This window comes from Streptococcus sp. A11 (genome assembly GCF_043674225.1).
Classification (GTDB): Bacteria; Bacillota; Bacilli; order Lactobacillales; family Streptococcaceae; genus Streptococcus; species Streptococcus suis_V.
Genome location: NZ_JBIMJS010000012.1, coordinates 1 through 57,671 on the forward strand (window position 1 = coordinate 1; position 57,671 = coordinate 57,671).

At 45.2% G+C, this 57,671-nt stretch carries 53 protein-coding genes and 3 pseudogenes (1 of these 56 running past the window's edge); 42 read left to right on the top strand and 14 right to left on the bottom strand.

Annotated features, from left to right (window positions below; genetic code table 11):
- Positions 1 to 391 precede the first annotated feature (391 nt).
- The 5 genes from ACHBIF_RS07690 (at position 392) to ACHBIF_RS07710 (ending at position 4,347) form a co-directional block, all read left to right on the top strand.
- Complete coding sequence (locus ACHBIF_RS07690; RefSeq protein WP_105122654.1) at positions 392 to 2,053, top strand: ribonuclease J; 1,662 nt, start codon at positions 392 to 394, stop codon at positions 2,051 to 2,053.
- A 57-nt stretch (positions 2,054 to 2,110) separates the two neighbouring features.
- Positions 2,111 to 2,887 carry an alpha/beta hydrolase family protein gene (locus ACHBIF_RS07695; protein WP_105110741.1) on the top strand — a complete coding sequence of 259 codons (777 nt, stop codon included), beginning with the start codon at positions 2,111 to 2,113 and terminating at the stop codon, positions 2,885 to 2,887.
- Positions 2,888 to 2,955: 68 nt separating this feature from the next.
- Positions 2,956 to 3,675 (top strand): M57 family metalloprotease, encoded by a 720-nt coding sequence (locus ACHBIF_RS07700; protein WP_105110742.1) that lies wholly within the window; start codon positions 2,956 to 2,958, stop codon positions 3,673 to 3,675.
- 12 nt (positions 3,676 to 3,687) lie between these two features.
- Entirely contained in the window at positions 3,688 to 4,044 is a 357-nt protein-coding gene (locus tag ACHBIF_RS07705) for a hypothetical protein (RefSeq protein WP_394719700.1), read from the top strand.
- A gap of 90 nt (positions 4,045 to 4,134) precedes the next feature.
- On the top strand, positions 4,135 to 4,347 hold the full coding sequence (locus ACHBIF_RS07710; protein WP_394719702.1) for a glycosyltransferase family 2 protein: 213 nt from the start codon (positions 4,135 to 4,137) through the stop codon (positions 4,345 to 4,347).
- A 163-nt stretch (positions 4,348 to 4,510) separates the two neighbouring features.
- On the opposite strand, the pseudogene ACHBIF_RS07715 reads toward ACHBIF_RS07710, so the two are convergent.
- Positions 4,511 to 5,259: pseudogene (locus ACHBIF_RS07715) on the bottom strand (IS3 family transposase); the annotation flags it as partial.
- A 303-nt stretch (positions 5,260 to 5,562) separates the two neighbouring features.
- Between ACHBIF_RS07715 and ACHBIF_RS07720 the strand changes: the two are divergent.
- The 3 genes from ACHBIF_RS07720 to ACHBIF_RS07730 all read left to right on the top strand — a co-directional run bounded on the left by ACHBIF_RS07720 (position 5,563) and on the right by ACHBIF_RS07730 (position 8,953).
- Positions 5,563 to 7,461, top strand: coding sequence for an ABC-F family ATP-binding cassette domain-containing protein (locus ACHBIF_RS07720; RefSeq protein ID WP_394719704.1), 1,899 nt, complete (start codon positions 5,563 to 5,565; stop codon positions 7,459 to 7,461).
- 186 nt (positions 7,462 to 7,647) lie between these two features.
- Positions 7,648 to 8,124, top strand: a complete 477-nt coding sequence (locus ACHBIF_RS07725) for a DUF3955 domain-containing protein (protein ID WP_394719706.1) — start codon at positions 7,648 to 7,650, stop codon at positions 8,122 to 8,124.
- Between the two features lies 1 nt (position 8,125).
- Positions 8,126 to 8,953 carry a methyltransferase domain-containing protein gene (locus ACHBIF_RS07730; RefSeq protein ID WP_394719708.1) on the top strand — a complete coding sequence of 276 codons (828 nt, stop codon included), beginning with the start codon at positions 8,126 to 8,128 and terminating at the stop codon, positions 8,951 to 8,953.
- A 38-nt stretch (positions 8,954 to 8,991) separates the two neighbouring features.
- On the opposite strand, the gene gatD is transcribed toward ACHBIF_RS07730, so the two are convergent.
- Together gatD and murT are read right to left on the bottom strand one after the other, a co-directional pair.
- Positions 8,992 to 9,777, bottom strand: a complete 786-nt coding sequence (gene gatD / locus ACHBIF_RS07735) for a lipid II isoglutaminyl synthase subunit GatD (protein WP_394719710.1) — start codon at positions 9,775 to 9,777, stop codon at positions 8,992 to 8,994.
- A complete protein-coding gene (gene murT, locus ACHBIF_RS07740) occupies positions 9,777 to 11,120 on the bottom strand; it encodes a lipid II isoglutaminyl synthase subunit MurT (protein ID WP_394719712.1) in 1,344 nt (447 codons plus the stop codon). The genes gatD and murT overlap by 1 nt, the downstream gene beginning before the upstream one ends.
- 157 nt (positions 11,121 to 11,277) lie before the next feature.
- Between murT and cdaA the strand changes: the two genes are divergently transcribed.
- Genes cdaA through ACHBIF_RS07760 form a run of 4 tightly spaced genes read left to right on the top strand, consistent with a single transcriptional unit; the run spans position 11,278 to position 15,809 of the window.
- Positions 11,278 to 12,120 (top strand): diadenylate cyclase CdaA, encoded by an 843-nt coding sequence (gene cdaA, locus ACHBIF_RS07745; protein ID WP_105110752.1) that lies wholly within the window; start codon positions 11,278 to 11,280, stop codon positions 12,118 to 12,120.
- Positions 12,120 to 12,833: a YbbR-like domain-containing protein gene (locus tag ACHBIF_RS07750; RefSeq protein WP_394719782.1), complete on the top strand. Its 714-nt coding sequence runs from the start codon at positions 12,120 to 12,122 to the stop codon at positions 12,831 to 12,833. The genes cdaA and ACHBIF_RS07750 overlap by 1 nt, the downstream gene beginning before the upstream one ends.
- A 28-nt stretch (positions 12,834 to 12,861) precedes the next feature.
- Positions 12,862 to 14,214, top strand: a complete 1,353-nt coding sequence (gene glmM, locus ACHBIF_RS07755) for a phosphoglucosamine mutase (protein WP_394719715.1) — start codon at positions 12,862 to 12,864, stop codon at positions 14,212 to 14,214.
- Between the two features lie 50 nt (positions 14,215 to 14,264).
- Entirely contained in the window at positions 14,265 to 15,809 is a 1,545-nt protein-coding gene (locus ACHBIF_RS07760) for an ABC-F family ATP-binding cassette domain-containing protein (RefSeq protein ID WP_394719717.1), read from the top strand.
- A gap of 134 nt (positions 15,810 to 15,943) precedes the next feature.
- On the opposite strand, the gene ACHBIF_RS07765 is transcribed toward ACHBIF_RS07760, so the two are convergent.
- Positions 15,944 to 16,111: an LPXTG cell wall anchor domain-containing protein gene (locus ACHBIF_RS07765; protein WP_394719719.1), complete on the bottom strand. Its 168-nt coding sequence runs from the start codon at positions 16,109 to 16,111 to the stop codon at positions 15,944 to 15,946.
- Between the two features lie 14 nt (positions 16,112 to 16,125).
- Positions 16,126 to 17,619 (bottom strand): annotated as a pseudogene (locus ACHBIF_RS07770) (zinc carboxypeptidase); the annotation flags it as partial.
- Positions 17,620 to 17,749: 130 nt separating this feature from the next.
- Between ACHBIF_RS07770 and cls the strand changes: the two are divergent.
- The 14 genes from cls to rfbD all read left to right on the top strand — a co-directional run bounded on the left by cls (position 17,750) and on the right by rfbD (position 31,543).
- Positions 17,750 to 19,297: a cardiolipin synthase gene (gene cls / locus ACHBIF_RS07775; protein ID WP_105110755.1), complete on the top strand. Its 1,548-nt coding sequence runs from the start codon at positions 17,750 to 17,752 to the stop codon at positions 19,295 to 19,297.
- A gap of 77 nt (positions 19,298 to 19,374) precedes the next feature.
- Positions 19,375 to 21,585: a single-stranded-DNA-specific exonuclease RecJ gene (recJ, locus tag ACHBIF_RS07780; RefSeq protein WP_394719722.1), complete on the top strand. Its 2,211-nt coding sequence runs from the start codon at positions 19,375 to 19,377 to the stop codon at positions 21,583 to 21,585.
- Positions 21,570 to 22,568 (top strand): DUF3114 domain-containing protein, encoded by a 999-nt coding sequence (locus tag ACHBIF_RS07785; RefSeq protein WP_394719784.1) that lies wholly within the window; start codon positions 21,570 to 21,572, stop codon positions 22,566 to 22,568. The genes recJ and ACHBIF_RS07785 overlap by 16 nt, the downstream gene beginning before the upstream one ends.
- Before the next feature lie 26 nt (positions 22,569 to 22,594).
- Entirely contained in the window at positions 22,595 to 23,107 is a 513-nt protein-coding gene (locus ACHBIF_RS07790; protein WP_105110758.1) for an adenine phosphoribosyltransferase, read from the top strand.
- A 112-nt stretch (positions 23,108 to 23,219) separates the two neighbouring features.
- Entirely contained in the window at positions 23,220 to 24,161 is a 942-nt protein-coding gene (gene metA / locus ACHBIF_RS07795) for a homoserine O-succinyltransferase (protein ID WP_394719724.1), read from the top strand.
- 9 nt (positions 24,162 to 24,170) lie between these two features.
- Positions 24,171 to 24,851, top strand: a complete 681-nt coding sequence (locus ACHBIF_RS07800; RefSeq protein ID WP_394719726.1) for a DnaD domain protein — start codon at positions 24,171 to 24,173, stop codon at positions 24,849 to 24,851.
- A gap of 1 nt (position 24,852) precedes the next feature.
- The gene (locus ACHBIF_RS07805; protein WP_105160144.1) at positions 24,853 to 25,536 is read left to right on the top strand and encodes a tRNA (adenine(22)-N(1))-methyltransferase TrmK; all 684 of its coding nucleotides are present in this window, start codon (positions 24,853 to 24,855) and stop codon (positions 25,534 to 25,536) included.
- The gene (locus ACHBIF_RS07810) at positions 25,526 to 26,320 is read left to right on the top strand and encodes a Nif3-like dinuclear metal center hexameric protein (RefSeq protein ID WP_125266231.1); all 795 of its coding nucleotides are present in this window, start codon (positions 25,526 to 25,528) and stop codon (positions 26,318 to 26,320) included. Before ACHBIF_RS07805 ends, ACHBIF_RS07810 begins: the two co-directional genes overlap by 11 nt.
- 205 nt (positions 26,321 to 26,525) lie before the next feature.
- A complete protein-coding gene (locus tag ACHBIF_RS07815) occupies positions 26,526 to 27,350 on the top strand; it encodes a ZIP family metal transporter (RefSeq protein WP_105122675.1) in 825 nt (274 codons plus the stop codon).
- 92 nt (positions 27,351 to 27,442) lie between these two features.
- A complete protein-coding gene (gene rfbA, locus ACHBIF_RS07820) occupies positions 27,443 to 28,312 on the top strand; it encodes a glucose-1-phosphate thymidylyltransferase RfbA (RefSeq protein ID WP_394719730.1) in 870 nt (289 codons plus the stop codon).
- A complete protein-coding gene (locus ACHBIF_RS07825; protein WP_002937119.1) occupies positions 28,312 to 28,905 on the top strand; it encodes a dTDP-4-dehydrorhamnose 3,5-epimerase family protein in 594 nt (197 codons plus the stop codon). The genes rfbA and ACHBIF_RS07825 overlap by 1 nt, the downstream gene beginning before the upstream one ends.
- The gene (locus tag ACHBIF_RS07830; RefSeq protein ID WP_394719732.1) at positions 28,905 to 29,390 is read left to right on the top strand and encodes a phosphoribosylanthranilate isomerase; all 486 of its coding nucleotides are present in this window, start codon (positions 28,905 to 28,907) and stop codon (positions 29,388 to 29,390) included. Before ACHBIF_RS07825 ends, ACHBIF_RS07830 begins: the two co-directional genes overlap by 1 nt.
- A gap of 197 nt (positions 29,391 to 29,587) precedes the next feature.
- Positions 29,588 to 30,628 (top strand): dTDP-glucose 4,6-dehydratase, encoded by a 1,041-nt coding sequence (gene rfbB, locus ACHBIF_RS07835; RefSeq protein WP_394719734.1) that lies wholly within the window; start codon positions 29,588 to 29,590, stop codon positions 30,626 to 30,628.
- 54 nt (positions 30,629 to 30,682) lie between these two features.
- The gene (gene rfbD, locus ACHBIF_RS07840) at positions 30,683 to 31,543 is read left to right on the top strand and encodes a dTDP-4-dehydrorhamnose reductase (protein WP_394719736.1); all 861 of its coding nucleotides are present in this window, start codon (positions 30,683 to 30,685) and stop codon (positions 31,541 to 31,543) included.
- Positions 31,544 to 32,316: 773 nt separating this feature from the next.
- On the opposite strand, the gene ACHBIF_RS07845 is transcribed toward rfbD, so the two are convergent.
- From ACHBIF_RS07845 to ACHBIF_RS07860, 4 genes are all read right to left on the bottom strand, one after another.
- Entirely contained in the window at positions 32,317 to 34,035 is a 1,719-nt protein-coding gene (locus ACHBIF_RS07845) for a phospho-sugar mutase (protein WP_394719738.1), read from the bottom strand.
- A 90-nt stretch (positions 34,036 to 34,125) separates the two neighbouring features.
- Positions 34,126 to 34,665 (bottom strand): ECF transporter S component, encoded by a 540-nt coding sequence (locus tag ACHBIF_RS07850; protein ID WP_170242174.1) that lies wholly within the window; start codon positions 34,663 to 34,665, stop codon positions 34,126 to 34,128.
- Between the two features lie 19 nt (positions 34,666 to 34,684).
- Positions 34,685 to 35,230: a phosphopantothenoylcysteine decarboxylase gene (coaC, locus tag ACHBIF_RS07855; RefSeq protein WP_105138666.1), complete on the bottom strand. Its 546-nt coding sequence runs from the start codon at positions 35,228 to 35,230 to the stop codon at positions 34,685 to 34,687.
- A gap of 4 nt (positions 35,231 to 35,234) precedes the next feature.
- A complete protein-coding gene (locus ACHBIF_RS07860) occupies positions 35,235 to 35,918 on the bottom strand; it encodes a phosphopantothenate--cysteine ligase (RefSeq protein ID WP_172008754.1) in 684 nt (227 codons plus the stop codon).
- 203 nt (positions 35,919 to 36,121) lie between these two features.
- On the opposite strand from ACHBIF_RS07860, the gene ACHBIF_RS07865 reads away from it, so the two are divergent.
- Positions 36,122 to 37,792: a formate--tetrahydrofolate ligase gene (locus tag ACHBIF_RS07865; RefSeq protein WP_394719741.1), complete on the top strand. Its 1,671-nt coding sequence runs from the start codon at positions 36,122 to 36,124 to the stop codon at positions 37,790 to 37,792.
- Between the two features lie 408 nt (positions 37,793 to 38,200).
- On the opposite strand, the gene ACHBIF_RS07870 is transcribed toward ACHBIF_RS07865, so the two are convergent.
- Together ACHBIF_RS07870 and ACHBIF_RS07875 are read right to left on the bottom strand one after the other, a co-directional pair.
- A complete protein-coding gene (locus tag ACHBIF_RS07870; protein ID WP_394719743.1) occupies positions 38,201 to 39,733 on the bottom strand; it encodes an ATP-binding cassette domain-containing protein in 1,533 nt (510 codons plus the stop codon).
- Positions 39,734 to 39,942: 209 nt separating this feature from the next.
- Positions 39,943 to 40,578 carry an NAD(P)H-binding protein gene (locus tag ACHBIF_RS07875; protein ID WP_394719745.1) on the bottom strand — a complete coding sequence of 212 codons (636 nt, stop codon included), beginning with the start codon at positions 40,576 to 40,578 and terminating at the stop codon, positions 39,943 to 39,945.
- 111 nt (positions 40,579 to 40,689) lie between these two features.
- Here ACHBIF_RS07875 and ACHBIF_RS07880 point away from each other — a divergent pair, with 111 nt between their 5' ends.
- Positions 40,690 to 41,181 (top strand): GNAT family N-acetyltransferase, encoded by a 492-nt coding sequence (locus ACHBIF_RS07880; protein WP_125266242.1) that lies wholly within the window; start codon positions 40,690 to 40,692, stop codon positions 41,179 to 41,181.
- Positions 41,182 to 41,336: 155 nt separating this feature from the next.
- Here ACHBIF_RS07880 and ACHBIF_RS07885 read toward each other — a convergent pair whose 3' ends face one another.
- Entirely contained in the window at positions 41,337 to 42,077 is a 741-nt protein-coding gene (locus ACHBIF_RS07885; RefSeq protein WP_105110775.1) for an amino acid ABC transporter ATP-binding protein, read from the bottom strand.
- A complete protein-coding gene (locus ACHBIF_RS07890; protein WP_394719748.1) occupies positions 42,077 to 44,281 on the bottom strand; it encodes an ABC transporter substrate-binding protein/permease in 2,205 nt (734 codons plus the stop codon). The genes ACHBIF_RS07885 and ACHBIF_RS07890 overlap by 1 nt, the downstream gene beginning before the upstream one ends.
- A 192-nt stretch (positions 44,282 to 44,473) precedes the next feature.
- Here ACHBIF_RS07890 and uvrB point away from each other — a divergent pair, with 192 nt between their 5' ends.
- From uvrB to thrS, 11 genes and pseudogenes are all read left to right on the top strand, one after another.
- Entirely contained in the window at positions 44,474 to 46,459 is a 1,986-nt protein-coding gene (uvrB, locus tag ACHBIF_RS07895) for an excinuclease ABC subunit UvrB (RefSeq protein WP_394719750.1), read from the top strand.
- Between the two features lie 202 nt (positions 46,460 to 46,661).
- Positions 46,662 to 47,138, top strand: coding sequence for a YSIRK-type signal peptide-containing protein (locus ACHBIF_RS07900; RefSeq protein ID WP_172095097.1), 477 nt, complete (start codon positions 46,662 to 46,664; stop codon positions 47,136 to 47,138).
- A 161-nt stretch (positions 47,139 to 47,299) separates the two neighbouring features.
- A complete protein-coding gene (locus ACHBIF_RS07905) occupies positions 47,300 to 47,434 on the top strand; it encodes a hypothetical protein (protein WP_269089460.1) in 135 nt (44 codons plus the stop codon).
- Positions 47,435 to 47,716, top strand: a complete 282-nt coding sequence (locus ACHBIF_RS07910) for a hypothetical protein (protein WP_125266247.1) — start codon at positions 47,435 to 47,437, stop codon at positions 47,714 to 47,716.
- A gap of 6 nt (positions 47,717 to 47,722) precedes the next feature.
- Positions 47,723 to 48,118 (top strand): hypothetical protein, encoded by a 396-nt coding sequence (locus tag ACHBIF_RS07915; RefSeq protein WP_394719753.1) that lies wholly within the window; start codon positions 47,723 to 47,725, stop codon positions 48,116 to 48,118.
- An 11-nt stretch (positions 48,119 to 48,129) separates the two neighbouring features.
- Positions 48,130 to 48,930, top strand: coding sequence for an LPXTG cell wall anchor domain-containing protein (locus tag ACHBIF_RS07920; protein ID WP_394719755.1), 801 nt, complete (start codon positions 48,130 to 48,132; stop codon positions 48,928 to 48,930).
- A 167-nt stretch (positions 48,931 to 49,097) separates the two neighbouring features.
- Positions 49,098 to 50,096 (top strand): glycosyltransferase family 4 protein, encoded by a 999-nt coding sequence (locus ACHBIF_RS07925; protein ID WP_105110781.1) that lies wholly within the window; start codon positions 49,098 to 49,100, stop codon positions 50,094 to 50,096.
- Positions 50,097 to 51,410 (top strand): glycosyltransferase family 4 protein, encoded by a 1,314-nt coding sequence (locus ACHBIF_RS07930; protein ID WP_105160159.1) that lies wholly within the window; start codon positions 50,097 to 50,099, stop codon positions 51,408 to 51,410.
- An 11-nt stretch (positions 51,411 to 51,421) separates the two neighbouring features.
- Positions 51,422 to 51,805 (top strand): hypothetical protein, encoded by a 384-nt coding sequence (locus tag ACHBIF_RS07935; RefSeq protein WP_105160160.1) that lies wholly within the window; start codon positions 51,422 to 51,424, stop codon positions 51,803 to 51,805.
- A 257-nt stretch (positions 51,806 to 52,062) separates the two neighbouring features.
- A pseudogene (locus ACHBIF_RS07940) lies at positions 52,063 to 52,431 on the top strand (MazG-like protein).
- Between the two features lie 13 nt (positions 52,432 to 52,444).
- Positions 52,445 to 54,397: a threonine--tRNA ligase gene (gene thrS, locus ACHBIF_RS07945; protein WP_394719758.1), complete on the top strand. Its 1,953-nt coding sequence runs from the start codon at positions 52,445 to 52,447 to the stop codon at positions 54,395 to 54,397.
- 104 nt (positions 54,398 to 54,501) lie between these two features.
- On the opposite strand, the gene ACHBIF_RS07950 is transcribed toward thrS, so the two are convergent.
- A complete protein-coding gene (locus ACHBIF_RS07950) occupies positions 54,502 to 55,377 on the bottom strand; it encodes a LysR family transcriptional regulator (RefSeq protein ID WP_394719760.1) in 876 nt (291 codons plus the stop codon).
- Positions 55,378 to 55,547: 170 nt separating this feature from the next.
- Here ACHBIF_RS07950 and ACHBIF_RS07955 point away from each other — a divergent pair, with 170 nt between their 5' ends.
- The 3 genes from ACHBIF_RS07955 to ACHBIF_RS07965 all read left to right on the top strand — a co-directional run.
- Positions 55,548 to 56,099 carry a DapH/DapD/GlmU-related protein gene (locus ACHBIF_RS07955; RefSeq protein WP_394719786.1) on the top strand — a complete coding sequence of 184 codons (552 nt, stop codon included), beginning with the start codon at positions 55,548 to 55,550 and terminating at the stop codon, positions 56,097 to 56,099.
- Between the two features lie 21 nt (positions 56,100 to 56,120).
- A complete protein-coding gene (locus tag ACHBIF_RS07960) occupies positions 56,121 to 57,167 on the top strand; it encodes a zinc-binding dehydrogenase (RefSeq protein WP_167785291.1) in 1,047 nt (348 codons plus the stop codon).
- 176 nt (positions 57,168 to 57,343) lie between these two features.
- Positions 57,344 to 57,671, top strand: the beginning of a protein-coding gene (locus ACHBIF_RS07965) for a hypothetical protein (protein WP_153056039.1). 524 nt of this gene lie beyond the right edge of the window; the window shows 328 of its 852 coding nt (coding positions 1–328); the start codon lies at positions 57,344 to 57,346; its stop codon lies off the right edge, out of view.

Genomic DNA, 57,671 nt, shown 5'->3' on the forward strand with positions numbered 1-57,671 from the left:
TTCTGTTTGGGCTAGCCCAGACAGCTTAACCTCTGGATCTCTAGTTATCAATGAACTTGTTGCACTTGACTTGACAAATTGGGACGGAAAAGATTCTGACATTTCATCCAAATATAAATACCAAGACAATTTTTGTGGCAACCCAGGATGTTCTTGCTTTTGTAGAAAGTTTGGGTTTTGATATCCAAATCGTCGACCTGCCATAGGATAATAAAGCTCTGTCAACAATCGGCAGAGTTTTTTGTAAATTTTCCTGAAAAATTGTATAATAGAAATGACAGCTACATGTGTAGCAGACTGTAATTCGACTTGCGTCTGAACTGTGAGGAGGCAAGGACCGTTGGTATGAAAAAATAAACTGGGCAGGTATGATTGCCCCAAAGGAGAAAAGATGAGTAGCATAAAAATCATGGCGCTCGGTGGTGTACGTGAGAATGGAAAAAATCTCTACATCGCTGAAGTCAATGAGCATATTTTTGTATTGGACGCCGGAGCCAAATATCCTGAAAATGAACAGCTGGGTGTGGACGTGGTCGTGCCAAACTTTGATTATTTGGAAGAAAACAAACAGCGTGTGGCTGGCGTTTTCTTGTCCCACGGGCATGCGGATGCCATTGGTGCCCTGCCTTACCTGCTGGAAAAAGTGAAGGTACCGGTTTTCGGTTCACACTTGACGGTGGAATTGGCAAAATTGATTGTTAAAAACAATAATTCTACCAAAAAATTCAATGATTTCCATGTCATCGATGCAGATACGGAGATTGATTTTGGTGATGCGGTGGTATCCTTCTTCCAGACAACACACTCCATTCCTGAGAGTTTGGGTGTGGTCATCAAGACTGACCAGGGCAATATCGTCTATACTGGTGATTTCAAGTTTGACCAGGCAGCTGATAAGCTCTACCAGACGGATTTTGGTCGCTTGGCTGAGATTGGTAACGAGGGTGTCTTGGCCCTGCTTTCTGACTCTGCCAATGCGGATAGTAAGGTTCAGGTGGCCAGCATGAAAGAGGTGGCCAATGAAATTTACAATACCATTTCCGACTGGGAAGGTCGTATCATTGTAGCAGCAGTGGCCAGCAATATTACCCGTATCCAGCAAATTTTCGATGCAGCTGATAGGACAGGTCGTCGTGTCGTTCTGACTGGTCATGACGTGGAAAATATTGTCCGCACAGCTATTTCCCTGAAAAAATTGAAGTTGGTCAGCGAGCGTCTCTTGGTCAAGCCTAAGGACATGAACAAGTATGAGGACCATGAGCTGATTATTCTTGAAACTGGTCGTATGGGTGAGCCCCTCAATGGTTTACGCAAAATGTCAATCGGACGTCACCGCTATGTTGAGATCAAGGACGGCGATTTGGTCTATATCGTAACGACGCCAAGTATTTCTAAGGAAGCGGTTGTAGCCCGTGTGGAAAACATGATTTATAAGGCGGGGGGCACCGTCAAGTCTGTGGCCAAGAACCTGCATGTGTCTGGTCACGGCAATGCGCGTGATTTGCAGCTCATGCTCAATATCATGAAACCCAAGTATCTCTTCCCGATTCAAGGTGAGTATCGCCAGCTCAACGCCCACGCCAAGGCTGCGCTGGAAATTGGCATGTATCCAGAAAATATTATCATCGTCAAACGTGGTGATGTTATGGCCTATGAGGATGGTGATTTTGTCCACAGTGGGGCCGTTCCAGCAGGGGATATCATGATTGATGGTAATGCCATGGGAGATGTGGGAAATGTGGTCCTCCGTGACCGTAAAATCCTATCAGAGGACGGTATTTTCATCGTGGCTCTGACGGTCAATCGCCGTGAGAAACGCATTATTTCTAAGGCGAGGGTCAATACCCGTGGCTTTGTCTATGTCAAGAAGAGCAAGGACATCCTGCGTGAGGCATCTGATTTGGTCAATGCCAGCGTGGAAAACTACTTCACCAAGGATAGCTTTGACTGGTCAGAACTGAAGGCAACCGTCCGCGATGACCTGGCAAAATTCCTCTTTGACCAAACCAAACGTCGCCCAGCTATTTTGCCGGTGATTATGGAAGTAAAATAAGAGAAAATAAGTGATGAGAGCCAGCCCAAACTGGCTCTTTAGAATAGGAGAAAGCAGATGGCTATTATGAAAATTGAATATCATTCGGAGGCCTTGGATATGTCACGGCAGGTTAATGTCATTTATCCAGACCGCAATCGTATACCTAATCCTGATGATAAGGATATCCCAGTCCTCTACCTCTTGCATGGGATGGGTGGCAATCAGGATTCCTGGCTCAATCGCTCGACCATAGAACGATTGGTACGCTATACCAATCTCATCGTTGTCATGGTTAATACGGACAAGGGCTGGTACACTAATACGACCTACGGCATGAATTATTACGATGCCATTGCCATTGAACTGCCGCAGGTTCTCAAGCGGTTCTTTCCAAATATGTCCGACAAGCGGGAGAAAAACTTCATTGCTGGTCTGTCCATGGGCGGATATGGTGCCTTCAAGATTGCCCTGTCTACCAACCGTTTTTCATACGCGGCCTCGCTTTCTGGTGCCCTGGCCTTTGATTTTGACAATGAAGGGACGGCTGATTTGGGAAATCTAGCCTACTGGACGGGTGTGTTCGGAGACATTCATAATGCTAAGAATCCAAATAATTTGACAGAGATTGCCAAGCAGTCAGATAAGAAAACCAAGTTTTACGCTTGGTGTGGAGAGGAAGATTTTCTTTTTGCAGGTCATGAGAAGGCTATTGCTGATTTGAAAAAGATGGGCTTGGACATCGAGGCTAGTAAGGGACCTGGTAAGCACGAGTGGCACTATTGGAACCAGCAAATTGAGTACGTCCTCCAATGGCTGCCGATTGACTTTGAGTTGGAGGAAAGACTATCCTAAGCTGCTTTAAGGTAAATTTTAGCTTTATTTGCTATACTGTTGACCATCTCCAGAAAGAGGTATAGTCTATGAAACTAATAAAAAGTGTCCTTGGATTTTTCCTAAGAATTCTTACTTGGTTGGTCAGTTTGATTTGGAATTTTATCTGGTCGACTGTTTTAATCACAGCTCTGGCCCTGGCTTTGCTCTTTGTTTTTCAGAGGGAAAATGCCTACCAAACCTTGGATAGGGTTCTGCAGGAGGCGGAGCTGATTGTCAAAGGACAGTCTCCAGTCAAGCTACAAGAGGGTGTCGATACTATCAAGCATCTGGCTACGGATACTGTCAACACAGGCGACCATGGACGGTGGGAAAGCAATCGTGCTACGGTATATATTGAGAGCCAGGAGCCAATTTTACGCCAGGCCTACGTGCAGGCCATTGCCAATTGGAACCAGACAGGTGCCTTTACGTTTGAGTTGGTCGATAGCCCGGAGGCAGCAGATATTATTGCGACAGATGTCAATGATAGTACTACCCAGGCTGCTGGGGAGGCCAATTCGACGACCAATCTTCTGACCAATTTTTATACCAGTGTGACGGTGAGACTCAATCGTTACTATCTTTTAAATCCCCAATATGGTTATGAATTTGACCGAATCCTGCACACAGCTGAGCATGAGCTGGGGCATGCCCTTGGCTTAGGCCATGAAGATGGCAGAGCTTCTGTCATGGAGTCTGCAGGGTCCTATACAGGCATTCAGCAGGAAGATGTGGATGCGGTCATTCAGCTTTATGCAAACAACTAGAAAGGATTTATTTTGATTAAGTTCATTAAGCGTTATCCCGAACAAGCTTTTCTCTTGTTTTACAATGCTGGTATCTTTGTCTGGCTGCAGTCAACCAGCTCAGCCATTGTCCGCCAGCTTGGTCTGACCACCGACTGGCTAGAGAAAATTCCAGTTCCCTTGCGAGCAATGGCAGGCTCAAGCCTGACTGGTATGGATAATCTACTCAATTCATCGGCCTGGGGCTGGTTGATTGTGTCCATGATTTTGATGCTTATCGTCCGCTTTGTCAAAGGCTTGATAAAATTCCTGATTTTGCTTATCATTATCGGAGGCGGGCTATACCTTGTCTGGCAACATTGGGAACTCTTGCAAGGCTTTGTGAATTGATGAAATCCAGTCCAGAGCTGGATTTTTTGCTACTATAGTTGTAAAAATAATGTTACTATTAATTAAGTTGGGAAATATTTTGGAGAAATAATGGCAAAGCTAACTGTAATTATGCCAGTCTATAATAGGGAGACTATTGTTAAGGAAGCAATAGATAGTATCCTCTGTCAAAGCTACCAAGATTTTAAGTTCCTTATTGTTGATGATGGCAGTGAGGATAAGGCTGCAGACATCATAAAGTTTTATCGGGACCCTAGGATATATTTGATAAAAATTTATAAAAATCTAGGTATTTTCTACTAGTAAGAATCTAGCTTTGAGTAAGATTAAAACTGAATTTATTGCCCGTATGGATTCGTATAATATCGCTCACCCAGATCGTTTTGCAATTCAGATTGATTATTTGGAAAAACACAGGGATTGTATGAATAGCTCCCTGTCAAGTGGACAATGAAATAATAAAAGATTAGGCGACGGCCTTGTTCCTCATTTCAAGAGGGCCAAGGCCGTTGTTGCGCTCTTGAACACGTTGATGATTGTAAAAATAGATGTAGGCATCAATATCTGAAACTAGCTCCTCAAAAGTCTTATATTTCTTCAAATCATGCACTCCGTCTTAAAGTGCCCAAAGAAACTCTCAATTGGTGCATTGTCAATACACTTACCAACACGAGACATAGATCGGGTCATCTGATACTGGGTTGTTAAGCGGTAATAATCTTTTGAAGTATACTGCGAACCTCGGTCGCTGTGAATTAATGGTGTCGCATCAGGGTTAGCTTTTCGGGCTTTACGAAGTGTCTCTAACACCAACTCATTATCATTAAACTGACCAACTACATAAGCGACAATAGAGCCGTCGTATAGATCCTTAATAGCACTCAAGTAGGCCTTACAATCGAGACCGTACTTCAAGAAAGTCACATCAGTACACCATTTCTGATTTGGAGCAGTAGCTGTAAAATTACGATTGAGAATGTTGTCCTCTACATTGACAAAGCTCGTCTTAGTACAATACCCCTTGGCTCTTCTGATAATGGAACGTAGACCTAGAATGTGCATCAAGCGTCGAATCCGCTTCTTGTTGTAGTTTGTTTCAAGCTTGTGATTGACAAATACCGTCATACGACGATAACCAAGAATACCATTATGCTGGCTATGAAGTTCCTTGATGACATTCATCAATCCTAAATTTTCCTGTTCAGAAGTTGTTTGGAGCTTGCCTATATTTAGTGTATATGAAACAGTTCCGCTAAGTTTTTTATCTTCTATACAAAATCAGTTGAAACAAGTTTATAGTCAGAGAAGTCGATTTAATCATTTTAAGGTTGATTGGAGTTATTTACTACGGTTAGTCTGTTCTCTTACTGGCGAAGATTCACTGTCTCTAGAATAATGTTTCTTAAGACTTATTTCTAGACATTAGTTCATAGAAGTATGGTGAACTCCCCTTTAATTGGAACTCCTCTACTTTTTCGGTGGGGGAATTTTTGAGTGTTTTATGGTAAAATATTGAGTATGATTATATTGAACGGAAACAAGATTGAACGCTCATTTGCGGGCGAGGTTTTATTTAACAATATCAACATTCAAGTCGATGAGCGGGATCGGATTGCCCTTGTTGGAAAAAATGGGGCAGGCAAGTCTACTCTGCTCAAAATCCTTGTCGGAGAAGAAGCAGCGACAAGCGGAGAGATTTCAACCAAGCGTGATTTGTCCCTTTCTTATCTGGCACAGGACAGTCGTTTTGAGTCGGCAAATACTATTTACGATGAAATGCTCCATGTCTTTGACGACCTGCGGATGACGGAGAAACGCTTGCGGTCTATGGAAGAGCAAATGGGGAGTCTGTCTGGTAATGAACTCGACCAGCTCATGAAGACCTATGATAGTCTGTCGGAAGAATTTCGTCTGGCAGGTGGCTTTAACTATGAGGCGGATATCCGTGCTATTTTGAACGGTTTCAAGTTTGACCAGACCATGTGGGACATGAAAATCTCCGAACTCTCTGGGGGGCAGAATACTCGTCTTGCACTGGCAAAAATGTTGCTTGAAAGCCCAGAACTCTTGGTGCTGGACGAGCCAACCAACCACCTGGACATTGAAACCATTGCTTGGCTGGAAAACTACCTAGTGCATTACAAGGGAGCTTTGATTATTGTCAGCCATGACCGCTATTTCTTGGACAAGGTGGCGACACTGACACTGGATTTGACCAAGCATTCCTTGGATCGTTATGTGGGCAATTATTCTCAGTTTGTCGAGCTCAAAGAGCAGAAGTTACAGACGGAGTTGCAGAACTATGAAAAGCAGCAGAAGGAAATTGCCAAGTTAGAAGACTTTGTCCAGAAAAATATTGTCCGTGCTTCGACCACCAAGCGCGCTCAGGCTAGACGCAAGCAGTTGGAAAAGATGGATCGATTGGACAAGCCAACAACTGGTCAGAAGTCTGCCAACATGACCTTCCAGTCGGACAAGACTTCTGGCAATATCGTCTTGACAGTGGAAAATGCTGCGGTTGGCTACGATGGAGATATCCTGTCTCAGCCCATTTCCATTGACCAACGCAAGCTGGATGCCATTGCCATTGTTGGTCCCAATGGAATCGGAAAAACTACCCTGCTCAAATCAATCATCGGAGCTCTGCCATTTATCAAAGGGGAAGCCAAGCTAGGAGCCAACGTGGAAGTAGGCTACTACGACCAGACCCAGTCAGCCCTGACACCTTCCAACACCGTCTTGGAGGAGCTCTGGTCCGCCTTTCCAACCACGCCTGAAGTGGAAATCCGCAACCGCCTAGGAGCCTTTCTCTTCTCAGGAGATGACGTCAAAAAGTCCGTTTCCATGCTATCGGGTGGGGAAAAAGCTCGCCTACTCCTGGCCAAGCTATCCATGGAAAACAACAACTTCCTCATCCTCGACGAGCCGACCAACCATCTGGACATCGACAGCAAGGAAGTCCTAGAAAATGCCCTTATCGAGTTTGACGGCACCCTGCTCTTTGTCAGCCACGACCGCTATTTCATCAACCGCGTCGCCACCAAGGTGCTCGAAATCTCGGAAACGGGTTCCACGCTCTACTTGGGCGACTATGACTATTATTTGGAGAAAAAGGCAGAGCAGGAAGCAGAAGCCCAGCCTGACCAGCTAGAAAGTACTAGCCAATCAGCCGGAGCCATGGACTACCAAGCTCAAAAGGAAAACCAAAAAGAGCAACGCAAACTAGCCCGCCGCATCGAGCAAATCGAGGCAGAAATCGATACCATTGAAAACCGCTTGAGTGAGCTCAATCAAGCCATGCTAGAAACCAATGACATCGGTCAGCTGACCGATTACCAGAAAGAAATCGACCAACTGACCAGCCAGCAAGAAAGCCTCATGGAAGAATGGGAAGAATTATCTGAGCAGATGGGCTAGGTTGACAGCAAGTTGACAAGAGGCTCAAACCCTTGATAGAACAAGCTTGCAAGCCAGTCTTGCGGAGTTAGCGAGACCACCTTTCGCTAAAAAAGTCCAGAGCAAGCCAGTCTTTCTTGGCAAACATCGACCGACAGTCTAAGATGAGTTTAGGACCTGCCAGACGGGATCCAGTAAGGAGAAGAAATGAACTTTGGACAGCAAATCAAAGACTTACGAAAAAAGAAAGGTTTGACTCAGGAACAGTTTGCCCTCAAACTCAATGTGACCAGGCAGGCTGTTTCCAACTGGGAAAATGACAAAAACCTACCTGATTTGGAGCTATTGATTCTCATGTCCTCTGTCTTTTTGATCTCCTTAGATCAACTTATCTTAGGAGGAGCTGACATGAACAACATGACAGAAAAACTTGTAAAAGACGGTCGTGAAGGCCGCCGTACCCAGATGTACCTGACCATTACCATTATCGGTAGTTTTCTCATCCTTCTCGGCTTCGTCTGCTTTGTCATCAAGGCAAACTCCGTCGAGTATGTCGATGCCAAGGGCATTCTACATGAAAATTTTTATCTCATTCCAGTCGGCTACTTGCTGGTCTTTACAGGAGCCATTGCCACGCTCCTATCAGGACTAGCTCTGCACCGCTTTAGAAAAGAATACAAATAAGATGACCAAATACCAACGTTTTGCCAACAGCGACCAATTTTTCGCCTGTCCACATTGTGGGAAGGCTCTTGGTCTTGACCTCAACAGCCTCCGCTGTCCCAACCGCCACACCTTTGACCTCGCCAAGCAGGGCTACGTCAACCTGGCACCCCAGGTCAAGCAGTCCGCCAACTACCACAAGTCTAGCTTTGAAAACCGTCAGGCCTTTTTAGAGGCGGGCTATTACGATCATCTCTACGAGGCTTTGGAGGGGAAAATAGCAGAGCTGGGCTTGCGGTCTGTCTTGGACATCGGCTGTGGAGAGGGCTTTTATTCCCGTAAGTTAGCCGAGAAAATGGACTTGGACATTCTTGCTTTTGATATTTCCAAGGACTCCATACTCCTAGCAGCCAAATCTGACAGGACCAAGTCGGTCAAATGGTTTGTCGGTGACTTAACCAAGTTACCTATTCAAGATAAGACCATTGACGGCATCTTGGACATCTTTTCCCCAGCCAATTATCAGGAGTTTGCTAGAGTGCTGAAAGCTGGTGGGGCTATTCTCAAGCTGGTCCCAGGGCCCAATCACCTCAAGGAGCTCCGCCATTTAGCCAAAGACCAACTCCGCAAGGAGTCCTATGATAACCAAGAAATCGTGGACCATTTCAAGTCTTACCTGGGGCAGGTGGAGCAAGTGCTAGTCAGTCGAACCATGCCCATAACTGTCACCTATGCTCAAGTCTTGGCAGACATGACACCCCTCTTTTTCCAAGTGGACCAGTCCAAGTTGGATTTGAGCCAGTTGACTGAGATTACAGTGGAGGGAGTGCTTTTGGTAGGAACTGAATAAAAAATGAAACCGCCTCTGGATTCAGAAGCGGTTTTGCTTTATTTCTCAAATTCTGCCTTGCTTTTCACATCGCCGTATTCTTCAGCGACTTCTTTGCTGAGGATGTCAGCGTAGCTGGCAAGTTGGATGTCTTGTCCGTATTTTTTGCGGAGGGCAGTTGTGACTAGGCGGTAGGCTAGGTTGGCATTGCGGGACAGGATTGGTCCGTGGAAGTAGCTGCCGAAGGTGTTTTTGTAGTGCAGGCCTTCGCCACCGTCTTCCTTATTGTTGCCATTACCATAGACAACCTTGCCCAGCGGTTTTTGGTTGTCAGATAGGAAGGTACGGCCTTGGTGGTTTTCAAAACCGTAGTAGGTTTCGTTGAACTCATCATTGTGAATTTTGATGTCACCGATGTAACGGTTGTTGGTTTGGTTGAGGGTGTAGTGACCCATGATACCTAGACCGTCAATCTTGCGACCGCCAGCTTCGATGTAGTATTGACCGAGCAACTGGAAGCCACCGCAGATAGCCAGCATGACACCGTCGTTTTCGATGAAGTCTGCTAGGCTGTCTTTTTTAGTTGGTAAATCTTTTGCAAGAATAGATTGTTCATAGTCCTGTCCACCACCGAAAAAGGCGATGTCGTAGAAATCCTTGTCAAACTCATCTGTCAGAGAAACAATATCGACTTGAACACGAGCACCGAGCTTTTCAGCCACATACTTGAGCATGAGGATATTGCCATTGTCGCCATAGGTGTTCATCAAATCACCGTAGAGGTGAGCGATGTGGAGATCATAAGTGTAGTCTTTTTCAGGACTTTTTAATGATGTATAGACCATTATTTCATCTCCTTTCCAACGGCTTGGCGTTGAGCCAGCAGGTCACGGAATTCCAGCATAGCCGTATAGGTTGCGAGGATATAGGTGTGCTGACTGCTCGACTGCTCAATCAAGGTCATGATGTCTTCCAGTTTCGGCGTTTCAGTAATCTGGTCTTCAGGATAGCCAGTCACACGGAGGCGACGGGCGATTTCAGACGAACGCACACCACCTGCAAAGACTTGCGGAATGTCCATTTGGGTAATCTGCTCAAAGTCAGCGTCCCAAATCCAGCTGGTGTCAATCCCGTCAGCGTAGTTGGCATTGAGAAGTACTGATAGGCTAAAATCGTAAGGAGCCAATTTCATCATTTCAATGGCCTGAGTAGCACCAACTGGGTTTTTAATCAGGACTAGCGTACAATCTTTGTCCCCGATTTTAAAGGTTTCTTGGCGACCGAAGACTGCCTTGGATTTGTCAAATCCTGCCTTGATTTTCTCAGGAGATACACCGAAAAATTCTGCTACGCTGACAGCTGCTAGGGCATTGTAGATGTTGTAGAGGCCTCCGATGTTAATTTTGTAGTCCTGTCCGTCAATAGCAAAAGTAGAAGAGGTATTGGTGATTTCTTTTAGTTCGGTCAACTTGTAGTCCAGCTCAGGTCGGCTAAAGCCGCAGTTGCTACAGCTGTAGCTACCCAAGTTGGCGTAGGTATTGAGCTTGTACTGGATGATCTGGTGGCAATGCGGACAGAGAACACCCTCGGTATTGTAATGAGCTAGACGAGGCTCATGCTCCTCTGTCGCAAAACCATAGTACTTCACTGGATTGACGACTTTCGTCGAGTTGAAAAGCGGACTATCTCCATTGGCCAAAATGGTTGCCTGCGGAGCTTTTGCAGCCCCGTCCAAAATCATCTGGTAGGTGGTATAAATCTCACCGTAGCGATCCATCTGGTCACGGAAGATATTGGTAAAGACGATCAAGCTAGGCTTGATAAAGTCGGTCACGCGGGCAAGGCTGGCTTCGTCGATTTCTAGCACCGCAATTTTCTTGCCCTTTTTATTTTTCTTGGCAGACAGAAAAGTCGCTGTGATACCTGTAATCATATTGGCACCGCTGGTATTGGTAGTGACCGCCCCAAAAGCTTCTTCCAAAATACCGACCGTTAGAGCAGTGGTCAGGGTTTTTCCGTTGGTTCCAGTGACGACGACAATTTTGTAGTCCTTGGCCAAAATATCTAAAATATCTTTATCGAATTTGAGGGCAATTTTCCCAGGTAGGGTAGTGCCACGTCCTAGTTTGTTGAGGACAAACTGGCTGGTTTTTCCTGCGGCAATGCCGAGTAATGTACTTATTTTCATGGATTTATTGTAACACAAAGTGTCGGGATTTTCTAGAATGGAGAATAGTCAGAAATAGGGCGTAGCTAATCATGGGAAGAGACGGAAAAATATGGTACAATAGAAATACTAGTTTCCATTTGAAAAAGAAAATAATAAAGAAAGTATTGAGGAATCCATGTTAAACTTAAACCAATTATTTGATGTTGGGTATTGGTCAAGTTTGATAGCCAGTCCTTGGACGGCAGCCTTGCATCTCATCGATATTAGTATCGTTCTCTATTTGATTTATAATTTTAGCAAGGCGATCGCAGGGACCAAGATTATGACCCTTATTCGAGGGGTATTCCTGTTCATTGTCGCCCAGCTTGTTGCAAGCTTGCTTGGGCTTCAGACTATTTCTTGGCTCATGAACCAGGTTATCACCTATGGGGTAATCGCAGCGGTTATCATTTTTGCTCCGGAATTGCGTTCAGTATTGGAAAAATTGGGTCGAACCACCCAGCTGTTTTCTTCTGCCAATCTTAGCACAGAAGAAAGCCTGGTTCAGGCCTATGTCCAGGCAGTTGCCTACATGTCTCCTCGAAAAATCGGAGCCCTGGTAGCTGTCGAGAGGGCCCAGACCTTGCAAGAGTACAAGTCAACAGGCATTCCTCTGGATGCGGATGTTTCGCGGGAATTGCTCATCAATATCTTTATTCCCAATACCCCTCTGCATGACGGTGCTGTCATTATTAAAGACGAAAAGGTAGCTGTGGCATGTGCCTACTTGCCATTGACGGAAAGTGCGGGTATTTCAAAAGAATTTGGTACGCGACACAGGGCTGCTATCGGCCTTTCAGAGGCTTCTGATGCCTTTGTTTTCGTGGTTTCAGAGGAAACAGGCGGCATCTCGACGGCCCATAATGGTATTTTCAGGCATAATCTGAGCCTGGAAGAATTTGAGCAGGAATTGCGTGACCTATTTGTGCCGACAGTTGCGGCCAAAAAATCTTGGTTGAGGAGGTTAGGTGGACGATGATGCACGAAAAATATAAGCAGATTGGACATTTGGTCCTGTCTATTCTCCTGTCTTTGTTGCTCTTCTTCTATGCTACCACGACCAATTATAAGAATAATTTAGTCGCTACTAGTGCAACAACGCAGAAAGAGTCGGAAACCTACACTTATACACTAGCCAATGTGCCGATTGATATTAGCTATGACAGTGATAAATATTTTATTTCAGGCTTTTCGCCCAGTGTGACGGTAGAGTTGACTGGCTCAGACCGGGTTATTTTGCAACGGGAATCTGATCCACTAACCAGGACCTTCCATGTAACAGCAGATTTAAATAATCTTGAGATTGGTCAACGGGCGGTAGAGCTGCAGGTGACCAACCTGCCTACTGGTTTGAATGCCACTCTTTCTCCGGCTGAGATGAAGGTGAAAATTGGCTACAAGGTTAGCCGGAGTTATACAGTTGAAGGAAAGGTTTATAGCAATCAGCTCAAAACAGGTTATGCTATAGACAAGGTGTCTGTGACCCTAGACTCGGTTAAGGTCACGTCTGATGCCGATACCTTGGCACAAATCGACCACATAGAAGCAGTGGTCATGGACTTGGCAGAGCTTGACAAGGACTACAGTGGTAAGGCAACGATTCAAGCTGTAGATGCTGATGGTAACGTATTGCCAGTTGTCTTGTCAGAACGAACGACAAATATTCAAGTAACTGTAAAAGAAACGAAATAAATCAAATACATATTGAGGAAATTGAAAAATGGGTAAATATTTTGGTACGGACGGTGTCCGTGGTGAAGCAAACGTAGAATTGACACCAGAATTGGCTTTCAAGTTGGGTCGTTTTGGTGGCTATGTTCTCAGTCAACACGAAACGGATACGCCACGTGTCTTTGTGGCGCGTGATACGCGTATTTCTGGACAGATGTTGGAGGCGGCTTTGGTTGCCGGCCTTCTCTCAGTCGGCATTCATGTATACAAGTTAGGCGTTTTGGCAACTCCAGGTGTGGCTTATTTGGTTCGGACGGAAAAAGCTAGCGCTGGTGTCATGATTTCTGCCAGCCACAACCCAGCCCAGGACAACGGCATCAAGTTTTTCGCAGGCGACGGTTTCAAATTGGACGATGCCTTGGAAGCAGAAATTGAAGCACTCTTGGATGCTGAAGAGGACACACTTCCGCGCCCGTCTGCCAAAGGTTTGGGCGACGTAGTCGACTATCCAGAAGGCTTGCGCAAATACCAGCAATTCCTGGTGTCAACAGGCTTGGAGTTGGAAGGAATGAAAGTTGCTTTGGATACTGCCAACGGCGCAGCAGCAACCAGTGCCCGTCAAGTCTTTGCTGATTTGGGGGCCGAGTTGACTGTAATGGCTGAACAACCTGACGGTTTGAATATCAACGAGGGAGTCGGTTCAACCCATCCTGAGCAGCTGCAAGAATTGGTGAAAGAAACAGGTAGCCAAATCGGTCTGGCATTTGATGGCGACAGCGACCGCTTGATTGCTGTCGATGAAAATGGTGACTTGGTTGACGGCGACCGAATCATGTATATCGTCGGCAAGTACCTAGCAGACAAGGGACTTCTTGCTAAAAACACCATTGTCACAACCGTCATGTCCAACCTCGGTTTCCATAAGGCCTTGGACCGCGAGGGAATTGAAAAAGCCGTGACCGCAGTTGGTGACCGCTATGTCGTTGAAGAAATGCGGAAGTCTGGCTATAATGTCGGCGGTGAGCAGTCAGGACATGTTATTCTCATGGATTATAACACCACAGGAGACGGCCAGCTGACCGCTGTGCAATTGACAAAAGTCATGAAAGAAACAGGCAAAACACTGTCTGAATTAGCAGCAGAAGTTACTATCTATCCACAGAAATTGGTCAACATACGTGTGGAAAACAGCATGAAGGACAAGGCTATGGAAGTAGCAGCTATCGCAGCTATTATCGAGAAAATGGAGGCTGAAATGGCAGGCAACGGCCGTATTCTTGTCCGTCCAAGCGGTACCGAGCCGCTCCTCCGAGTCATGGCTGAGGCGCCAACGGATGCAGAAGTTGACTACTATGTAGATACCATTGCTGATGTGGTCCGTGCTGAGATCGGTTTGGATTAAGAAATGAGATAGAGACTGGAAGGATTTCCAGCCTCTTTTGTGAGGAAAATATGAGTATCTTAGAAGTGAAAAACCTCAGTCACGGTTTTGGTGACCGTGCGATTTTTGAAAATGTATCCTTCCGCCTGCTCAAGGGTGAGCATATCGGACTTATCGGTGCCAACGGCGAGGGGAAATCGACCTTCATGTCCATCGTGACCGGTCAGCTCCAGCCAGATGAAGGTAAGGTGGAGTGGTCTCGTTATGTGACCGCAGGCTATTTGGATCAGCATGCCAAGCTAGAAAAAGGTAGTTCGGTCCGTGATGTCTTGCGGACAGCCTTTGATGAGCTCTTCAAGACAGAGGCGCGTATCAATGATATCTACATGTCCATGGCGGATGAGGGAGCCGATATGGATGCCCTCATGGAGGAAGTCGGGGAGCTCCAAGACCGTCTGGAAAGTCGTGATTTCTATACGCTGGACGCAAAAATTGACGAAGTAGCGCGTGCTCTTGGTGTCATGGACTATGGTATGGACAAGGATGTGACTGAACTTTCTGGTGGCCAGCGGACCAAGATTCTTTTGGCTAAATTGCTTTTGGAAAAGCCAGACATCTTGCTTTTGGATGAGCCAACCAACTACCTGGATGCTGAACACATCGACTGGCTCAAGCGTTACTTACAAAATTATGAGAATGCCTTTGTCCTCATTTCCCATGATATTCCATTTTTAAATGACGTGATTAACATCGTCTACCATGTGGAAAATCAGCAGTTGACCCGCTATTCAGGTGACTATTACCAGTTCCAGGAAGTTCATGCTATGAAACGGGCCCAATTAGAAGCAGCTTACGAGCGCCAGCAGAAGGAAATTGCAGATTTGCAGGATTTTGTAAACCGCAATAAGGCCCGTGTGGCCACACGGAATATGGCCATGTCCCGCCAGAAGAAATTGGACAAGATGGAAATTATCGAGCTCCAAGCTGAAAAACCAAAACCGAGCTTTGATTTCAAAATGGCTCGGACGCCAAGTCGTTTTATCTTCCAGACGACTGATTTGGAAATTGGCTATGACCGTGTTTTGACCCGCAAGCCGCTTAATCTGACCTTCGAGCGCAATCAGAAAATTGCTATTGTCGGTGCCAATGGTATCGGGAAATCGACCCTGCTCAAGAGCTTGTTGGGTGTTATCCAGCCTCTGGGCGGCTCAGTCGATCGCGGCGAGTACCTGGAAGTGGGTTATTTCGAGCAGGAAGTGGCTGGTGGCAATCGTCAGACCCCGCTGGAAGCCGTTTGGGATGCCTTTCCAGCCCTTAACCAGGCAGAAGTGCGAGCAGCTTTGGCCCGTTGCGGTCTGACTTCCAAGCATATCGAAAGTCAGATTCAAGTCCTTTCAGGTGGTGAGCAGGCAAAGGTTCGCTTCTGTTTGCTCATGAACCGTGAAAACAATGTCTTGGTTCTCGACGAGCCAACCAACCACTTGGATGTGGATGCCAAGGACGAACTCAAACGTGCCCTTCAAGCCTACAAGGGATCAATTCTCATGGTCTGCCATGAGCCTGATTTCTATGAAGGCTGGGTTGATGATGTCTGGGATTTTAATGACTTGACGTAAATAAAAGCAGCCTTGTCCCTTAGCAGTAGACAAGACTGCATATATAGGCACTTCAATCTTAGAACTTGTATTCACAGCTTCTAAAATTGGGGGTCTATTTTTTTATTGTCTCCAGGTGAAAATCGGTGACCAACTTAGTGTTGCTTTTTCCGATAGAAACTAGCCACTAATAAGACGCTACCCAGTGCTGTAGCGAAATAGTTGAACTCTGATCCTGTTTTCGGCAAGCTAGTTTCTTCGTTTTCATGTTGACTAGAAGATTCCTTGCTTTCAGCTTTATCAAAACGAATAGTCACAGGCATAGGTAGAGAGGATGAGCGGGCGCATCATCGGCTTGGTCTGGACTAGTTGGTTTTGGCTGAGGAACTAGAATTTCTACTGGAGGTAGGTCTTCAAGAGTTGCCAATTGGCTACCGAAGAGGCCATTTGACACCCAGCGGAAGAAATGAACAGGGTGAACCTTGTTGGTTGGATTCCTGCATAGATAAAGATAGATTGGTCTTGATACATGCCAGCTATAGCGACAGTCTTGCTAGCCAGTCCCTCATGACCAGGCCACCAGCCAGCGATATAATAATCCTGGTCAGCAATTTTAACCAGGGTTCGGAAGCCTTCTGGGATACCCTCAATCCAGTTACCAGAATTGGAATAGAAGAGGTCGTTCATGGCATATCCGCTTGTCAGAGGGTCACTATCGTCAACGACTGTCTTCATTAGTCCTTCAAAGTCATAACCACCATCAAACATTTCTGCATTAAAGCCTTCTATAATACCTAATTCTTCCAGTTTCTGCACAGCCGCACCACCGACAACAATGACTGGTTTCTGCCCAAACATGCTGGCATCAAATTGTTCGGATTCCAGGATGATTGCATCAGCTTCATCAGGAGTTTCAACGGTTTCAAATCCCCTGCGTTCCACTACCAAGGCGGTGTTGGCGCGGATGGCAAAATCTCCAGCCCATCTATAGCTGTGTGAAGGAGCGTAGACCTTAATAGCTTTCAATTCTGTGTCTACAGGTTGCTTGTAGAGGTGTTCACCATAGAGGGCATATTGGTCCAATAGTTGAACAAATTGATCGGTTTTGATAATGTAGCTGGCTTCTGTCAAGTAGACTTTTTGACCTTGCTTAATCGCCTGGTTGATGGCCTTGACTGCTGACTCGGAAGTATTGGCCACAATGTAGTACGGTGTCTTGTAGTCGATGTCGCTTGTCCGTGCGGCCTTGGTCCAGGTAATGCTTCCAAGTTTGCCGTCAAAGAGATTTTCTTCAAAGACAGCTATCGCCTTAAAGCCTCTCATATCAGGGAAATTCACGACCAATTCAGCATACATAGCCCCCCCATTTGGACTCATCTTAACCAGTGTAGAGGACGTGGTTGGCAAATCCACGCTTGGCTTGTGCCATATCTACCACCAAGTCGCCCTTGTTAAATGGACCGGCATTCTCTGTCAGCTCGGTGACAAGGACGCCGTTGCGCTTGAAGTAGTCAATCATTTTAAAGGCTTCTTCCATGTCATTATTCTATTCCAGAGACATTGGGATGTCATAATAGTCAGGGAAGAATTTTGGTTGATCATTCTTAATACGACCTACGACTTCTCCGTCTGGTCCGACCAGTTCTGCCACAGCCTTTGGATCTTCTACCTTATTCACACCGCGTGAATAGTAGGTGAGGCGCATGTTTATCAAATTATCAGGCTTGCTGGCCATGTGGTTGATGCCCCTGAGGACAGCATAGAATCCGGCTTTAAAGGATTCTTGGTTGGTTTCTGGAATTTCGATGGTATGTCCAAGAATACTTCGGTAGCTTGTAGTCAAAGTTTCTTTTAACTTGGCCAACATCTGGTCAGGCTGGGTAAGTCAGTCCTTCTTTTCCCTTCGTATTTTCAATCTAGGGGATTTGTGATATACTGGTATAAAGATTTAGGAGACGACTATGGAAAAACTGTGGAAGATTATTTATTCGAGGACTTTTATTGTCATTAGCCTGCTTGCTCTGACGGTCTTTCTGATTTTTTGGTTTGTGGTTGAGGCGACCAATTATATGCCGGCATTTTGGTCCATTATGCAGATTTTTTCTGTTCTGGTGGCCATTTCCATTATCAATCGTCCAATGAATACTAGTTTTAAGCTGACCTGGATTATATTTGTCAGTGGCATTCCCATTTTTGGAGCCCTCTTTTATTTCATTCTCCAATCCAATATTGAAACGAAGCGTTATCGGAAGAATTTCTATAAACAGGCTGAGCGCTTGCGCGAATTCTCCAGCACTTCTGACAAGGTCATGAAGGCACTGGCCAAGGAGGATAAGGAGCAGCTCAAGCTAGCCAACTATATGAGTGACCATGTCGGTTATGCCCTGCATACTAATACGGATGCGGTGTATTTTTCCAGTGGAGAGGCCAAGTTTGAAGCTCTTTTGGAGGAATTGAAAAAGGCAGAAAACTACATTTTTATGGAATACTTCATTGTGGACCAGGGCTATATGTGGGACTCTATTCTGGCTGTTTTGAAGGATAAAGCAGAGCAGGGAGTGGAAGTGCGCTTTATGTACGACGGGACCAATTCTCTGACCAATCTGCCCTATTCCTACTATAAGCAGCTGCGGACCTTTGGAATCAAGGCCAAGGTATTCTCACAGATTATCCCGGCCCTTTCCACTATTCAAAACAACCGCGACCACCGCAAAATTGCCATCATTGACGGAGCAGTCGCCTTTACAGGTGGGGTTAATATTGCGGACGAATATATCAATAAAATCGTTCGGTTTGGCTACTGGAAGGATGCTGCTATCATGATTAGGGGGGAGGCGGTTGCCAACTTTACCCTCATGTTCCTGCAGATGTGGAACTATGACGAAAAAGGGGAGACTGAGGACCTCAAGTACCTCAAATCCCACAAGGACTTGGAGACAGAGACCATTGATGGCGAAGGTTTCTTCCTGCCCTACGGAGAAAATCCCTTTGATGGAGATGAGGTGGCCAAACGTGTCTATCTGGACATGATTCAGTCTGCGACAGATTACATTTACATCATGACGCCCTACCTGGTCTTGGATGACGAGATGATTGACAATCTAACCTACGCGGCCAAACGCGGCGTCAAGGTCAAGTTACTCCTGCCTCATATCTATGATAAAAAATCAGCCATGTTGGCTGCTCGGACAGATTTTCCGACCTACCTAGAATCAGGCATCGAAATTTACGAATACCAGCCAGGTTTTGTCCATTCCAAGGTGGTCCTTGTGGATGACAAAAAGGCAACGGTGGGGACGGTCAACATGGATTTCCGTTCTTTCTATCTAAACTTCGAGTGTGGTCTTTATATCTACAACCATTCAGGTGTTCTAGCAGCAATCAAGGAAGACTTTGACCAGTCCTTCAAGAAATCCCAGCAAATCAAGCTCCTGCCCTTTATCAAAACCTATTCGTGGAACAAACGACTGGCCGGAGCCATTATGCGCATTATTGCCCCCTTATTATAGAAAACGACAGATTTTCCCTGTCGTTTTTTCCTTTGAACATGGTATAATGGAAAGATAGATGCTAAGGAGAAAAAAGTGTGATTAAACCACAATATGACTGGCAATTGATGCCCAGTTTTTCTGATGAAACATTTGTCAAATTGGCAAAGAAAGAAGGGTTGGACCCTATCGCAGCCAAGCTCCTCTACGAGCGGGGCATCCAGACAGCGGAGGATTTGCAGAAATTTTTGCAGCCCAGCCTTGAAGACCTGCATGATCCTTATCTACTGCATGACATGGACAAGGCCGTTGAGCGGATTCGTCGGGCCATTGAGGACTACGAGCAGATTCTGATCTATGGTGATTACGATGCGGACGGCATGACATCAGCTTCGATTTTGAAGGAGACCTTGGAGGAGCTAGGGGCGGAGGTCCAGGTCTACCTGCCCAACCGCTTTACCGATGGCTACGGCCCCAACCAGTCTGTCTACAAGTATTTCATTGAGCAGCAGGGGATTTCTCTCATTGTTACGGTTGACAATGGCGTAGCGGGTCATGAAGCTATTGCCTATGCCCAAGAGATGGGTGTTGATGTGATTGTGACGGACCACCATTCCCTTCAGGCGACTTTACCGGCTGCTTATGCCATTGTTCATCCAGAGCATCCCGAAGGCAACTATCCCTTTAAGCACCTGGCTGGCTGTGGCGTCGCCTTCAAATTGGCATGCGCACTTTTGGAGACGGTTCATGCAGACCTATTGGAACTAGTCGCAATTGGAACCATAGCCGATATGGTCAGCCTGACCGATGAAAATAGGGTTATGGTCAAATACGGCCTTTCTCTGCTCAAACAAACTGAGCGGGCTGGCCTACAAGAATTGATGAAGATTGCTGGGATTGAGCTCGATGGCCTTGATGAAGAAACGGTCGGTTTTCAAATTGCCCCCCGCCTCAATGCCCTGGGCCGCCTGGATGACCCCAATCCAGCCCTTGAACTCTTGACTGGCTTTGACGATGAAGAGGCCCATGAAATTGCCCTCATGATTGATGCTAAAAATGTGGAACGCAAGGATATTGTCCAGGCTATTTATGATGAGGCCAAGACCATGCTAGACACCAGTCGGCCTGTACAGGTACTAGCCAAGGAAGGCTGGAATCCTGGTGTGCTGGGGATCGTTGCAGGCCGTCTCTTGGAAGAGCTGGGCCAGCTGGTCATTGTCCTGTCCATTGAGGAAGAGCGGGCCAAGGGCTCTGCCCGGTCACCGGAGGCTGTTGATATTTTCCAAGCCCTCAAGGACCACCAGGACCTCTTTATCGCCTTTGGCGGTCACGCTGGAGCTGCTGGCATGACGCTGGAAGTGGATAAATTAGACCAGCTGGCGGACACTTTATCGACCTTTATCGAAGAGAATAAACTGGACTTGTCTCAGAAATCTGCACTGGTTATTGATGAGGAGCTTGACCTAGAGGAATTGACCCTGGATACTTTAAAATCCTTTGACAAGCTGGCTCCCTACGGCATGGACAACAAAAAACCGGTCTTTTATGTCAAGGATTTTCAGGTTGAGTCTGCCCGGACTATGGGGCAAAACAATGCCCACCTCAAGCTCCGGATCAGTAAGGGAGCAGCCGGATTTGACGTCGTTGCCTTTGGCAAGGGCAATCTGGCTCTGGAATTTTCTCAGGCCAAGGATCTGGAGCTGGCTGTGACCCTTTCTGTCAACAGATGGAATGGCAATACCAGCCTGCAGCTCATGCTGGTGGACGCGCGTGTGGACGGTGTTCAGCTCTATAACATTCGCAGTAAACAGCATCCGATTCCTGCTGGCATTCCTCTGGTGGACATGGCAGAGCAGACGAGTTCGCCTGTCATTGCTCTAGCTAGTTTGCCAGAGGATTTAGAAAGTCTGCGCAGCTATTTCCAAGAACATCAATTCGAGGCTATCTACTTCAAAAATGAGATAGCCAAGCCATATTATTTGGATGGATACGGGAGTCGGGAGCAATTTGCCAAGCTCTATAAGACCATTTACCAGTTTGATGAGTTTGATGTGCGTTATAAACTCAAGGATTTGGCTGCTTATCTGAAAATTAAGGACAGCTTGCTGGTCAAGATGATTCAGATTTTCCAGGAATTGGAGTTTGTCACCATTTCAGATGGGGTGATGAGGGTTAATAAGGATGCCCAGAAGCGGGAGATTTCGGACAGTCAGATTTACCAAGACCTGAAGAAAACGGTCGTCCAGCAGGAGCTTTTTGCCCTGGGAACGGTCCAAGAAATTTATGATTGGCTGTGTGGTTCATCATGATCTGGCAGGTCTTATTACTGGCAGTCCTTATCTGTCTGCCCTTCTTACCCTGGCGTAAGTGTCGGACCTGTAGCATTCCTCTTCAAGCTAAGAGACTAGACCAGCTGACCTTTGCCAGCCTAGCCTGTGCGGAGACTTTGAAGGAAATGAGAAGAAACTTGGACCAGGCAAGCTCTGCTCAGTTGGTGGACCAGATTATTGCCATTCTTGACTTTCCAGAGGAATTGGAGCAGAAGCACCTGACCTGGTTAATGGGACAGATGGACCAAAATCTGCCTCCGCATCATGCCTTTTGGCGGGAGTTTGCTGGGCTAGTTGACTTAGCTTACCCTGATGAGAGCCTACCTAAGAAGGTTCACCAGCTCCGTTACTTGATTTCCTACCAGCAGGCGGATTGGGTCCGCAGGCACTACGGGCAGGGGAAATCAGACTGGCAGGCCTTGACTAGCTACCTGTCTACTTTGCCACGCCGGAGTTACCAGCTGCGGCAATCTGCCCGCCTCCACAACAAGCAACTCTTTCGCAGGGAAAAATTAACACAGAGCCTGCCCCTCAACATCAAGGTCCTCATCCATTTTCACAGCGAGTTTATTTTGGATGAAAAGGGGAACTTTGCCTTGATTTTGGATGAGACTCCGACCTTAAATGGTCAGGTCAACGGTGCCTCCTTTAACTATGCCAGGGCCAATAATCGCAGGCACTACCAGCTGGACATGAAACCGGTTGGTCCCCACGACCCTGTCTACCGTAAGAAAATCCTCCGTTCCAAGGCAGGGGCTTATCTGTCTCCGGTTCGAATTTACTGGTTCCAACTGCGCAAGTCCAAGGTGGGCTGGGACCATTCCTATTTCAACCGGCAGGGAATATTTTCCTTTGGTGGAAATAGCAGAGCAGCTCAGGTAGCTAAACTGCGAAAGGAATTTTCCAGAGACATAGGATTTAGATTATGCCAAAAGATAAAATCATGGTATAATAAAGAGTAAAATTATTTTTAAAAAGTGAGAAAAACATGAACTTAAAAGATTACATCGCAACTATTCCTGACTATCCAAAAGAGGGTATCGAATTCCGTGATATTAGCCCCTTGATGGCTGATGGAAATGCCTACAGCTATGCTGTTCGTGAGATTGTGCAGTATGCTGTTAGCAAGGATATTGATATGATTGTTGGTCCTGAGGCGCGTGGATTTATCGTAGGGTGTCCTGTTGCTTTTGAACTGGGTATCGGATTTGCACCAGTTCGTAAGCCAGGGAAATTGCCACGCGAAGTGATTTCGGCTGACTATGAAAAAGAATACGGTGTGGATACCTTGACTATGCACGCAGATGCTATCAAACCTGGTCAACGTGTCCTGATTGTAGACGACCTGTTGGCTACTGGTGGTACGGTCAAAGCAACAATCGAAATGATTGAAAAATTGGGTGGAATTGTTGCTGGATGTGCCTTCTTGATTGAGTTAGATGACCTCAAAGGCCGAGAAGCTATCGGCGACTACGACTACAAGGTTTTGATGCATTATTAAGATTATCTATCAAGGGTATAGTTATAATCTATAACTGATACTAATTTTAAGCTATTTGATTTGTCTGGACACCTGCTTTATAATAGATAATAAGATAATTAGGAGGTTGTCCATGCCAATCAAGATTGAAAAATCCTTACCAGCAGTAGATATTTTGATACAAGAGAATATCTTTGTCATGGATAGCGACCGAGCTAGCCATCAGGACATCCGTCCGATAAAGATTTTAATTCTTAATCTTATGCCCCAAAAAATTGTGACGGAGACCCAGTTGCTCCGTCTTTTGGCCAATACGCCCCTGCAGCTTGAAGTGGAATTTCTGCACATGGTCAGTCATGAATCCAAGAATACTCACGCTGACCACTTGGACCAATTTTACAAGACCTTTGAAGAGGTCAAGGATAGCTACTTTGACGGGCTCATCGTCACTGGTGCTCCAGTGGAAAATTTACCATTTGAGGAAGTGGACTATTGGCAGGAACTGGTCCAAGTTTTCGACTGGTCCAGGACTAATGTCTACTCAACCTTGCATATTTGTTGGGGGGCACAGGCTGGACTGTACGCCCGCTACGGTGTCGAAAAATACCAGATGGATCGTAAATTGTCCGGCGTCTATTGCCAAGAAGTAGTAGGGGCAAACAATCCCCTCATGCGTGGATTTGATGATGAGTTTCGCTCACCTCATTCCCGCTATACTGAGGTCAAGGCGGAAAATATTGCTCATTTAGGACAGCTGGAAATTCTATCCCAAGGAGCAGATGTCGGCCTGTCTATTCTAGCCAGCAAGGACTTGCGCGAAGTCTATAGTTTTGGTCATTTGGAGTACGACCGTGACACCCTGGCTAAGGAATATGAGCGAGATTGCCTGGCTGGGAAAAATCCCCATGTGCCAGAGAATTATTTCAAAAACGATGATCCGACCAGCAGACCAGCTCTGTCTTGGAATTTGCCAGCAGCACAATTTTTTACAAACTGGGTCAACTATGCGGTCTATCAAGAAACACCTTACGACTGGAATCACGCAGAATTATCAGCTCTTTCAGCGAGTTTATAAAGAGGAAGTATGAATTATTCACAGCAATTTCAGCAGGGCCACTTGGTCCTGCCTTCTGCCTTACTATTTCATTTTAAGGATATATTTCCCTCATCACAGACTTTTTTGGTTTGGCAGTTTTTCTATTTTCAAAATACCAGTAAATTAGAAACCCTTGCCCCAAGCGACATCGCTCAGGCCATTGGAGCTACGGTGGCCGAGGTGAATCGGGCCATTGAACAGCTGCAGGATTCAGGCTTGCTGGAGATGAAAACCATTATCTTAGATGGTGAGATTGAGATGATTTTTGATGCAGCCCCAGCCCTGGAAAAGCTGGATGGTTTATTTGCTGCGCCTAAGGAATCTGCTGTGGAGATTCTTGCTCCTGCTAATGATTTGAAGATCATTGTAGGTGATTTTGAGCGAGAACTTGGCCGTCTCCTGTCGCCTTTTGAGATTGAGGATTTGCAGAAGACGATTGAAGAGGACAAGACCTCCGTTGAGCTCATTCGAGCAGCCCTCAAAGAGGCCGTATTCAACAATAAGACCAACTGGAAATATATTCAAGCTATTCTGCGCAACTGGCGTCGGGAGGGAATTACCACCGTCGCTCAAGTAGAGGCAAAAAATGCAGAAAGAGATTTGCCATCGCCCAAGAATGTCACTGCATCCAGCGATTTTCTGGCGGCCATGGATCTCTGGAAAGAGTAAAATGGAAACAAAATTATCAAAACGGCTGGAAACAGTCGCATCTTTCGTGCCAACCGGAGCACGCTTAGTCGATGTAGGGAGTGATCATGCTTATCTCCCTCTTTTTTTGGTGGAGCAGGGCAGGATTGACTTCGCCGTGGCAGGAGAAGTGGTCCAGGGCCCCTATCAGTCTGCCCTTCAAAACGTTGAGCAGGCGGGACAGACGGACAGGATTTTGGTTCGTTTGGCCAATGGGCTGGCGGCCGTAGAAGCTGTTGACCAGATTACTGCTGTGACTATCGCAGGCATGGGCGGTAGGCTCATCGCCGACATCTTGGAGGCCGGTCAGGATAAGTTAGCAGGCGTTGAGCGATTGGTTTTGCAGCCCAACAACCGTGAAGATGATGTCCGTCGTTGGCTGGTCGCCCATGATTTTCAGCTTGTTGCGGAGGAAATCCTGGAAGAAAATGACAAACTCTATGAAATCCTAGTAGCGGAGCCGGGAAAGATGAGCTTGTCTGCAACAGAAGAGCGATTTGGACCTTATTTGTTGGAGCAGCAGTCAGCTGTCTTTGTTAATAAGTGGTTGAAGGAGCTGGATAAGCTCACTTATGCCCTGGAACAAGTGCCCCTGGAAAGACAGGATGACCGCTCTGCCATTTCCCAAAAAATCAATCACATCAAGGAGGTTTTGCATGTTAGCTAGTCAACTCATCGCACGTTATCAAGCCTTTTGTCCGCCCCATCTAGCCATGGAAGGGGATGTCAGCGGTCTGCAAATTGGGACGCTGAAAAAGGATATCAAGCGGGTCATGGTGGCTCTGGATATTCGTGAAACGACAGTGGCAGAGGCCATTGACAAGCAGGTGGATTTGATTATTGTCAAGCATGCCCCTATTTTCCGTCCGATTAAGGATTTGGTGGCGGATAAGCTGGAAAATCAGATTTATCTGAATTTGATTAAGCACGATATTGCGGTCTATGCCAGCCACACGGACATTGATGTGGTCGAGGGTGGTCTGAACGACTGGTTCTGTGAACTCTTGGGGATAGAGGAGACAACCGTTCTTCATGAGACTATTGAAGGTCACGGGATTGGTCGTGTGGGCACCATAGCAGAGCAGACCTTGGAGGAGCTGGCAGTGAAGGTTAAGTCCGTCTTTGGTCTGGATGCGGTTCGCCTGGTTACCTATGGTCATCAAGCCCAGCAATATGTTAGTCGAGTGGCTATTTGTGGCGGTAGTGGTGGTTCATTCTATCAGGATGCGATTGCGAAGGATGCGGATGTCTATATCACTGGTGATATTTACTATCATACTGGTCAGGACATGCTGACCCAGGGCCTTTTGGCCATTGACCCAGGTCATCACATTGAGGTGCTCTTTATTAAGAAAATCGCTGATTTGCTAGAGAACTGGAAGGCTGAAAACGGCTGGGATGTGGAAATCTTGCCTTCAACCGTGTCGACCAATCCCTTTCGACATTTGTAAAAATTATGCTTGGCACCCTAGTGGTGCTTTTTTTAACCAAAATAGAAAGATACCAGTGAGCAAGGGTCAGGTTGAAGGCAGTGGCAACAACCTTTGCTCTATTTTCGGTTCCAAAACTTATCCAAACTATCTGAGCTTGCAATTCTTCTGAATTTGGGGTATGCTAGAGGAACTTAAGATATTGATTTAGAAAGTTGGTTCTTCTATGACCTGGTTTATGGAACAATCAGTTGTTGTACAGGCCTTGTTGGGAGGGCTCTTTACCTGGTCCTGTACTATTTTAGGGTCAGCGGTTGTTTTTTTCTTTAAAACGATTAGTCGGAGGCTCTTGGATACCATGTTGGGCTTCGCAGCTGGAGTGATGATTGCGGCCTCGTTTTGGTCTCTCTTAGCTCCTTCGATTAGCTATGCGGAGGAGACCTATGGCGCCTGGGCTTGGGTGCCTGCAGCTCTTGGTTTTGCTTTTGGAGGCATCTTTTTACGCTTGGTCGATGCTCTGGTGCCACATTTGCACCTGGGGCACGACAAATCTCAGGCCGAAGGTGGGGGTGAGGAGGACAGGAAAAATCTGTCTAAAACAGCTCTGCTATTTTTGGCCATAACCATCCACAATATCCCTGAAGGGCTGGCGGTCGGGGTAACCTTTGGTGCTCTAGCGTCGAACTTTAGTCCTGCTGCCCTTGCAGGTGCTATTGGGTTAGCAGTCGGTATCGGTCTGCAAAATATTCCTGAGGGAGCAGCCCTGGCTATCCCTATTCGGACAGACGGTGCGACTCGAAGTAAGGCCTTTTTCTGGGGGTCTATGTCGGCCATTGTTGAGCCTATTGCTGCTGTGATTGGAGCGGTGGCGGTGACCTACATGACACCGATTTTACCCTATGCCCTATCTTTTGCGGCCGGTGCTATGATTTTCGTCGTGGTCGAGGAGCTCATTCCGGAGTCCCAGACTAATGGAAATACGGATATTGCAACGCTGGGCCTCATGGCTGGTTTCATCATCATGATGATTCTGGACGTGGCTCTTGGATAAACTTGAAAGTCTCTTCGGAGGCTTTTTCCTTATGACAAAAACGCTGAAAATATGGTATAATGGACTGATATTATACGCAGGAAGGTAAGACTATGAAAGGTATTATTCTAGCAGGTGGATCAGGTACACGTCTGTATCCTCTGACACGAGCGGCTTCAAAACAATTGATGCCTATCTATGACAAACCAATGATTTATTATCCACTGTCAACCTTAATGTTGGCTGGGATTAAAGAAATTTTGATTATCTCAACGCCTCAGGATCTTCCACGTTTTAAGGATATGTTAGGAGATGGTTCTGAACTTGGAATTTCACTTTCATATGCAGAACAACCAAGTCCAGATGGTTTGGCGCAAGCCTTCATTATCGGTGAAGAATTTATCGGTGATGACAATGTGGCTTTGATTTTGGGGGATAACATCTATCATGGAAATGGTTTGACCAAGATGTTGCAACGGGCTGCTAGCAAAGAAAAAGGTGCGACAGTATTCGGTTACCAAGTCAAAGATCCAGAGCGTTTTGGTGTGGTGGAATTTGACGTAGACATGAATGCCATTTCCATCGAAGAAAAACCAGAAGTGCCAAAATCAAACTTTGCGGTTACTGGTCTCTACTTCTATGACAACGATGTTGTGGAGATTGCCAAAAATATCAAACCGTCCCCTCGTGGTGAGTTGGAAATTACAGATGTCAACAAGGCCTACCTTGAACGTGGCGACTTGTCTGTGGAACTCATGGGACGTGGATTTGCTTGGTTGGATACAGGTACGCATGAAAGCCTCTTGGAAGCTGCGCAGTACATCGAAACGGTTCAACGCTTGCAAAATGTTCAAGTTGCGAACTTGGAAGAAATTGCCTACCGCATGGGCTACATTACAAAAGAACAAGTACATGAATTGGCGCAACCCCTTAAGAAAAATGAATACGGACAATACTTGCTCCGTTTGATTGGAGAAGCCTAATGACAGAAAACTTTTTCGGTAAAACACTAGCAGCTCGCCCAGTTGAAGCTATTCCTGGAATGTTAGAATTCGACATTCCTGTTCATGGTGACAACCGTGGCTGGTTTAAGGAGAACTTCCAAAAGGAAAAAATGTTGCCTCTCGGCTTCCCTGAAAGCTTCTTTGCAGAAGGGAAATTACAAAATAATGTTTCCTTCTCTCGCAAAAACGTTCTTCGTGGTCTTCACGCAGAGCCTTGGGATAAATATATCTCCGTAGCGGACGGCGGTAAGGTTTTGGGAACTTGGGTCGATCTTCGTGAAGGCGAAACCTTCGGCAACACCTACCAAACCGTTATCGATGCTTCAAAAGGTATCTTCGTTCCGCGTGGCGTAGCCAATGGTTTCCAAGTTTTGTCAGACTTCGTGGCTTACAGCTACTTGGTTAACGACTACTGGGCTTTGGAACTCAAGCCTAAGTATGCCTTCGTCAACTACGCTGACCCTAGCCTCGACATCCAGTGGGAAAACCTAGAAGAAGCGGAAGTTTCAGAGGCAGATAAAAATCACCCACTTCTCAAAGATGTGAAGCCTTTGAGAAAAGAGGACCTCTAATGTTTCAAGCCTTTTTGGAAATAGCAGAGCAGTTAAACAAGCTTGGAATCATACCCTTGTTAATGGGCTCAGTTGGTTTAGAAAGGCGCACAGGGAGGGACTGGCAGGCAGGAGATTTAGATATTCATGTTCCGAGTGATCCGCGTGGCTGGGAAGCCCCAGATGACGAACGGATTTATCGTGCTGATGAGCTGATTGCCATGATGAACCAATTAGGCTATGTCCTTGTTGACCGTCATGAACATGAATTTCATAAAGACGGCTTATCTGTTGAATTCGGAGGCCTTCATTCACTTCCTGAATTTGCAGGTGTAGAGCTAGAAGATTTGGAAGAACTAGAAACAGCAGGTGTTCGCTATTACCTACCGACACTTGAACAATACCTAAAAATCTATCAAGCCTCCTCCAAAGATTCCTACCGAGCAGAAAACAACAATCAAAAAGACTTTGCTAAGATTGCTTACTTAAAAGAAATCTTGAAGTAAAATAAGCGAGCAAAGCGAGCCTATAAAGGGGAGTTGCTGCTGTAGCGATAGTACCCGAACTACTTTGGAAGTTCGGGTACAGGGGATTTTCGAGACTTTTGGCTCGAAAATAAGCAATGAAACGCCTAAGGCGGTTGCTTGCGCCCCACGCTACCTTAAGCAGCTCAAAAAAATAAAAAACATTTTCGGAGAAAAAAATGTATAAAAACATCATCGTTACAGGTGGAGCTGGTTTCATCGGCTCAAACTTTGTGCACTACGTTTACAATAACCACCCAGACGTCCATGTGACTGTCTTGGATAAACTCACTTATGCAGGAAACAAGGCTAACTTGGAAGCTATTCTTGGTGACCGTGTGGAGTTGGTTGTCGGCGATATCGCAGATGCTGAATTGGTTGACAAATTGGCTGCTAAAGCGGATGCGATCGTTCACTACGCAGCGGAAAGCCACAACGACAACTCTCTCAACGATCCGAGCCCATTTATCCATACCAACTTTATCGGTACTTACACATTGCTTGAAGCGGCTCGTAAATACGACATACGTTTCCATCATGTATCAACAGATGAAGTTTACGGCGATCTTCCTTTGCGTGAAGACTTGCCAGGTCATGGAGAAGGTCCAGGTGAGAAATTCACTGCGGAAACCAACTACAACCCATCATCACCTTACTCATCAACCAAGGCTGCTTCAGACTTGATTGTCAAAGCATGGGTGCGTTCATTTGGTGTTAAAGCAACCATTTCCAACTGCTCAAACAATTACGGACCATACCAACACATCGAGAAATTTATCCCACGCCAAATCACCAACATCTTGGCAGGTATCAAGCCAAAATTGTACGGTGAAGGAAAAAACGTCCGTGACTGGATTCATACCAACGACCACTCGACTGGTGTTTGGGCAATCTTGACAAAAGGCCGTATGGGTGAAACTTACCTGATTGGTGCTGATGGTGAGAAGAACAACAAAGAAGTGCTTGAATTGATTCTTGAAAAAATGGGTCAACCAAAAGATGCATATGACCACGTGACTGACCGTGCAGGACATGATTTGCGCTATGCTATTGACGCAAGCAAACTTCGTGATGAGCTAGGATGGACACCACAATTCACAGACTTCTCTCAAGGTTTGGAAGAAACTATCCAGTGGTACACAGATAACCAAGACTGGTGGAAGGCTGAAAAAGAAGCTGTTGAAGCCAACTATGCTAAGACACAGGAAGTTATTAACTAATATTATTATAGGCTAGGGCTCTTGCCCAAGCCTTTCTTGAAATAAGGAGCAAATATGATTTTAATTACAGGTGCAAATGGTCAGTTGGGTACAGAGTTGCGTTATCTCTTGGATGAGCGTGGTGTTGAGTATGTTGCCGCTGACGTAGCAGAAATGGACATCACGGATGCAGACAAGGTGGATGCCTTTTTTGCAGAAGTCAAACCAAGCGTTGTTTACCACTGTGCAGCCTACACAGCTGTTGATTTGGCAGAAGATGAGGGCAAGGAGCTCAACTACAAGATTAACGTAACGGGCTCTGAAAATATTGCCAAGGCTGCAGCCAAATACGGTGCAACCCTTGTCTATATCTCAACAGACTATGTCTTCAACGGTGAGTTGCCAGTCGGTCAAGAATGGCAAGTAGATGATCAACCAGATCCTCAATCTGAATACGGTCGCACCAAGCGTCTGGGTGAAGAAGCGGTCGAGAAATTCGCAGAGAAGTTCTACACAGTTCGTACTGCCTGGGTCTTTGGTAACTATGGCAAAAACTTTGTCTTTACTATGCAAAATCTTGCGGAAACCCGCGATACTTTGACAGTTGTTAACGACCAACACGGTCGCCCAACCTGGACACGGACCCTTGCGGAATTTATGGTTCACTTGGTCGAAACTGGTCAAGAATTTGGCTATTATCATTTGTCAAACGATGCGGCAGAAGATACAACTTGGTTTGACTTTGCGACAGAGATTCTTAAGGATACCAACACCAAGGTATTGCCAGTGGATTCTAGCCAGTTCCCAGCCAAAGCCAAACGTCCATTCAACTCAACTATAAATTTGGACAAGGCCAAGGCAACAGGCTTTGTTATCCCAAGCTGGCAAGAGGCCTTGCAGGCGTTTTATGAGCAGGAAAAAATGGGTGATAAGTAGCTAGGATTGTATAATATAGGTCACGAAACCTCTACATATCCCAGGAAACAATTCTTAGCATTCATATAAGGTCCCAGGTATTTTACTTGAAAAATCAAGTTCAATGGTTTATAATAAAAATATAAAAGGAGTTAGCGCTAACTAACTCCTGCGTAAATCCGTTTAAGACTGTAGCAAAGTTATTTGGTTAAAGAAATAACCGTTAAACTCGCTAAAGTATTTGAACAGCTCCCTGTCAAGTGGACAATGTAATAATAAAAGATTAGGCGACGGCCTTGTTCCTCATTTCAAGAGGGACAAGGCCGTCGTTGTGCTCTTGAAAACGTTGATGATTGTAAAAATAGCTGAATAATCCAGTTTGGCAAGAATTTCTTTGTGAGAAGTGCAGTCCACATGATCCAAAATAGTGATGTTGGGGTCTTTCGTTCCAAGTAAGTTTGTGATACTATCCTCGCTTTATTATTTCTTGGCTCGGGGATAAACAATCACTTCCCTGACTGTTTATCTATTCCATATGATTCCTTTCTAATGATGGTTTAGTCTTTTTTCATTATAGGTCATATGGGACTTTTTGATACTCAAAAAGGCTCCATAATCTCTATAGGGGATTTACCCACTACAGTCTTATAGAGCCGTTTTTTGAGTTTTTCGGTGCTTCCAACCACAAGTTATTGATCCGGTCAATCATCGAGCGGATGAAGTGGCGTAACTGATTTTATTAGTTGCTAAAATATAACCATAGAAAAAGCCACAGCTCAGCTGTGACCTTATTTCTATCCTACAAATTCTGTAATTTCTTTTTCGATATTGGCGATTTTTTCTTCAGCTTCACCTAAGGTTGCGCCAACTGTTGCGATGTAGAATTTGATTTTTGGTTCGGTACCTGATGGGCGAACGGCAAACCAGCTATCGTCTGTCAAGGTGTACTTGAGCACATCTGACGGAGGTGTTGTCAGTTCAGTTGTCGTTCCGTCAAGAGCGACAGCCTTTTGCAGAGCGAAGTCCTCGAAGAGAGCAATGTCTGTCTTGTTGAACTGCTCAGGAGCATGCTCACGGAACTTAGCCATGATAGCCTTGATTTGCTCGGCACCGTCTTTACCAGAAAGAGTAACAGAGATGGTTTTCTCAGCGAAGTAACCGTATTCCTTGAAGATTTCGTCGATACCATCTGCCAAGGTCATGCCACGAGAGCGGTAGTAGGCAGCAATCTCTGCGACCATCAGAACGGCTTGAATGGCATCCTTATCGCGCACGAATGGCTTAATCAAGTAACCAAAGCTTTCTTCAAAACCAAACATGTAAGTATGGTTGTGTTTTTCTTCAAATTCTTGGATTTTCTCAGCGATGAATTTGAAACCTGTCAAGACGTTGAACATGGTTGCGCCATAGCTTTCAGCTATCTTAGTTACCAGTTCAGTTGACACGATTGATTTAGCAAGGGCAGCGTTTGCTGGGAGGGTACCTGCTTGTTTATGCGCTTCAAGGACATACTTAGCAATGATAGCACCGATTTGGTTACCAGACAGGTTCCAGTATGAACCGTCTGCCTGACGAACTTCGACGCCAACGCGGTCAGCATCTGGGTCTGTTGCCAGCAATACATCTGCACCAACTTCGCGGCCAAGTTCTTCGGCAAGTGCAAAAGCAGCTTGACTTTCAGGGTTTGGAGAGGCAACTGTTGAGAAGTCTGGGTCAGCTGTTGCTTGGCTTTCGACAACTGCCACAGACTCAAAGCCAGCTTCAGCCAAGGCACGACGAGCCAACATCTCACCAGTACCGTGAAGTGGGGTATAGACAATCTTCATGTCCTTACCATGCTCAGCAATCAAGTCTTTGTTGATATTGATAGACTTGAGCTCATCCAGGTAGAGGCGGTCTGTCTCTTCACCGAGAACCGTAATCAGACTATTAGCCTTGCTTTCTTCCAAGTCAGCCAATTCCACTGCAAATGGATTGTCAATAGCACGGATGTAGTCTGTCAAAGCAGAGGCATCTGCTGGTGGCATTTGTCCACCATCTTCGCCGTAAACCTTGTAACCATTGAATTCTTTAGGGTTGTGGCTGGCAGTCACCATGATACCTGCAACGGCATTGTAGTGGCGGACAGCAAAGGACAATTCTGGTGTTGGGCGTAGGCTTTCAAAGACGTAAGACTTGATGCCATGTGCTGCCAAGACCTGTGCGGATTCAAAGGCAAATTCTGGAGAGAAGTGGCGAGTGTCGTAAGCAATCGCTACCCCACGTTTTTTAGCTTCTTCACCTTTAGACTCGACCAATTTTGCCAAACCTTCGGTTGCTTGACGCACCACGTAGATATTGATGCGGTTGGTACCAGCACCGATATAGCCACGCATACCTGCTGTACCAAATTCAAGATTTGTATAAAAGGCATCTTCTTTGGTTTTTTCATCCATGGCCAATAAATCCTGACGAAGGTAGTCAGGCAGGTCAGCAACATCTAGCCAAGTTTGATAGGTTTCTTGATACGACATAGATATCTCCTTAAAAAATTTTTCTATTAAACGCTTTCATTATACCATTTTCAAAAAAAAAAATCATGCTTTCACATGATTTTCTGAGATTTATTTTACAACTTTCTGTAAAATCGGAACAATAGCCACAGTCAACAGGGCTGAGACAATCAATTCCGTGATGGAGTTGATGGAAACGATACCTGCCAGGACCAGTTTAATGTCGCCCTTGTAGACAGAGCCAAAGAAAATGAAAATACCGGACAGGACAAAAATGGTATTGGTCAGGGTACCAGTCAGACCCGCCAGAGCCAGCCCAGGCTTATTGCTCAGCCATTTGTAGATATAATAAGGCGTGACCCCAATCAAAATTCGTGGGACAAGGGCAATGAGAATAGAGTAGAAGTTCCCGTTTTCCACCAAGGGGCTAAAGACATAGCTCATGGGCGATAAGATAATGGAATTTCGGATAATGGACATGACGCCCATGAAGCCGCCTAGCTTGGCTCCCAGCTTTGGTCCGTAGAGGATACTAGCAATGATGACAGGGATGTGGGTAATGGTTGGCTTGACAGGAAGTACGAAGCTGGCAAAAATAGCCTGGCTGATGACCTCGATAATGACCATAATGGCGATAAAAATGGCTGTCATGGCCACCTGATTGGACTGTTTATTTCTCACTTAAAATTCTACTCACTTTCTCTATGATGATGTCAACCTCAGCCAGGGCCCCAGTTCCAAAATCACCGCAGGCAAGCAGGGCCTCCCGAGGCTTGATTTCTTCATAGCCATAGCTTGTCAAGGTCTTCAGATTGTGTTGTGTGGCTGGGTGGAGGTACATATTAGTATTCATGGCAGGAGCGACCAATTTTGGCACCCCGATAGGGATGGCCAGAGCCGTCGCCGTCACCATATTGTCTGCCATACCGTTTGCTAGCTTGGCGATAGTATTGGCCGAGGCAGGAGCCACCAGGAAAAGGTCCGTTTCCTTGGCAATATCGATATGCTTGATAGAGGCAGGATTTTCCTCCAGCATGAGGTCGGTATGGACCAGATTTTTGGACAGGGCTTGAAGGGTCAAGGGCGTGATAAAGTCCATAGCAGAGCGGCTCATGAGGACTGTCACAGAGTGACCGAGTTTTGTCAGCTGGCTAGTGATGTCAGCAGCCTTGTAGGCGGAAATAGACCCTGTCACCGCAAGCGTAATTCTTGCCATAGTCTTACCCCTTTTCTACGGTATTTAAAATGAGTTGGGCGATGTCCTGCTTGGTCTCCGCAGGAATAGCCTCGGTCTGAGACACCAGGTAGCCCAGATGTTTGTCGGTAGTAATGTCCACTAGGTCGTTGGCCAGGATGTAGTCTGCTTTGTTGCGCTGGATGCTATCTCGTGCCACGGCAAATAGTTCTTCCTTGGGCACGTCGACCAGTAACTTAAAGCCAATCAACTGGATGCCTGGATTCCATTGTTTGACATGGGAGATAACTTTGGGTGTTTTTTTCAAGAAGAGCACCTGGTAGTCAGCCTTGGATGAAATCTTGGTTTCCGTATTTTTCTTCTCCAGCAGGCTGGTGATGTCCTCTGTTTCCCTAACCTCGTCCAAGCCAGTCATATAGACCGGTGTGTAGTCGGAAACGGCCATGCTGTGGATGAGGACTTGGTGGGTCTTGACAAGAGGTTCAAGAGTTTCTTTCAGGCTCTCTACATTGGTGATTTCTACAATTGTCAGATGAGGATGAGATGTTGGCTTGACAGCTTGCTTGGTTGTCACCAAAGTTACCTCGTGCCCTCTTGCCAGAGCCTGTTCGGCAATGATTTTTCCTAAGGTACCTGTTGCGTGGTTGGTGATAGCCCTGACCTGGTCAATAACTTCACTGGTTCCACCTGATGTAATGATGATTTTCATGTCCATATTGTACTAAATTTTCCATTTTTCGTAAAGTTTTCGCGACCAATAGACTATTACTAAAATGGAATCAAACTATAACTGTTATTGAATGATAGTCCGCCACAAAATCCGAATACTCTTACTATTTTTCATAAAAATGTTTCCGATTTTCCAAGGGGATGTGATATACTGGAAAAAAGATTTCGCTAAGGGGAGCTAGCATGAAAACAGACATTGAAATTGCACAGAGTGTTTCACTCAAGCCGATTACAGAGATTGTTGAGCAGGTCGGAATTGGATTTGATGACCTCGAATTATACGGAAAATACAAGGCTAAATTGTCTTTTGATAAAATCAATGCAGTCAAGGACAATGAGCTTGGCAAGTTAATTTTGGTAACAGCCATCAACCCAACTCCTGCTGGAGAAGGCAAGTCCACTGTGACTATTGGATTGGCAGATGCTCTGGCAAAAATTGGTAAGAAAACCATGATTGCCTTGCGGGAGCCATCGCTTGGACCTGTAATGGGTGTCAAGGGCGGAGCTGCTGGTGGTGGCTATGCGCAGGTTCTACCGATGGAAGATATCAATTTGCATTTTACAGGGGATATGCATGCCATTACAACAGCTAACAATGCCCTGTCTGCTCTGATTGATAATCATTTGCATCAAGGAAACGAGTTGGGCTTGGATCCGCGCCGGATTATTTGGAAACGGGTGGTAGACCTAAATGATCGCGCCCTTCGTAAGGTCACAGTTGGTCTGGGTGGACCGCTGAACGGTGTACCGCGTGAAGATGGCTTTGATATTACGGTTGCCTCTGAAATTATGGCCATTCTCTGCTTGGCGACGGACCTAGACGACCTCAAAGAACGCTTGGCAAGCATTGTCATTGGTTATCGCAATGACCGTACACCTGTTTTTGTTCGGGATTTGCAGGTGGAAGGAGCGCTGACTCTCATTCTCAAAGATGCGATTAAACCAAATTTGGTTCAAACCATTTATGGTACGCCCGCTTTGGTTCATGGTGGTCCCTTTGCCAATATTGCCCATGGTTGTAACTCAGTCCTTGCGACTACGACGGCTCTACGTTTGGCAGATTATACGGTCACAGAGGCTGGTTTTGGAGCAGATTTGGGTGCAGAGAAATTCTTGGATATTAAGACACCGAATTTGCCAAAATCGCCTGATGCCGTGGTGATTGTTGCCACGCTGAGAGCTCTGAAGATGCACGGTGGTGTCGCAAAATCAGACCTTGCGACTGAGAATGTCGAGGCTGTTAAAGCTGGATTTGCCAATCTCAAGCGCCATGTCGAAAATATCCAGAAATACGGTGTTCCAGCTGTCGTTGCCATCAATGAATTTGTATCTGATACAGCTGACGAAATCGCTGCACTCAAAGAACTGTGTGGTCAAATCGGTGTTCCTGTCGAACTTGCCAGTGTCTGGGCAGACGGTGCGGACGGTGGAGTTGCTTTGGCTGAAACGGTAGTCGCAACCATTGAAAAACAGCAGGCCAACTACCAAGCCATTTATCAGTCTGACGATGATTTGGCAACCAAGGTCAGTAAGATTGTGACGCAGATTTACGGTGGAACGGGTGTCGTTTTTGAAAAGAAAGCCCGCAATCAATTGGCCGAATTTGCCAAGAATGGCTGGGATAAATTGCCTGTTTGTATGGCCAAGACCCAGTACAGTTTTTCAGATGATCCATTTGCGCTGGGGGCACCGACTGATTTCGATATTACTGTTCGTGAATTTGTACCAAAATTAGGTGCTGGCTTTATCGTGGCTTTGACCGGTGATGTCATGACCATGCCTGGTTTGCCAAAAGCACCTGCGGCTCTCAACATGGACGTGGCAGCAGATGGTTCAGCCTTGGGCTTGTTTTAGAAATGAGTTTATGATTAGAACCAGCCTAATTGAATAAAAATACAAAAAAGTCTCGCTATGAGACTTTTTGAGTTTGGAGACAAATCTCTTTTCAGACTTACCTGAGGTGATATCGGACGGTAGTAAACTTTCTTGTTTCTAGGTTTACTCCTCAAACAGTCCCCCAGACTGTTTGAGCTACCTACGGAATTCTATACCTAGTATTTGAGCCTAAGGTCTCAAATACTCCGAATGCCTGAAACGACAACGTTTCAGGCATTTTCATCACAGTGGAAAGTCCTGGCTTAGGGCTCGCTCCGCTCGCAAAATAAACTAAATTTTTGTTTTTTCTTAGTAGAGCTACTTAGTTTATTTATCCAGAATTTAGTTTGTCTGCATTATGAAAAAGTCTCGCTGTGAGACTTTTATTTAGATGCTGTCTAGCCTGTATAGTCCTTGCTTGCTTAGTTTGTAAACCTGATGACAAACCTCCCTCAAAAATCGTCGATCGTGCGAGACGCAGATAAGTGTCCCCTGATAATCCGAGAATAATTCACGAATGTAGGGCTGTGAAATGGGTGAAAAATTGCGACTGGGCTCGTCTAGTAGTAAAACATTAGCCTTGTCCAATACCATTTTTAAGAGCAGTAATTTTGCTTGTTGCCCACCTGATAAATCGGAAATAGCATGGTGAACCTCTTCGCGGGTGAATTGGAGACTGGCCAGGTAGGTGAGAGCAGCCTCTTGTTCCTCTTTATCCTTTTCTCCTGCTAAAAATGCGAGAGGAGTTTTGCTTAATGGCAATAAATCTGCGTAGTACTGAGGCATGTAGCCCAGCTGTAGGTCAGACCTGGTTTGCAGATGCTGATAGAGGAACTTGATGAGGCTGGATTTTCCGACACCATTGGCTCCGATAATGCCGACTTTTTCACCAGCCTTGACCTTCATGAAGAGATTTTTGACCAACAGGCGTTCATGGCACCACAGTTCTTCACCCTGTACGTCGATAATCTGTTTGTGCGCTGGCAACGGCTGAATGTCAGAAAAGAACAGGTGAATGGCATCTTCATGGTAGGGCATTTTGGTCATGCTTTCTACCTGTTTTTCATAGCGCTTTTCCCTAGCTAAAACAGATTTCATCTTTTTGGCTACTAGCCGTCCAGCTGTTGCATCATGGGTATTAAGTAAGGTATTCCGGACCTGAGATTTTTGACGACGGTGTTTTTCCATGGTTTTTTCAAATTCCTTGCGGTCGTTTTGCGCTTGCTGGACCTGTTTATAGTAGGCTGCCTCGCGCTGGTCACGGTAGGCTTGATAATCTATGGTCTGAACGCTTGTTTTGGCCAGCATTTTTTTCTTTACAGATTGTAAATGCACAATTTTTGTGGCAGTTTTGGCAAGAAAATCCTCATCGTGTGAGACGTAGACAATCGTTTTGGAGCTAGTGGCAATATAGTTTTCCAACCATGAGAGCGTATCTAGGTCTAGGTCGTTTGACGGTTCGTCTAGGAAAATAATATCAGAATGCTTAGCGAGCGATTTGATGAGTTGGATTTTGAGTTTTTCTCCACCGGACAGGCTAGAAATCAATTGGTCACTGCTCAATCGGTCACTGTCAAAAGCCAGTTGGTCGGCGAAGCGATAGAGCAGTCCGAAATCAATATCCAGATCTACTTGAGAAAAGAAGTAGTCATTGAGTGTCAGCTCTGCCATTTCCAAAGGAAGAGACTGTGGGATGTAGATCGGTGCGGTGAAGTGGCGCTGAATCGTGCCACTTATCAGGAGATAGTCTGCTACCATGTCTGGATTGAGCAAGGTCTTGAGAAGGCTGGACTTGCCATTGCCTTCTTCGCCAATGATAGCCACCTTATCGCCACTATTGATGGTGAGGGTGAGGTCGGCTACTAGTGGACGCAGGTCTTTTTGGTGGTGGATCGAGAGATTTTGTGTTGTGATGAGCATAAGGCCTCCTTGTATGAGAAAAAACACACTACTTACTCAGTAGCGTGCCTGCTCAAAAAAGACCTATTTTGGGAATAGGAGAACAGGAAAAATAGACACAGGCAAGCTACCTCTAAGTATAAACTTAATAGAGATTACTTGTCTGTGTCCATGGTCCTTTACCTCGTATTTTTTTGATAGTATTACTATATCTGATTGGGAATAATTTGTCAAGCCATATCATCATTTTCGAATATGGTTTGGTCAGTTTTTCCGTTGACAATGTTAGCAATGGTCTGGGCAACCTTTTCCACGGCAATTGGTCGACCGGCCCAAGCTGGACTTGCAGGATCCATTTTTTCCAGAATAGCCTGGGCTCTTTCACTTGTTCCTGCCTTGCCTGGACCGTACATCATGCTAGGACGGACGATGCTCGTTTTGAAGGATTGCGCCAAGAGATAATCCTCCGCCTCTTTTTTAGCCTTGCGGTAGCCTTCTGGCGTCGCAAGCCCTTCGAGGTGGGTAGATACGTAAATGTAGTGGTGGTCACTTTTATCAGCCATAACATCCGCAATCACCTTGGCAGCACCGAGAATGACCTTATCATAGGTTAAGCCTTTTTCGGGCTCTTCTTTGACCATGCCGACCAAGTTAATGACAACAGTATGGTCATTAAGCAATTCCTTCCACTGATCTGCTTGATAGAGGTCGGCCTCTACCCAGTCGACGTCTGGACGGAATTTTTTGCTATTTTCAGGATCAAATGACCGTGTAATAGCAGTTAGCTGATGACCGCTCGCAATCAATTTTTCCATCACTTCTTGACCTAAAAAGCCACTTGCTCCGAATAAAAGTACATTTGACATAAGAATTCCTCCTTTTGATATCACTATGTAGTAATTATATACCTATTTTGAGCATTTGTCACATATAAAACAGCCTTATGCTATAATGAAAGGGAAAAAGGAGAATTCGCAATGCCAATAAGGAATATAAGACAAGCAGAGCAACTAGAAATTGATGCTACCGTACGCCTTCGTGCCTATGATGGTCAATATGAGCTTGCTTTTGACTGGCATCAAAATATGGAGCTAGTCTGGTTGGTTGATGGTGTGAAAGAAGCTTATAGCTTGGAAAAATTAGCTAGGATGTACCGTTTTTTATCGGAAAATGGCGAGTGCTACTGGATAGAAATTCGGGAAAAGTGTGGTTGGAGACCAATTGGAGACGTGACCCTGCTGGCAGATGACTTTGCGATTTCCATCGGCGATAGCCGTTACTGGGCAAGGGGCATTGGTGGCAAGGTCTTAAAACGGATGATAGAACGTGCGAAAGAGCTAGGCTTCACAGAAATTCGAGTAGGAGAAATTTATGATTGGAATATTGGTTCCCAGCGTCTGTTTGAGAAGATGGGATTTAGCAGGCTCGAAAAAACAGAGAAGGGCTGGTCTTACAAGGTGACAGTATAATGATGATTAATAGTCCTGGTGCTGGGAAATCGACCTTTTCACTCTACTTTCCGTGTATCAGGGCAAGATAGGCTTTATATTGCATTCAGAAAAGACTCTAATAATAATTTGAAGAAACTCAAAAAACCTTGACAAAGCAAGGTTTTTTCTAATCTTTATACGTTCAGGACCTTGTCCAGGAAGTCTTTGAGACGTGGGTGTTGTGGGTTGTCGAAGATTTGTTCGGGTGTGCCGTCTTCAAGGAATTCACCGCCGTCTGTAAAGATGACGCGGTTAGCAACCTTGCGGGCAAAGCCCATCTCGTGCGTAACAATCAACATGGTCATGCCTTGCTCAGCTAGGTCTTTCATAACGTTGAGTACGTCGCCGACCATTTCTGGGTCAAGGGCAGACGTTGGTTCATCAAAGAGCATGATGTCTGGGTTCATAGCCAGCGCGCGGGCAATAGCTACACGCTGTTTCTGACCACCGGACAGGCTATCTGGCATAGCGTCACGCTTGTCTGCTAGACCGACTTTTTCCAGTAATTCCATGCCGACTTTCTCGGCTTCAGCCTTATTCAATTTTTTATGTTCGATAGGAGCAAAGGTGATATTTTCTAAGACGGACATGTGTGGGAAGAGGTTGAAGTGCTGGAATACCATTCCGACATTTTCACGGAAGGCATCAACATCTGTTTTAGGGTCAGTCAGATTGTAACCATCTACCATAACATGACCACTTGTGATGGATTCCAGGAGGTTGAGTGTACGAAGGAAGGTTGATTTACCAGATCCAGAAGGACCGATAATGCAGACAACATCCCCCTCGTAGAATTTTGCAGAGACGCCTTTCAAGACCTCGTTTTTCCCGTAAGACTTGTGCAGGTCTTCAACATTGATTTTTAATAAAGCCATTATTTGCCTCCTTTTTCAAGTTTACGTGCCAAGCGAGTCAAGAGGGTGATAACCACCAAGTATATGATAGCAAGAATTGCATACATACGGAAGGATTGGTAGTTACGGGCAATGATAATCTTACCAGCTTGGAAGAGTTCGACAAGACCAATCGCAGAGATGATGGTCGTATCTTTCAATGTAATAACAAATTGGTTGATGAAGTTTGGCAGCATGATTTTACCAGCCTGTGGTAGGATAATCTTGCGCATGGTTGTCCCGTAGGAAATACCCAAACTGCGTGATGCCTCCATTTGTCCCGCAGGAACGGCTTGAATACCACCGCGGACAATTTCTGCGATATAGGCACCGGAGTTAAGGGATAGGGCAATGGTACCGGCTACGAAGTCGTTGATTGGTGATTGTTGACCAGTGATAGACTCAATCAAGTTTGGAATACCCCAGAAGATGAAGGCTGCAACAATCATCAACGGAATACCACGAACCACATCAACGAAGACGGATGAGATAACACGAAGGGCCTTGATTGGGCTCACCGCAAACATACCAAAGATAATACCGATGACGATAGCAATGGCAAATGACAAGAGAGCCAAACCAACTGTAATACCAAGACCAGACACGAGCTGACCGTAGTTGTTTTTCAAGAGACCGAAAATGGTGGTTTCATCAACTGTTTCAGTGGCTGTACTTGGTGTTGTCTCTTCTTTGGCATTGAAGTATTTGTTGAAAATCTCATCGTACTTGCCTGATTCTACCAATGCAGCCAAGCCATTGTTGAACATTTCAATCAGTTCAGGATTGTTGCCTTTTTTCACAGCAAATCCGTATTCACCAGATTTTTCACCTGGGATTGGAGTAGCGAAATCACGACCTTGTTGGATAGCGTAGAGGAGGACCGCTTCATCATCCATGAGGGCGTCAATTGAGCCAGAGTTGAGACTGTCGTACATGCCAGAAGCCTCGTCGAAGGCCTTCAAAGTATAACCATACTTGTCTTTGTTGCTTTCTAAGAAAGTGTAAGACGCTGTACCGTTTTTGGCACCGACTGTCTTGCCTTTGAGGTCTTCATAGGATGCAATGTCACTGCTGTTTTTAACCGCCAGCAGGATATTTGACGAGTAGTATGCATCTGAGAAATCAAAGATTTCCTTACGAGCGTCAGTGATCGACATACCAGCGATAACGGCATCTGCTTGACCAGCTTGGACAGCGTTAAGGGCTGCATCGAAACCAGGGTTTTGGATAGTGATGGTGACTCCTTGTTGCTCCGCAATGGCCTTGATCAATTCCATGTCAATGCCGACGTACTTACCAGACTCGTCCTGGTATTCAAATGGGGCAAATGATGAATCTGAAACGATCGTGTAGCTTGACTTGATAGGGGTTGCTTTTTTAGTAGCATCACCAGATAATTTCAAGCGAGATGAGTAGTTCTGCATATCAGCAGAGGCGGTAGCTGCACCAAACCATTTATTCATGATTTTTTCGTAGGTACCGTCTTCTTTCATAGCTGCAAGAGCCTTGTTGAAATCATCAACGAGGTACTCATATTGGCTTCCTTTTTTAACAGAGAAACCAAATGATCCAATTGGTTCGCCAGGGATGTCCAAGCTCAGGTCTTGCCCTTGTTGGATAGCGTATTGGATAACCGCCTCATCGTCCATAGCAGCGTCAATAGCGCCAGTGGAAAGACTGTTGTACATCGTGTCCCCTGTGTCGAAGGTTTTGATAGTAAAACCGTACTTGTCTTTGTTTTCTTCGAGGAAGGTTTGAGAAGCAGTACCGTTTTTAACACCAACTGTCTTGCCTTTGAGGTCTTCATAGGAAGAAATCTTGTTAGACTTGGTTGTTGCAATGATAATCTTCGTATCAAAGTAGGGGTCTGAGAAGGTAAAGACCTTTTTGCGGGCTTCGGTAATGGTCGTACCAGCCATGAGGGCATCGGCCGAACCAGACTGGACCGCATTGACAGCAGCATCAAATCCTGGGAAGGATTGATTCATTTTCCAATTTGAACGTTTTGCAACTTCGTTGATAATATCAACATCTAATCCTTTATAAGTTTGGTCAGAATCTTTAAATTCAAATGGTGCATAGGCATTGTCAAAGACGATATCAATCGTATCATCTGCCTGAACACCTGTAAAAATAAAGAAGACCGGCAAAATGCTTGCCAATAGCATGAATAATTTTTTCTTCATTTTCATACTCCTTCTATTATAAAATAACTTTGCCATTGTACCATATTATGAAAATTAATGCAAAAACAATGAAAAGAACATGTCAGAAAATATAACATTCCAAGTTATTAAATTGTGAGAAAATTTAATCTTTCACCCCCCCCGAAAAACTATTTTTTCAAGGAAATGTCGGACTTGTGATAAAATAGAACCATGATCAATCGAAATACTGAAAACCAATTTAAACTAGTGTCAAAATATTCCCCGTCTGGCGACCAGCCCCAAGCCATTGAAACCTTGGTGGATAATATCGAGGGGGGCGAAAAAGCCCAGATTCTCATGGGGGCGACTGGTACTGGTAAGACCTACACTATGAGCCAGGTCATCGCCCGTGTCAATAAGCCCACTCTGGTTATCGCCCATAACAAGACCTTGGCTGGTCAGCTCTATAGCGAGTTCAAGGAATTCTTCCCAGAAAATGCGGTCGAATACTTCGTGTCTTACTACGATTACTACCAGCCAGAAGCCTATGTTCCGTCCAGCGACACCTATATCGAAAAGGATAGTTCGGTCAATGATGAGATTGACAAACTCCGCCACTCAGCGACCTCAGCCCTGCTGGAGCGAAACGATGTCATCGTGGTGGCTTCGGTTTCCTGTATTTACGGTTTGGGTTCGCCCAAGGAATATTCTGACAGCGTGGTCAGTCTGCGACCAGGTCAGGAGATTTCCCGTGATCAGTTGCTTAATTCTCTGGTCGATATTCAGTTCGAGCGCAACGACATCGACTTCCAACGGGGACGCTTCCGTGTACGTGGAGATGTGGTGGAGATTTTCCCAGCTTCTCGTGACGAACACGCTTTTCGTGTCGAATTTTTCGGCGATGAAATCGACCGCATCCGTGAGATTGAAAGCCTGACAGGTAAGGTTTTGGGCGATGTGGATCACTTGGCCATTTTCCCTGCCACCCACTTCGTGACCAACGATGATCACATGGAAACGGCTATTGCCAAGATTCAGGCGGAGCTGGAAGAGCAGCTCAAGGTCTTTGAATCAGAAGGAAAACTCTTAGAAGCTCAGCGATTGAAACAACGAACCGACTACGACATCGAGATGCTTCGGGAAATGGGCTACACCAACGGAGTTGAGAACTATTCTCGCCACATGGACGGGCGAAGCGAGGGCGAGCCTCCGTACACACTGCTGGACTTTTTCCCTGAAGACTACCTGATTATGATTGACGAGAGCCACATGACCATGGGGCAGATTAAGGGGATGTACAATGGTGACCGCTCACGCAAGGAGATGTTGGTCAACTATGGTTTCCGCCTCCCGAGTGCACTAGATAATCGTCCGCTGCGCAGGGAAGAATTTGAGAGCCATGTCCACCAGATTGTCTATGTATCTGCGACGCCGGGTGACTATGAAATGGAGCAGACCGATACCGTTGTCGAGCAGATTATTCGGCCGACAGGGCTTTTGGATCCAGAGGTGGAAGTCCGTCCAACCATGGGTCAAATGGATGACCTTTTAGGTGAAATCAATGCCCGTGTTGGGAAAGGCGAGCGGACTTTTATCACTACGCTGACCAAGAAAATGGCAGAGGACTTGACCGACTATCTTAAAGAAATGGGTGTCAAGGTCAAGTATATGCACTCGGACATCAAGACCTTGGAGCGTACGGAGATTATCCGTGATTTGCGTTTGGGCGTCTTTGATGTCTTGATAGGGATTAACCTCTTGCGTGAAGGGATTGACGTGCCAGAGGTTAGTCTGGTGGCAATCTTGGATGCTGATAAGGAAGGTTTCCTCCGTAATGAACGAGGGCTCATCCAGACAATCGGTCGGGCGGCCCGTAACTCTGAAGGTCATGTGATCATGTATGCGGACAAGGTCACCGAGTCTATGCGGAAGGCCATGGAAGAAACAGCCCGCCGCCGTCAAATCCAGATGGCTTATAATGAAGAACATGGTATCATTCCACAAACTATTAAGAAAGAAATCCGTGACCTGATAAGCGTGACTAAGGCTGTCACTCAGGACAAGGAAGAAGTAGTGGACTTCAACGCCCTCAACAAAGACGAACGCAAGGCCATGATTAAGAAGCTGGAGGCTCAGATGCAGGAGGCAGCAGAGTTGCTTGACTTTGAACTGGCTGCCCAGATTCGGGATCTGGTCATTGAACTCAAGAATAAGTAGAAAAGTAATAGAAAATCAGATTAAGGGGTATCAATCAGATGCTCTTTTTTCTATATTTTTACAGGAAGTAGTGTCTACAAGTTCATGCTGAAAAATTCTTTCGATTTTTGATTCAGATTAGTCTTTGCTTTGGCCTTTTCCAGATATAAGAGCCTGACTTGCTTTCAGTAAGTTTTTAAGATGAATGTAGAGGGAAACAGATTTGTTTCGTAAGCAACGATTTAGTATTCGTAAATTTTCAGTAGGAGCCGCATCAGTCTGTGTGGGTCTATTTTTAGGTGGTCAGATTGTTAACGCCGATAGTTTGCCAACTGAAAATCCAGCAACAGTTGCGGTGAGCAACCAGGATGTGCAGGCTGAGGTGGTAGCACCTGCGGTAACAGAAAATCAAGAACCGGCTATATCAGCAGAAGTTTCTGTTGAAACTGAGACAGAACCGGTAATTGAAGTGCCAGCACCAGCGGAAATTCCTGTAGAACAGCCACTTGTGGTTGAGGAAGTACCAGGAGAATCAGATCCTGAGCTAATTCTTTATCACAATCAATATAATACCATGTCTACCTTGCCAGGTACTGAGTATGCAACAGCTAAGTTCCCATTAGATCCTAATGAAAAACTGTTTGAAGAGGATATTCCCTATGTTGAGCCAGTAACTGCAGGCGACGGAGCAATATTATAGAGTTGCAAGATGATACTCCTGAACAAAAGATGTTTGATGCGACGACAGGTCACTATACAGCACAGTTCAGCGTTGACTTGACAAAAGAAAAGCCAAGTGACTAGATTGTTATCGATTAATCAACGTTATGGGCAAATGGTTACGGGGATATTCTGATAAATATGACTGTAAGAAATTTGACCATTTCTGACCGTGGTTCACCGATGGTTGGTACGACGCGTTACGCTCGTACTAGTACCTATTCTCGTGCGGAAAATCCACAAATGGCTGTATTCAATAGAAACGACCAAGGTTGATTGGACCAGCAAAAAATGGCCATGCAGGAATTGGTGACCATGTCTAACCGAGCGTCCGTCTTGGGAGCGATTAGCCCAAGTGACCGCTACACTTTTGGCACAGTTATCCCGGCCTGTATGTATGCGGAAGCCAAGGCTATCATGCTCAGAAGTGAGGCAATTTACGCAAAAATCGGTAGTACAACTGCCTCTGATGCAACTTTAAATCGCGTCAAAGACCTCTTTGCTAGTTTGACAAACCGCTATAATGTCTACATGAACCGTAGCGATTTGGTCACTTAGGAAGATTTGATCAAGATTTATGGCAACTTCACAGTTAAAAATAGTGCTATTGACAATTTCTATAATTTCTACCAGGCCATGCCAGACGCCGCCAAATCACAATACGGTCTTATCAAAATTTATGACGACCCCTATGGCTTTGGTGGAAATACCCTTGGATATGATGCCATTAACAATATGAATAATGCCGGTTTCAAAGGTGGTGTTATCGATGTGGAGAAAGGTCAATTTACCTGGGAAACCTATGTCATGGCTCACGAGCTCGGTCACGTTGTAGATGCTTATTCGGAAGAGACGGTACAGATCAATAATTTTTCAAGTGAGCTAGCATTCCAACCGATGGAACTCCAGTCATTGTTGCACCAGAAGAGAAAGTCATTACCAAAGGTACACAGCCGGTAGTTGAGACAGTGATGATTGAGTATGGTACTCGCTATGAGTCAGATTCTACTAAACCTGTGGGCTACTATAGTGAGACTGGTGGTGTTGACTGCAGTGAGACGACAACCACAACTTATAAAATTGACGCAGTCACTGGCGAAGTAACAGCGACAAGTACAACTACAATTATCGAACCAATTGCCAAAGTTATCATTATCGGCAGTCAACCGGCGCCAGTCGAAGAGACCCCAGTTGATGAACCAGCAGTTGTCACCCCAGTCGACGAACCACAGGTAGAAGCTCCGGTTGAGGAACCTCAGGTAGACACGCCAGTTGACGAACCAGCCGTTATAACACCAGCCGACGAGCCAGTTGTTGTAGCGCCAATTGATGAGCCACAGGGTACAATTTTGGTTGACGAGCTAATAGTTGTAGCTCCGGTTGAGGAACCTCAGGTAGAAACATCAGTTGAGGATTCAATTATCACAGCAAAAGGCGACAGCGTTACACATGAATTACCAGAGCTTGACATTACAGCCATTCTAAGTCAGGGTCACATTTTACCTACTGAAATCTTGCAAGAAACAACAGTTACTCCAACAATTTCGCATCTAGTTGGTGGTGGTGCTGCAGCTGGCGGTTCAGCAGAGGAAACCAGCATCTCATCCCAAGGAACTGGTAACACTGAACAATCTGTTAGCAATCAATCCTCAGGACAAACTGCTAAAACATTGCCGAATACTGGACAAGTAGATGCTTTGACATCTCTTGGACTTGTAGTGGGAATGCTTGGATTTGGTTTAGTGAAAAGAAAAAAAGCTGAACTCGGCTAAAATATATATTTATTATGATGGGAAGTTGACCTTGTGTCAGCTTCTTTTTGGTTTTCTGCTCCTCGATTTATTATCAGTGTAGAAGGTTGAATAAAGCTAAGCCTTGTCTTCTTGGATTTTTCATGTTTCCGCTATATTTTTTCTTTTAAATCAACTATAATAGAATCATGAAAGTTTTACTCTATTTGGAAGGCAAGACAGTTCTGGAAAAATCAGGGATTGGTCGGGCCCTCCACCATCAAATGGAAGCCCTGGACATGGCTGGAATTCCCTATACGACGGACCTTTTAGGGCATTATGATGTCATTCATATCAATACCTATGGGCCACGTTCCTGGTTGCTTCTGCACGCTGCCAAACGCCATGGAAAGAAGGTCATCTTGCACGGGCATTCGACCAAGGAAGATTTTCAAAATTCCTTTATCGGATCCAATCGCCTGGCGCCATTTGTGGGAAAATATCTGGCCAGCATGTACCAAAAAGCAGATTTTATTATTACCCCGTCAGAGTATTCTAAGCAGCTCATCCAATCCTATGGGGTGACAACTCCAATCGTTGCCGTGTCCAATGGGATTGATTTGGACAAGTACAAGAAAGATGCTCGCAAAGAGGCTGTTTTTCGGGATTATTTCGGTATTAAAGAGGGACAACCAGTCGTGGTCTGTGCCGGGCTTTATTTCCGCCGCAAGGGCATAGAGGATTTTGTCAAGGTGGCTGAAAAGCTGCCCCATGTGCGCTTCATTTGGCTAGGCTCTATCAATAAATGGATGATTCCATCCTATATCCGGAAAATTGTAGAAGGAGCTCATCCGCCTAATGTCGAGTTTCCTGGTTACTTCAAGGGGGCTGTTTTTCAGGGGGCAATGAGCGGAGCGGATGCCTTTTTCTTCCCATCCTATGAAGAGACGGAAGGGATTGTCGTCTTGGAAGCTCTAGCCAGCCACCAGCATGTTGTGCTGAGAGATATTCCAGTTTATGAAGGCTGGATTGATGAAACAAGTGCTGAATTGGGCAAGACTGTCGATGATTTTGTCCAATCCATTCAAAATATCTTAGATAAAAAAGTAGACAAGCGCGAGGCAGGTTATCAGGTGGCAGTTAGTCGCTCGATGGACAATGTAGCCCACCAGCTAGTAGAAGCCTATCGCCAAGTCATGGAGTTGTAAATGCGTATTGGATTGTTTACAGATACCTATTTTCCGCAGGTTTCGGGGGTTGCGACGTCTATTCGGACCCTGAAAACGGAGCTGGAAAAACTAGGTCATGCAGTATTTATTTTTACGACCACTGATGAGGGTGTCAACCGCTATGAGGATTGGGATATTATCCGCATTCCTAGCGTGCCCTTCTTTGCCTTTAAGGACCGTCGAGTGGCCTATGCTGGCTTTGTGGATGCCTTGAAAATTGCCAGCCGTTACAAGCTGGATATTATTCATACCCATACGGAGTTTTCTCTGGGGATTTTGGGGAAATTGATTGCCAAGGAATTGGGGATTCCAGTTATTCATACCTACCATACCCAGTATGAGGACTACGTCCACTATATTGCTAAGGGGAAAATTATCCGCCCTAGCATGGTCAAGTATATCCTCAAACCCTTCTTCCGTGACCTTGATGGGATTATCTGTCCCAGCGAGATTGTAGAAGATTTGCTGAATAAGTATCAGGTTCCTATTTCCAAAAGGGTCATACCGACAGGAATTGATTTGGCCAAGTTTGACCGACCTGAGATTTGCCAAGAGGATATTGATGAACTGAGGCAGCAACTGGGGATTGCTAAGGATGAAACTATGCTGCTCAGCCTGTCTCGTATCTCCAATGAAAAAAATATTCAGGCCCTTGTCAAGGCCATGCCGGCTATTTTGGCTGAAAATCCCAAGGTCAAGCTGGTTATCGTTGGTGGTGGACCTTATGCGGGAGAGTTGCAGGAGATGATTGACCGCATGCAGCTGGCCAGTCATATTCAGATGACGGGCATGATTGCGCCGAGCGATACTGCTCTATACTATAAAGCGGCTGATTTCTTTATCTCGGCATCTACCAGTGAAACCCAGGGTCTGACCTTCTTGGAAAGCCTGGCATCAGGCACTCCAATCCTAGCCCATTCGAATCCTTATTTGGATAATTTGGTGACGGACAAGATGTTTGGAACCCTCTTTAAGCGGGAAAAGGACATAGCAGATGTGGTCATTGATGCGATTTTGGCGACGCCAAGCATGAATGCCTACTTGCTGGAGAAAAAGCTCTATGAAATTTCCGCCAAGAATTTCGGTCACCGAGTTTTTGAGTATTACCTGGATTTGAAAATTTCCCATGATTTCCAGAAGGAACACACCAATCAAGACAGTGTGGCAGAAGTATTGCTCAAGGGAGCAGTTACCTTACCAGCCAAGGTCGTTGTCAAATCAACCGACACCACAGCTCGCATTCTCAGAAAATCAGTTGCCCAGGTCAAATCCGTTCGTAATTTCTTTGATTAGGAGGGATGAAAATGAAGAATTCAGGAAAAATATTTTGGTACATCTTGCCTACTTTACTGGTCTATTATCTGGTGCCGGTGCTGATTATGTATTCTCCGCTGGATGACTTGACCATCAAGGGATTGTTGATTAACTTGATTTTAGTCTATCAACCAATCTTGATTTTACTGATTTCAATCATTTATACTGTCAAACATGGCTTTTCCTGGTGGTTTCCACTGCTACAAGGCTTGCTTTATCTGCCAGTCGATACCCTGATTTTTCCAAATGCAGAGGGCTCAGAAATCTACGTTATTCCTTACATTCTTGTAGGCTTTCTCGGAGCAGGAGTAGGGGTTTTGATGAGGAAGATGCTTGGAATTGGAAAATCAAGAAATTCTCGCAAAAATCCTTGAAAAATCCGAAAATCCTGCTATAATAACTGTTAGAGACTTATCCATTCTAGGAAATCTTTGAGAGAGTGTGCGGTCGGTGCAAGCACATAGAGGATAGGATTGACACTACTCGGTATGATTTTATGCAAACATAAAAGGGTGGCTCCCTTATCGCCAATCTAAGGTAGTCAGGCTTTTTTGCGTGACTGCGAATGAAGGTGGAACCACGTTGCGACGTCCTTTTTTTGAGGGCGTCGTGTTTTTTTGGAGGAGGAATGATGCTACCTGATGATTTATTAAGACGATGTCAAGATGTGCGTCGTGCTTACAGAGAGTTGGAACTCAAGCACCACGACAAAGAGTGGTCCATTGAGGAGTGAAACAGTCTGGGGATAGACTGTTTCAGCTCAACAACTTAAAATAAAGACCTCTTGGCTTTGACCAATGATATTGGCAATATGAACCGCCTGATTTTGACCAAGCAGGGTCGTTACTATGATGAAACGCCTTATACCTTGGAGCATAAAATGGCCGAAAATATCTGGTGGTTGATTGAACTGGCTGACCGCCTGGATATTGATATTCAAAAAGAAATGGAAACCTTTTTAACTCAAAAAGAAGAGTTATTAGGGATTAAAAATAAATAAAAAGGAGATAAATATGCTTAAAATTACTTTCCCAGATGGTGCTGTTCGTGAGTACCAAGCTGGCGTGACAACTTTTGAAATTGCTGAGAGCATCAGCAAGTCTTTGGCTAAAAAAGCTCTTGCTGGTAAGTTTAATGGTAAACTGATTGACACCACCCGTGCTATTGAAGAGGATGGCGCGCTTGAAATCGTAACGCCTGACCACGAGGATGCCTTGGACATCTTGCGTCACTCAGCAGCCCATCTCTTTGCCCAAGCGGCTCGTCGTCTTTTCCCAGACATCAAGTTGGGGGTTGGTCCTGCTATTCAGGATGGTTTCTACTATGATACGGACAATGCAGCAGGTCAGATTTCAAATGAAGACCTGCCACGTATTCAGGAAGAAATGGCTAAAATTGTCAAAGAAAATTTCCCCTCAGAACGTCGTGAGGTAACTAAGGAAGAAGCCCTTGAAATTTTCAAAAATGATCCTTACAAGTTGGAATTGATTCAAGAACACTCGGATGACGAGGGCGGTTTGACCATCTATACCCAAGGCGAATACGTTGACCTCTGCCGTGGGCCACACGTTCCGTCAACAGGTCGTATCCAGATTTTTGAATTGCTCAACGTGGCAGGTGCTTACTGGCGTGGTAAGAGCGAAAATCCAATGATGCAACGTGTGTATGGTACAGCTTGGTTTGACAAAAAAGATCTCAAAGCATACCTGCAAATGCGTGAAGAGGCCAAAGAGCGTGACCACCGTAAACTTGGTAAGGAATTGGATCTTTTCATGATTAGCCAAGAAGTTGGTCAAGGTTTGCCATTCTGGTTGCCAAATGGAGCGACTATCCGTCGTACCTTGGAGCGTTACATCACAGACAAGGAATTGGCTTCAGGTTACCAGCACGTTTATACGCCACCTTTGGCTTCTGTCGAACTCTACAAGACCTCAGGTCACTGGGAGCATTACCATGAAGATATGTTCCCAACTATGGACATGGGTGACGGTGAGGAGTTTGTGCTTCGTCCGATGAACTGTCCGCACCACATTCAAGTTTATAAAAACCATGTGCGTTCTTACCGTGAATTGCCAGTGCGTATCGCTGAGCTTGGTATGATGCACCGCTATGAGAAATCTGGTGCTCTTACAGGTTTGCAACGAGTACGTGAGATGACACTTAACGACGGTCATATTTTCGTCACACCTGAGCAAATCCAAGAAGAGTTTAAAAAAGCTCTCCAGTTGATTATCGATGTGTACGCAGATTTCAACCTAAACGACTATCGTTTCCGCCTGTCATATCGTGACCCAGAGGACAAAGAGAAGTACTATGACAATGATGAGATGTGGGAAAATGCCCAGCGTATGTTGAAAGGTGCTATGGATGAAATGGGCGTGGACTACTTCGAGGCAGAGGGGGAAGCAGCCTTTTACGGTCCAAAATTGGATATCCAGGTGAGAACTGCCTTAGGTAATGAGGAGACACTGTCAACCATTCAGTTGGACTTCCTCTTGCCAGAACGCTTTGGTCTGACCTATATCGGTGCTGACGGTGAGGAGCACCGCCCAGTCATGATTCACCGTGGTGTCATCTCGACTATGGAACGCTTCACTGCAATCTTGATTGAAACCTACAAGGGTGCCTTCCCAACCTGGTTGGCTCCAACCCAAGTGACTATGATTCCGATCTCTGTGGAAGCTCACTTGGATTACGCTTGGAAGGTTGCAAAAGAATTGCAAGACCGTGGCGTTCGAGTACACGTGGATGAACGTAACGAGAAGATGCAATACAAGATCCGTCAGAGCCAGACCGGCAAGATCCCATACCAGCTTATCGTCGGTGACAAGGAAATGGAAGACAACGCTGTCAACGTTCGTCGCTACGGAAGTAAGGCAACACAAACTCAGTCTGTATCAGAATTTGTGGACCATATCCTAGCAGATATTGCTCGCAAATCACGTCCAGCTGAAACAGCTGAATAATAATTATAAGGAGAAGTCCGAAAGGGCTTCTTTTTTGACAGCGAAAAACTCCCAAGTTGTCAAAATAGAATAGACTAGATTTCTTTAGAAAGCTGATTGTCATTTTACTGGACATTCGATTCAGAAATTTCTTTTAAAATTTTTAAAAACTTATTGGCGACCCGGGATTGATTGTTTTGTTTTTTCCAGAGAACTTGTAGAGGGTCATGGTTACCTTCTTGTAATTTTATAAATTTTAGTTGGCTATATTCATCAGTCAGGACAATGCCGTTCAAGCAAAGTGCAACACCAACACCTGCTTTGACAAGAAGGGCAGCATTATATAGAAGATTATAAGTTGCAACAATGCGATAATCACCAACTTTATCTAGTTCTTCAAAGGTGATGTTGGGCTGAGCAGATACTATCAGTGGATATTTGATTACATCATGAAGTTTTGGGGTCTGAAGAGTGGCTAAGGGATGATTTTTTGGAACAAGTATCCCCCAAGAATCTCTATTTGGAAGAGGTAAGTGATTATATTTACTTTCATCAAAAGAACCAAAGGTTATACCGATATCAATATTGCCTTGGTCTAAATATTCTTGTACATAGTCAGCGTTACCACTAAGAATGTGTACTTTAACTTCTGGATAGGTAGTGGTCAATTTTTTAACGGCTCGTGCCATGATATCCAGAGATTGACTTTCCGCGGCTCCAATACTAAGTTCACCCGAAATACCATCGTTTCTACGGATGTTATTTTCTGTTTTATTGACTAAGGATAGAATTTCTATGGCGCGATTGTAAAGGTAACGCCCGTCTTCGGTTATCTGAATTTCTCGGCTACCACGATCGAAAAGCTGAGTTTCTAATTCTGTTTCCAAGTCTCGAATTTGTCGAGAAAGGGTTGGCTGTGTGATATGCAAGGCCTTGGCGGCATTAGATATAGATTTGGTTTGTACGATTGTGACAAAGTAATTAAGAACACGGATATCCATTACTAGCTCCTAGTGATTTTTTAGAATTATTATACCACAATATATGCCTCATAGGCATACATAGAACATAAAACAAGTATTTGATTATGGGTTGTGTTTGTAATAAAATATCTAAAGAAAACAGGAAAGGAAACAGTAACTAAAATAAGGTATGAAGTATGCATCAAGAAATTAAATCGTTCATTGAAACAGGAGAAATCATTAAAAAAGGAGACATTGTTTACGAACTTATTCACGAAATTACTGCTGAAACCTTACCGCTTATAGAAAAATTGAATACAGAAGTCCAAAGCGAAGCGAGTAAACGTGACTTGCTGGAAAAAATCATGTGTAAGAAGTTGGATGATACAACGTCAATTGCATTGCCTTTCCGAACGGATTTCGGACGCCATATTTCCATTGGTAAGGAAGTTTTTATCAATACGGATGTGATGATGACAGATTTAGGTGGGATTGTTATTGAGGACAAGGTCTTGATTGGTCCTCGTGCTATGATTATCTCAGTTAATCACCCTCAAGAATCATCACAGCGACGGGGCTTAATTTTGAAATCCGTCCATATTAAGAACAATGCTTGGATAGGTGCGGGAGCAACTATATTACCAGGTGTGACGGTTGGTGAAAATGCTATAGTAGGGGCTGGAAGTGTTGTGACAAAGGATGTTCCTGATAATACAACTGTTGCAGGTGTACCTGCTAAAATTATAAATACCAATCATTAATTTTTGGAAGGAAATATTAAATTGAAAACTGCTATTTTTGAAAAAGCTGGGTCAATGATTATCGAAGAGGTTAATAGACCAACGATTCAAGCACCGGATGACGCCATTATAAAAATTGTCCGTGCCTGTGTTTGCGGCTCGGACCTCTGGTCATACTCACATGGGGATGTTAAAGAAGGTCATTCTGTCAATTCTGGACACGAGGCACTAGGTATAGTTGAAGAAGTTGGTCCCGAAGTGACAGATATTCATCCCGGAGATTTTGTCATTGTACCCTTTACGCATGGTTGTGGTGAGTGCGATGCCTGCCGTGCTGGATTTGACGGCACTTGTGATAATCATGTAGCTCCGACCAACTGGGGAAACGGTTACCAGGCAGAATACCTACGTTTTCACTATGCGAACTGGGCACTAATTAAAGTACCTGGTCAGCCATCTGATTACTCAGAAGATCTGCTGAAGTCTTTACTGGCCTTGGCAGATGTCATGCCTACAGGATATCATGCTGCGAGGGTAGCACAAGTGAAACAAGGCGACAGGGTCGTTGTGATTGGAGATGGCGCTGTCGGTCAATGTGCCGTTATTGCTGCTAAAATGCGAGGTGCATCTCAAATCATTATGATGAGCCGTTATGAAGATCGTCAGAAATTAGCCCTTCAACTGGGTGCAACTGCTGTTGTTGCTGAACGTGGTGAGGAAGGTATTGCAAAGGTGCGTGAAATTTTAGGTGGAGGAGCGGATGCTGCCCTTGAGTGCGTTGGTACAGAATCTTCTATTGAACAGGCACTGGGGGTCCTTCATAATGGCGGTCGTATCGGCTATGTTGGTATCCCTCACTACAATAACCGTCCGATTGGCTCGACGTTTGCACAGAATATTTCCTTCGGCGGTGGTTCAGCATCGGTCACTACCTATGTCAAAAATGAATTACTCGAAGCCGTCTTGGATGGAAGGATTAACCCTGGTAAAGTTTTCACAAATACCTATGATTTCAGTGAAATTAACCAAGCCTATCAAGATATGGCGGACCGTAAAGTGATTAAATCTATGTTGATTGTTTCTGAGTAACCGTAATCTCATAAATTCATTCGCTCAGAAATCTGGAATATTATCAGCACTATTTTGTCCTTTAACATAGTCACTTTCTATCAACTAGCAGAATGATTTTGTAAATCAGCGAAGTCCGAAAGGACTTCTTTTTTGGTATAATAGTCAAGGAAAGAGGTGCTTAAATGAAAAGGATAATGAAGTTTATTGTAGGTCTTTTATTAGGAATTATTGGTTTCTTTGGCATTTTGTTGCTTTGTCTATTGCTGCTCTTTAGTCCCAAAGTGGCTAGTCGAGAGGAATTGATATCGTATCAGATGATGCTAGAACAGGGTATGGAGTCATATGGTTTCACTGGTAAGGTGGAGTTGACAAAATTTCGTCCTATTGCCATTGGTAACCCATGGGATGTTTTAGAGTATGATTATACTGAGGTTATAGATGGTCAGTCAATTACACTTCAATCCTCTGATACTTTGGTCAATAACCGAATTGAAGGACAGGAGGCATTAAACGGACTACTAA

What these genes read in the sequence shown, in the direction of transcription:
- ACHBIF_RS07905 (WP_269089460.1), top strand. Translation starts at nt 47,300, where the DNA reads ATGACTGTAAGAAATTTGACCATTTCTGACCGTGGTTCACCGATGGTT.
- murT (WP_394719712.1), bottom strand. Translation starts at nt 11,120, where the DNA reads ATGAAAATAAGTACATTACTCGGCATTGCCGCAGGAAAAACCAGCCAG.
- ACHBIF_RS07805 (WP_105160144.1), top strand. Translation starts at nt 24,853, where the DNA reads ATGGAAACAAAATTATCAAAACGGCTGGAAACAGTCGCATCTTTCGTG.
- ACHBIF_RS07850 (WP_170242174.1), bottom strand. Translation starts at nt 34,665, where the DNA reads ATGACAGCCATTTTTATCGCCATTATGGTCATTATCGAGGTCATCAGC.
- ACHBIF_RS07815 (WP_105122675.1), top strand. Translation starts at nt 26,526, where the DNA reads ATGACCTGGTTTATGGAACAATCAGTTGTTGTACAGGCCTTGTTGGGA.
- thrS (WP_394719758.1), top strand. Translation starts at nt 52,445, where the DNA reads ATGCTTAAAATTACTTTCCCAGATGGTGCTGTTCGTGAGTACCAAGCT.
- ACHBIF_RS07880 (WP_125266242.1), top strand. Translation starts at nt 40,690, where the DNA reads ATGCCAATAAGGAATATAAGACAAGCAGAGCAACTAGAAATTGATGCT.
- ACHBIF_RS07885 (WP_105110775.1), bottom strand. Translation starts at nt 42,077, where the DNA reads ATGGCTTTATTAAAAATCAATGTTGAAGACCTGCACAAGTCTTACGGG.
- ACHBIF_RS07875 (WP_394719745.1), bottom strand. Translation starts at nt 40,578, where the DNA reads ATGTCAAATGTACTTTTATTCGGAGCAAGTGGCTTTTTAGGTCAAGAA.
- coaC (WP_105138666.1), bottom strand. Translation starts at nt 35,230, where the DNA reads ATGGCAAGAATTACGCTTGCGGTGACAGGGTCTATTTCCGCCTACAAG.
- ACHBIF_RS07800 (WP_394719726.1), top strand. Translation starts at nt 24,171, where the DNA reads ATGAATTATTCACAGCAATTTCAGCAGGGCCACTTGGTCCTGCCTTCT.
- ACHBIF_RS07700 (WP_105110742.1), top strand. Translation starts at nt 2,956, where the DNA reads ATGAAACTAATAAAAAGTGTCCTTGGATTTTTCCTAAGAATTCTTACT.
- ACHBIF_RS07860 (WP_172008754.1), bottom strand. Translation starts at nt 35,918, where the DNA reads ATGAAAATCATCATTACATCAGGTGGAACCAGTGAAGTTATTGACCAG.
- ACHBIF_RS07890 (WP_394719748.1), bottom strand. Translation starts at nt 44,281, where the DNA reads ATGAAGAAAAAATTATTCATGCTATTGGCAAGCATTTTGCCGGTCTTC.
- ACHBIF_RS07725 (WP_394719706.1), top strand. Translation starts at nt 7,648, where the DNA reads ATGAACTTTGGACAGCAAATCAAAGACTTACGAAAAAAGAAAGGTTTG.
- ACHBIF_RS07720 (WP_394719704.1), top strand. Translation starts at nt 5,563, where the DNA reads ATGATTATATTGAACGGAAACAAGATTGAACGCTCATTTGCGGGCGAG.
- ACHBIF_RS07950 (WP_394719760.1), bottom strand. Translation starts at nt 55,377, where the DNA reads ATGGATATCCGTGTTCTTAATTACTTTGTCACAATCGTACAAACCAAA.
- ACHBIF_RS07790 (WP_105110758.1), top strand. Translation starts at nt 22,595, where the DNA reads ATGAACTTAAAAGATTACATCGCAACTATTCCTGACTATCCAAAAGAG.
- cdaA (WP_105110752.1), top strand. Translation starts at nt 11,278, where the DNA reads ATGTTAAACTTAAACCAATTATTTGATGTTGGGTATTGGTCAAGTTTG.
- ACHBIF_RS07870 (WP_394719743.1), bottom strand. Translation starts at nt 39,733, where the DNA reads ATGCTCATCACAACACAAAATCTCTCGATCCACCACCAAAAAGACCTG.
- glmM (WP_394719715.1), top strand. Translation starts at nt 12,862, where the DNA reads ATGGGTAAATATTTTGGTACGGACGGTGTCCGTGGTGAAGCAAACGTA.
- ACHBIF_RS07810 (WP_125266231.1), top strand. Translation starts at nt 25,526, where the DNA reads ATGTTAGCTAGTCAACTCATCGCACGTTATCAAGCCTTTTGTCCGCCC.
- ACHBIF_RS07845 (WP_394719738.1), bottom strand. Translation starts at nt 34,035, where the DNA reads ATGTCGTATCAAGAAACCTATCAAACTTGGCTAGATGTTGCTGACCTG.
- ACHBIF_RS07750 (WP_394719782.1), top strand. Translation starts at nt 12,120, where the DNA reads ATGCACGAAAAATATAAGCAGATTGGACATTTGGTCCTGTCTATTCTC.
- ACHBIF_RS07760 (WP_394719717.1), top strand. Translation starts at nt 14,265, where the DNA reads ATGAGTATCTTAGAAGTGAAAAACCTCAGTCACGGTTTTGGTGACCGT.
- ACHBIF_RS07920 (WP_394719755.1), top strand. Translation starts at nt 48,130, where the DNA reads ATGATTGAGTATGGTACTCGCTATGAGTCAGATTCTACTAAACCTGTG.
- ACHBIF_RS07925 (WP_105110781.1), top strand. Translation starts at nt 49,098, where the DNA reads ATGAAAGTTTTACTCTATTTGGAAGGCAAGACAGTTCTGGAAAAATCA.
- metA (WP_394719724.1), top strand. Translation starts at nt 23,220, where the DNA reads ATGCCAATCAAGATTGAAAAATCCTTACCAGCAGTAGATATTTTGATA.
- uvrB (WP_394719750.1), top strand. Translation starts at nt 44,474, where the DNA reads ATGATCAATCGAAATACTGAAAACCAATTTAAACTAGTGTCAAAATAT.
- rfbA (WP_394719730.1), top strand. Translation starts at nt 27,443, where the DNA reads ATGAAAGGTATTATTCTAGCAGGTGGATCAGGTACACGTCTGTATCCT.
- rfbB (WP_394719734.1), top strand. Translation starts at nt 29,588, where the DNA reads ATGTATAAAAACATCATCGTTACAGGTGGAGCTGGTTTCATCGGCTCA.
- ACHBIF_RS07690 (WP_105122654.1), top strand. Translation starts at nt 392, where the DNA reads ATGAGTAGCATAAAAATCATGGCGCTCGGTGGTGTACGTGAGAATGGA.
- ACHBIF_RS07710 (WP_394719702.1), top strand. Translation starts at nt 4,135, where the DNA reads ATGGCAAAGCTAACTGTAATTATGCCAGTCTATAATAGGGAGACTATT.
- ACHBIF_RS07825 (WP_002937119.1), top strand. Translation starts at nt 28,312, where the DNA reads ATGACAGAAAACTTTTTCGGTAAAACACTAGCAGCTCGCCCAGTTGAA.
- ACHBIF_RS07765 (WP_394719719.1), bottom strand. Translation starts at nt 16,111, where the DNA reads ATGCCTGTGACTATTCGTTTTGATAAAGCTGAAAGCAAGGAATCTTCT.
- cls (WP_105110755.1), top strand. Translation starts at nt 17,750, where the DNA reads ATGGAAAAACTGTGGAAGATTATTTATTCGAGGACTTTTATTGTCATT.
- ACHBIF_RS07865 (WP_394719741.1), top strand. Translation starts at nt 36,122, where the DNA reads ATGAAAACAGACATTGAAATTGCACAGAGTGTTTCACTCAAGCCGATT.
- ACHBIF_RS07830 (WP_394719732.1), top strand. Translation starts at nt 28,905, where the DNA reads ATGTTTCAAGCCTTTTTGGAAATAGCAGAGCAGTTAAACAAGCTTGGA.
- ACHBIF_RS07935 (WP_105160160.1), top strand. Translation starts at nt 51,422, where the DNA reads ATGAAGAATTCAGGAAAAATATTTTGGTACATCTTGCCTACTTTACTG.
- rfbD (WP_394719736.1), top strand. Translation starts at nt 30,683, where the DNA reads ATGATTTTAATTACAGGTGCAAATGGTCAGTTGGGTACAGAGTTGCGT.
- ACHBIF_RS07930 (WP_105160159.1), top strand. Translation starts at nt 50,097, where the DNA reads ATGCGTATTGGATTGTTTACAGATACCTATTTTCCGCAGGTTTCGGGG.
- gatD (WP_394719710.1), bottom strand. Translation starts at nt 9,777, where the DNA reads ATGGTCTATACATCATTAAAAAGTCCTGAAAAAGACTACACTTATGAT.
- ACHBIF_RS07730 (WP_394719708.1), top strand. Translation starts at nt 8,126, where the DNA reads ATGACCAAATACCAACGTTTTGCCAACAGCGACCAATTTTTCGCCTGT.
- ACHBIF_RS07695 (WP_105110741.1), top strand. Translation starts at nt 2,111, where the DNA reads ATGGCTATTATGAAAATTGAATATCATTCGGAGGCCTTGGATATGTCA.